We start from the raw sequence: 57,671 nt of genomic DNA on the forward strand, positions 1-57,671 counted from the left end.
GGCTAAATCAATTAATGCCGATTTCTGTTTCTGTAGCTGAAGTTCGCTTTGTCTCAGGGCATTTGTCCGCTCTTCAACTCGGATTTCCAGCTTTTCATTGAGCTTTTGCAGGGCTATTTCAGCTTTTCGGCGATCGGTGATATCTGTCCCGATGCAGAGGATGCCCAAAAGTTTGCCCGCTGCATCAACCAGCGGTTTATTTGCCCAAGATACCCAAACGCGATCGCCACTGCGCCGGATATTTTCATTTTCATAGCTGGTAAAGCGATCGGGATTTTGTAAAATTTGACTATAAACCAACTCTAAGTTATTTCCTTCACAGTCCGTCGGTGGAATAATGGTCCCCAAAGCATTTCTTCCCAGAATTTCTTCCTCTTTGTAACCAAAGAATTTTTCGGCAAATTCGTTAAAAAAAGTAATATTGCCGTCAGCGTCCAGTTGCAGAATAATACTGTTAGCATTTTCCACCAATTCTCGATATTTAATTTCGCTCTCCCGCAGAGAATACTCTGCTGATGTGCGTTCAGCTACTGTCGCTGCCAATAACAGCGAGGTAATCGTAATTACACCCATAAAAGCTTGCAACAATAAGATAGCCTGATTAATATTGTCGGCTTTGGCTGTGAAGGGCCCCCCTCCATGAGAACTGCCAAAAATTGCGATGATTGAGACAATAAACGATGCTAGGACAGCGGCTCGCTGACCGAATTGAAGCGCAGCCCACATTATCAAAGGAAACGGCAAATATTCCAGGGGATAACGAGAAATAGAAGCTTCTTGTTTCGACTCAAAGACCAGCCAGCTCACCACAATTAATAATATTAACCATACGGCTCGCTCAATTAAATAATTTTTCTTTGTTTCTGTTTGTATTTTTAAACGATAGGCGGTTGCTTGAGGACGAAAAAATATTAAGATTAAGGGAGTGATAATTAAAATTCCCATTGTGTCTCCTAACCACCAATTCCATCGAGCCGACCAATATTCGCTCCACTCTATTTTTCCCGCTAAATATAGAGAAAATACGCCAATAGTGCAACTGATTTGAGTAGCAATTAGACCGCCAAACAAAATTAAATTTATTACATCTTTCAATCGCTCGATAGAGGGACGAAACCGGAACCAGCTCAGGGCAGTTACTGCAAAAACCGCTTGCAGAATTGCCCCGGCGTTTCCTCCCAGCCAAAGTGCAAATATCTGTTCAGTTGGGTTAACCAAATTGAGCAAAAATGTGCCCAAAATTATGGCAGGCCAGACTTTACTTCCAAACAATAAAAGTCCGGCTTGTGCAATTCCTGCAGGCGGCCACACCGAGGCAGCAAAGGGATTGACACCTTGAATTGAAATTGCTAGCCTCGCCCCCACGGCGTAAGCGACAGCAACGACAGTTACTTGGGCTAAGTACCGCCCTATTCGGGATTGAGGGAATCGCAGAAACTGATTTAGGTTCAGATTCATACCGAGTTTTAATTTTTAGGGAATTTCACATCTCAAGGAAGAAGGAAGTTCGGCAACGGATTCTGTAACGGATGTAACGGATGTAACGGATGTAACGGAATGTAATGGATGTCAGGAAGAGGGCAGAGGGCAGAGGGAGGAGGGCAGAGCATCTCATATTTGTAAAAACACTTCTTCTGGCTCCTTCTTTCTGACTCTTTCCTCCTGTATTTTGCCTCCTGCATTCTGCCTCCTGCCTCCAAAGTCCAATTTCTAGCTTTGCTGCAAAAGTGAGATGCTCCCTAGAGGGGAGCTAATGTAGGGTGTACACCGCGCACATTCCGAGCCTAGATGTAGGTGCAGCGCGCACCTTACCAATTAAAAAGGCTTAGTTGATGGCGGCTTCAATCCACTGTTTCAACGTAGAATTTACTTCATCAATGAGAATTTCCTGGGATTTGTGAGTTGCTCTTTCCACGACTTCAACTTTGCCTGCTTTCAGCGAACGACCCGGAACAATCCGATAGGGAATGCCGATTAAATCGGCATCTTTGAATTTAACTCCGGCCCGTTCGTCGCGGTCATCGAGTAGGGTTTCAATGCCAGATTGGTTGAGTTCTGCATAGAGTTTTTCGGCGACTTCTACTTGTTGGGCGTCGGAAATATTGGGGATGCTAATGATGGCGTGATACGGGGCGATCGCCACTGGCCAAATTATCCCGTCTTTGTCGTAGGATTGTTCTACGGCCGATTGAGCTAGCCGCGACACGCCGACGCCGTAGCAGCCCATAACAAAGGGCATTTCTTCGCCTTGTTCGCTGGTGTAGGTGGCGCCCATTGCTTGGGAGTATTTGGTTCCTAATTGGAAGATGTGGCCGACTTCGATGCCTCTGGCACTTTCCAAGGTTTGTTCGGGGTTGTGCACTGCCCGATCGCCCTTTTTGGCGCTTCTGACACTTACAACCGTTGCTGGCAGGGCAAATTCTTTGTTCCAATTGGCCCCGACAACGTGGTATCCTGATTCGTTTGAACCGGTGACAAAGTTTGTCAGGTCAACTGCGGTGCGATCGACTAAACGCAAAAACTTAGAGTTGACCTGCTTGCTTCCAGCGATATAATCATCAGCAACATCGGGAGCCATATAACCGAGAGGTAAAGATTTAGCCGCCCATTTCCGCTGAGCTTCTGCATCGGGAACAGTCAAAAATAAAACTGTTTTAGCTTGATAATTGCCCGCTAACTTCGTCAATTCATTCAGCAACTTTACCTGATTCACATCTTGGTCGCCGCGAATGCTTACCAATACCAAGACTGTAATGCCATTATCGTAAACAGCTTGGTAAAGCACATTTTTGACAACTTGCGTCGGAGAACATTTCAAAAATTTGCAAAGTTTATCAATTGTTTCAGTTCCCGGCGTTTCCCGCTTTTGAAAAGCTGCAAAGGGCGACGGTTCGGCATCAGCAGGCATCGAGACAGCCTTTTCCACATTAGCGGCATACTGACCGTCTTCAGTATAAAGAACTTCATCTTCTCCCGCTTCTGCCAGCACCATAAACTCTTGAGAACCAGAACCGCCAATTGCGCCAGAATCAGCATCGACTGCTCGGAATTGCAAGCCCGATCGGCGCAGCATATTGCTATAAGCTTGAGCCATATCCTGATAAGTTTTTTTCAAACTTTCTTCGTTAGTGTGGAAAGAATAGCCATCTTTCATAATGAATTCGCGACCGCGCATCAACCCAAAACGCGGGCGAATTTCATCGCGAAACTTAGTTTGAATTTGATAGAGATGTACCGGTAATTGCCGATAGGAACGAATCATATCTTTAGCAATTGTAGTAATTACTTCTTCGTGAGTCGGTCCCAATCCCAATTCTCGCTGCTGCCTGTCTGTCATTGCAAACATAATACCTTCAGCTTGAGTATAGGTATCCCAGCGGCCGGATTCCCGCCACAAATCGGCTGGTTGCAATTGCGGGAGAAGACATTCTTGAGCGCCGGTAGCGTCCATTTCTTCGCGCACAATTTGAGATACTTTTTTGAGAACTCGCCACATTAAAGGTAGATAAGCGTAAATTCCGCTACCGATGCGCCGGATGTATCCGGCACGGAGTAATAGTTTGTGGCTGGGGATTTCTGCTTCTGCCGGGTCTTCGCGCAGGGTGACAAAAAGCATTTGAGAGAGTCGCATGGCTGATTTCCTTAAAATACCGGATGATTGTAATCTCAGATTAACTTCTGATAATATCAGACGTGAGGCGGATTTGATTAAATATATGAATAAAATTTGGCAAAACTACGAAAAAGGTATGGCAGTATTTGATAATTGTCACTCTCCTACTGTGCAATCTCAGTGGCTTGCTTTAAAAGATGAAATAAAAGAATTTGTTCGAGAACCTAATTTAAGCGAAATTTGGGATATTGTTCATGCTGCTGGTCGATTGTTTTACAAACTAACCGGAATTCCTTTCAATTTACTTGCCTATCCTACTGTTCGCAAACACAGTCAACGTTTCGAGGAGTACGGCTGTATTCGCAGCCTTCGCAACTGTGAGGGTAAATGCTGCGGCAAAAATTCGTAGCCTAGGCTGCGGCGCACCCGATATCATGTTTGTTGAATGACCAGCAGTTAGATTTAAAAACCCTGGATCGCAACCGACTGCTTATGCAGATCCCTCCCTCGGAATTACTAGAGCGTTTTGAGCCTAAAAATCAAACGGAATCCTCAACTAGGTAGCGCACTCTACGATATGTAGAGTGCATCATATCGCACTTTACTACTATTGATAATTGGTGGCGATCGCCCCCCGCCTCAAACTTGCCACTTTTATGCGAACTCTGCTGCTATCAGTCCCAGAAAGACTGATTTCTGACTTTAGACGGATTTATTTTTTAGCTTCCACAGCCATAATAAGCAGTAAGGATGAGATAACTAGAGAACTGATTTACTACTCGTCCCAATTTCACTAATAAGGCCTTCCGTAAGATAAAGCCGAACCAAAACAAACCATCATCTAAAGATTACAAAATCCCCTATAAAAAAGTTGGGGACTCTTTTCGCTATGCCTAGTTAGGCATAAAAACTTAGGAGGTAAATTATGTTTGAAAGCGAGTTATTAATGTCGCTGTACAGTCCCAAATTCAATATTGCCCAAATGCCAGTAGAAATAGATGCGCGATTTGACCACCCCGATATCGGAGGGCTGATGTTTTTAAGCCCGCAGTTTTTCGTGGCATTAATCGCTGGAGTCATCATGGCTTTCGGCTTCCAATTCCTGTTAACAAATTTCTCGATTGCCGCCAAAATCTCCAACTGGGACGAGGCTTTACCCGACGATGATGATGATGAATCTGAAAGTTTGGGGACAAAAGTTCGTAAGACTGAAGGTCTAGTCGGGGGTTGGATTTTAGTCACCGTTAACCTGGCTTTATTTTTGGCTTGTTTTCTGGCAGTCAAACTAACTTCAATTGCCTCGGTAGACGGAGCGGCAATTATTGGTGTAGTCATTTGGTCGGCGTACTTTTTAACGCTGGTGTGGCTCGGTTCTAGCGCCGTCGGTTCCGCGATCGGTTCCTTGATAAAAACTGCTTTTTCAGGCGTTCAAGGCGTCATGGGTACTGCTGGTGCAGCGATCGGCAGCAAGATGGCCAGCGACCAAATGGTCAACACTGTAGAGGCATCTGTTGCCGCTGTCCGCCGCGAATTGAGTTCGGCGGTAGACCCGGATAGCATTCGCGAAACACTGCAAGATTATGTGGGTTCTTTGCAGTTACCGAAACTAGATGTTAAGGAAATTCGCGGTCAATTTGAAAAGTTGCTGGGCGATGCAGATATCAAATCTCTTGCGGGAAGCGACGTTCTGAAGAATGTTAACCGCCAGACTTTTGTGGATTTAGTTAAAAGTCGCACAGACTTTTCTCAAGAGGAAATAAATCAAATTGCTGACCAACTCGAAGGCGTTTGGAAGCAAACTTTCGGCAAGCAGCAACAGCAGAAAGACCCGAATTTAGAGTTGGTTGATTTTCTCAAGTTTGCGGCTCCCGATTTGCTGAAGTCTGACGAACTCAACGCCAAGCTGTCTCAAATTCTGGAAAGTAGGGAAAACAAATCGGAATCCAGCAGCGGCATGAAGCGAGCGATGCAGTTGGGTGTGGAAGCTCTTGTTGGCACTGTTTTGTCGCGGACGGATTTGTCGGATTTGGATGTTGAAAAAATCTCTGGTCAGTTGCAACAACTGACAGCACAAGGGACTCAAAAAGCTAAATCTTTTGCTTCTCAGGTGGGCGATAAAGTGCCGGCGCTGCCTTTCAATACAGCTAAGGCTGATGTGGAAAACTACTTGATGAATGCCCAACCGTGGCATCTCAACCGCGAGACAATCAAGCAGGAGTTTAGGGATGTTATTTACGACCCAGAAGCCTCTCCTGGGGCGGTTTTGCGCCAGTTAGAGATGTTTAATCCTGATTATTTTGTAGGGATTCTAAGCCGCCGCGAGGGGTTTGCTCCTGAACAGGTGACGGAAATTGCCGAACAGCTTGAAGGTGTCCGCCAAGAAGTGTTGGAAATCGTGCGAGATGCTGCTGGTAAAGAACAGTCTCAAGATTTGCGGAGCCGGATTGAGAATTATTTGCGATCGACTGGCAAAGATGAGCTGAACCCTGAAGGTATTGAACGGGATTTCCAAGCGCTTTTGGAAGATCGGGATGCTGGTTTTGAGGCTTTGCGCGATCGCCTGTCGCAGTTTAATCGCGATACTTTGGTGCAGTTGCTCGGTCAGCGGGAAGATTTCAGTCCAGAGGAAGCCGATCAGTTAATCGGGCGGCTCGAAAGTTCGCGCGATCGCGTGATTTCTAGAGCTCAAGAATTGCAAGAGCAAGCGAAATCAAAAGCGCAAGAATTGCGGCAAAAGGTAGAAGACTATCTACGCAATACTAATAAGGAAGAGCTCAATCCAGAAGCGATCGAGCGCGAGTTTCAAACGCTGTTAAGCGACCCGCAAGCCGGATTCCAAGCGCTGAGAGAACGCTTGTCTCAATTCGACCGCGATACCCTGGTGCAGTTGCTGTCACAGCGCCAAGACCTCAGTGAAGAACAGATCAATCAGGCGATCGACCGGATTGAATCTGTGCGCGACAACATTATCCACGCGCCGCAAATGGTGGCAGATAGAGCTAAGCAGCAGTACGAGGAAGTTACTGCAAAAATTGGCGAGTACCTGCGGAATACAAACCTGGAAGAACTCGATCCAGAAGGCATCAATCGGGATTTGACTAAATTGTTTGAAAATCCGAAAGAGGGTGCTTTGGCACTTCGGGAAAGACTTTCTCAGGTCGATCGCGAAACTTTAGTCAAGTTGCTGTCGCAGCGGGAAGAGTTGAGCGAAGAACAGATCGAGCGGACGATCGATCGCGTGCAAGATTCGATTCGCAGCATCGTGAAATCGCCGCGCCGCTTGGCATCTCGCGCTCAGAAAACAGTCCGGGATTTCCAAGGCAGTTTGGAAAATTACTTGCGGAATACGGACAAGGAAGAACTCAATCCTGAAAGCATCAAACGCGATTTGCAGTTGCTGTTTAGTGAGCCGGGAATGGGGATGCAAAGTTTGGGCGATCGCCTGAAGCACTTCGATCGATCGACTCTGGTAGCATTGCTGTCGCAGCGGGAAGACATCTCGGAAGACGAAGCTAACAGAATTGCCGACCAAATTGAATCTGTCCGCAACCAAATTGTCGAACAAGTTCAAATGGTTCAGGACAAGTTCCAGTCAGCAATGGATGGTATTTTCGGAAAAATCCGGGATTACCTCAATTCGCTCGATCGACCAGAACTAAACTACGAAGGCATCAAGCGCGATTTACGCAAAGTGTTTGACGACCCGCAGGCAGGATTTGACGCGATTAAAGAGCGTTTAGGTGAGTTCGATCGCGGTACTTTAGTTGCCCTGCTGAGTTCTCGTTCTGATATTTCCGAGGCACAGGCTCACCGAATTGTTGACCAAATGGAAGGAGCCCGAGACAGCGTTTTATTGCGCTCGGAACGCCTGCAATCTGAAGCCAAAAAACGCATCAAAGAACTCAAGAAAAAGACCAAGCAGCAAGCAGAAGATGCGCGCGAAGCGGCAGCAGCCGCAGCTTGGTGGCTGTTCGGTACGGCTCTGACTTCTGTGGTTGTTTCGGCTTTGGCTGGAGCCATAGCAGTCAACGGGATTTCGGGTTTGTTTAGCTAGATTTTCAACGAGTTTGAAATAAAGTTCTCCTGATTCTAGGCTGGCTGTTTGCCAGCCTATTTTCTTTGACTGACACCCCATTTGTTTGGTGTGGCATAATTCCAGAATGATTTTAATTGTTTTGTGGGATGGGCGTCCCGCCCGTCCGGTGTATTGTCAAAGCAGGCGGGACAACCAACAATAATCATCCTCAAATTGTGCAACGCCATTTTTTTAGTCCGCCCGACCCCAGTCCTACCACGTCAACTGCGGCGGATTTTGTTTATGTAGCGAATTCTATCCCCCCATAAAATTCGGAGGAAATACTTTAGATAAATCTAGGGATAAATCCCCAAAATTACGGATTCCAACTGTCTCGTCAGGCAGAAAAATTCTCTTGACGCGATAACCAAATTTGCCTTGCAAATTCTGATACGGATCGCTGTAACATTCCAAACAAGTTTCTAATAAGTTAAATATCCAACAATCAGAGATACCCGCTTCAGCATAAAGGGGCAACTTGACTTGTTTGTCGTAATTCAAAGAAGAATGCGCAATCTCAATCAGTAACAATATATCCGCTGTTGTGGGGTGAGAGGATAAATAGTCATCAGGGCGATTTTGCACGATCGCGCGATCGGGTTCTGGTTCGCTGTCATCAGCCAGAATAATTGGTTGTTGTCCTCGCAGTGTCGCCCTTTCTCCCACCAGCTTAAATATACTCGCGTTCCAAGCGTGTCTCGCAAACAGCATGAGCCGTACCTTGAGCAGCACTTTTCACAAGTTCACCCTTGATTAGCTCAACTCGATCGTCCTCACCAAAGAACCCCAGTTCTGTGAGGCGGTGATATTCCGCTATGGTGAAGCGTTTTGCAGTTGCGCTCGACATAACAGCCACCTCAATACAGGTCTGTTGCGATTATAGGTGATCGTCGATCGGCTAAACAATGCTAATCATGAGCTCCACTAACAACCATACTGTCAAATTTGCCTCATCCTTTGGTTGCAAATTTTCCCGATTTTGGTAAATTTATTCCCCAAAATTATGTCCGGGATCATCTCTGTCTTAAGCAAGATTCTAGCATCACTATTTATTAGGTACTTTAACTTAAGTAGCAAACAAAAGTTTTCTCACAAATAAGAAAACTGAGCAATACATATTATTTTGGAGGCTTGAATGACTTTTACTACTACCAGTGCTTACGACCAAGGAAAAGCAGATATTAAGAAGTTGAGTGTAGACGACCAATTAGGTTTGCTGTGGTTTGTTTACACCCAAATGGGCAAGTCAATAACGCCAGCGGCTCCCGGTGCTTCGGGATCGGACATCGCTCAGGGTTTGTTCGAGCAAGTCAAGCCTCTGCCCCACGAAGAACAACTACAAGTAATGCGCGACATTGCCTCAAAAGCCAATACTGAAATCAGCCGGATGTACGGCTCAATGAGTCCTGAAACCAAGCTGGCTTTTTGGTATTTCCTAGCAGTAGGAATGGACGAAGGAACTATTATTCCTGTGCCTCCAGACTATCAACTTCCCGAAGCAGGAAAAGCTTTACTAGGAAAGATTGAGGGCATGGACTTTCAGCAGCAAATTGATTTTCTTCGCGGTACAATTTTAGACATGGGTGCTGAAGCCGCTCCGGGGGCTGGCATTTAAAAATAAGAATTACTCAGCGAATTAATTGCCCGCAGCCCCGGTTAATTTATGATTAAATGAGCTGGGGTTGCTCAATCTAGCAGTCCTGGACGCATTTAAACGTAATCCTGTCATTCATAAGCGTTGCGAAGAATCTTACAGATGCTTCGTTGCACTGCGTTTCACTCAGCATGACACATAGACTTTGCGTAAATGGTGTCTAGAAAACTTAATGCCTGACCTTATAACTTTGGCTGCGCTAATAACTTTTCTAACAGGGCGCTAACTTCCTGACCGTAGGAAATTTCCAGCGTATGACCGTCCGGGTCGCGGAGATAAGCCCAGTAGCCGACAGGAGGTTCCGAGTCATTAGGGCCGTTCAATAAAAGCCCTTCTGACTCAGCCTCACTGCAAAGGCGATCGACTTTTTCACGACTTTCGCAGGCGACGCCGAGATGGGAATGTGGTAAAAGTTTGCCATTCACTAATCGTGCTTTAATTAGCACAATGACGAACGGTCGAATTAAATCACAAATCCAAGCAACATCTAATGATGTAATTGGATCTACACGGCGGTGAACCACTTTTAGGTCAGCGTACTTCGCGTAAAACGAGATGCTTTTGTCTACATCGCTAACTGAAAGTGCAATGTGGGTAAAACCAATATCGCTCATGGGAACTTTCCTCCTAATAATGTACGCCAATTTTAGGGTTAATAACTGAATTCAGCCGATCTGTTCCCCATTATTTGCGGCGCACCTGCAATTAAACGCAGATCTTCGCAGGCAACTGTTAGCAAGGGCTGATATAAGTTTAAATGGGCAAAAAGGCTTTCTTCAGATATTTCTAATTCGCCTTTAATCAAGCCGATTCGAGATTTAAAGTCTCCTTTAAACAACAGCAAATTTCTCCTGTCAGCGCTGAAAACATTTCCGCTCAAAGACAGGGGTAAAGCTAAACTTTGCTGGGTATAACTGAGACTGCACAGTTGACGTTTTCCTTGGCTAACTGTGACGCGGTAGCCGAGCGGTGCTGCCTTTACCGAACCGCTGCGTTCCCAACTAAATTGCGCTAATTCTTTAGGAAGTCGCCAAATTTCGCGTCCGCCGGCTACCGACTTAGGATTGTCTACATAAATGTGAGAAATCCAAGCACCCCATTTTCCGGCATAATTGGCGATCGCGCTAACTACAATTAACTCATTGTACTCCATCACAGAACCCAACCCGTAGGAGGATATATAAATGCCGCCTAGGGTTTTTCCTGGCAATATAGAGACTATTTCTAACTCAGAGGGAACCAAGGAGCGCACTCGTGCCACATCTACCAATTGTAAAGTCTGAACAGCATAACCTTGCAGATTCCAAGGTGCAGGTGGATATACCATTTTTAGTGATTAAATGTCTGAGAGTTTATATTTATTTTAGCTTAGCGTCTCAAAAAGCAACATTTTTTTGTATCTCTTCACATATTCTTAGTAATTTTACATATAAGAAAATAATGTGTTGATAGCAGCCAAACAGTTGACATTTGAGAGAATATTAAATATGGTCTATCTAGTGAATATTTAGAAGGAAACCTAAACCTGTATGCTGACATCTTACAAGCCAGATGTTTTCGATAGTTTAGAGCATTTTTTCACGGCAAGAGACCTGCTAGAGCAAGCCCAGGATAACATGACAGAACTGGGTGCTATCATCCGCAGTTACGGTTTGCAAAAGCAGGTAGGTATTTGCTTACTTCACAAACACTTTGACCTGGCGGATAACGAAAGGTTGGTCGAAGAGTTTGACGGCCACAATGCTTATGTCAAGCCGACTGCAGAATACGGCGATGCTATTCCGTATATGTGGAAAGTGGAAAAAGATCGAGCATCAGGCAACTGGGTTTGGTTTCCCTTAGAATTTGTCCGCGTTAGTGAAGCTGTGTCGGCAGCAATTAAACGGTCAGAAGCAGTTGTCAATAACTCGGAATTTCTCAATGAAATTGCAGGTAAACTGTCAGACTTGGGGATGACAGATATGTTTGGCATCAGCATTTTGCACCGAGATGCAATTAAAGTTGCTGAGGGCGAAATTTTGGTAGAAAGCACCGACGATGAAGCCCGCGTTTTGACTCTTTCCTCAGTTCCCCGGCAGGATGTTGACCGCGCGACCTTAACGCAAACTCTCTGGCAGTTTCCCAATGATGAAGGGGTTGAGGTAGGAGCGATGTGCTCTCACTGCACTCACTGCACCCATTGCACTCATTAGGCAAGATTTCTAGAGGGTAAAAAGTTTGTAGTAAAGCCCTCATTGCTCAAAATTTTCTATATATGTAGGGTGTGCACTGCACACCTTACATATATAAGTAGCACGTCAAACCACTTTTTACCTAAGTCGTGAAACGGAAAAGAAAGAACTTGCATTTCTTACTACGAACGGGAAATTCAAGAAAAAGGACTTGCATTCCTTACTACAACCGGCATTTGCGATCTGGGCGATTAATACATATTAAATAATGTCCACTCTCCGTCAAAGTATAGTAATTTATCGCTACCAAAATCTGGAGTCAGAAACTACACAGAAAGAGTTCCCAACTAGAGTGTGGCTGAGTTCGGGCACGCAGCTAGCTTTTGACAGCGTACCCGATCGCATTCAGTATTGCGAAGGGGCTTTTATGCCAAAAGAACCTTGGAGGGAACCAACACCGGCAGAGTCTGCACTGCTTTGGGTTCATGAACCCCCACCGCACTATTTGGGTGTAGGAATTGTGCGTTTACCGCCGGATATTTTAGCTTTGTTTGCTGCTGCCGGTATCGCTTCCCTAACAACTCCGCTACAGGTTGCTGAGTTTAAATCAGAGGAAAAATGCCTACAGGCACTCGATAAATTAATTGAGTATTTTCAGCCTTTTTGTCTGTCGGATGCGCCGCCGATTATTAACGGTATGGGAGGCAGGCAGCCGGGATTGAGTACGGCAACAATTGATAATAAACGCGGTTGCCGCAATGGTTTGCATACTGATAATTGGGACGGGTTGCCGCTGGCGAAAAAGCAGGAGGCTACTAATCGAATTTGCGTGAATTTAGGTCGGGACAGCCGTTACTTTTTGTTTGTGAATTTGACTGAAATTGATATTTTTGAAATGCTGGGATGTCCTGATTCTGATATTGGAAAACCTTGGACGCGACAGTTAACCAATGAGTTTATGCAGCGCTATCCAGAATATCCCGTCGTGAAGCTGAGAATTGCACCGGGCGAGGCTTATATTGCACCGACTGAAAATATGATTCACGATGCTTCTACAGCAGAAATGAAGCACTTGGATGTTAAGGTGATGATGCGCGGTTATTACAGGATTCCAGCATGAGTTTGGCCGTTAGCGAAGCCTTCGGAGAGGATCGCACTTTTACAGATAGTTGTAGAGATAGTTTGGAGGATGAGGGAAAATTGCAAGAGTCGATCGCCCTTTACGAAAAATTGATCGCCCAAAACCCCAATTCGCCCTCAGCCTACCACAATTTGGGAAAAGCGCTGCAACAAAACGGGCAAATTGCAGAAGCTGTCGCCTGTCACCAAAAAGCCATTCTCCTACAACCAAACTTTACTGCTGCTTACTTCCCCTTGCTGTACGCGCCGCTGCCTAAAGATTCTCCTCTGACTGACAGCCTGGTTGCTGTTTACCGCGAAGTTATCGAGATTTTGCCAAATTTTCCATTAGCTTACATTAACTTAGCTGTAGCGCTGAGCAAGCAGGGAAAAATTCAGGAGTCGATCGCGCTTTTTCAAACCGCAGTCCGCTTGCAAACAGTCGCATCTCGCCCGGAACTGTCGCAAGTAGAATGGAATTGGGCAAAAGCGCGATCGCCGGATTTCATTATCATCGGTTCTCCCCGTTGCGGCACAACTTCTCTCTACAAATATATCACTTCGCACCCTCAGATTTTACCTGCTGCCAATAAAGAAATTTGTTTTTTTTCAGAACATTTCAACAAAGGAATAGCTTGGTATCAATCGCATTTCCCGCCGACAATAGACGCGCATCATTTTTTGACAGGAGAAGCAACTCCGACTTATCTGACTCACCCGCTGGCTGCGGAAAGGTTGCACGGTTGTTTGCCCAAAGTTAAGCTGATTGTGATTTTGAGAAATCCGGTCGATCGGGCTTTTTCTCACTATCAAATGCTGGTGAGACGCGGTACGGAACGCAGAAGTTTTGAAAAGGCGATCGATTCCGAGTTGCAATTGCTTGATGGCGCAACCGAAACAAACTTAGAAGATCAAAATCCTGGGAAAGATTGTCATTATATTTATAAGAGTCTTTATGCTGGCAGTCTCAAAGAGTGGATGAAACTTTTTCCCTGGGAACAGTTTTTGATTTTGCAGAGTGAAGAATTTTATGCCGATCCGGCTGCGACAATCAAACAAGTTTTTGAGTTTTTAGATGTGCCAGATTTTCAACTGGGGAATTATCAAAAGTACAACGGTGGTGATTATCAGCCAGCAGATGATTTTGTCAACCAGCGATTGCGCGAGTATTTTCAGCCGCACAATCGGAAATTAGTGGAATATCTGAAGAGAGAATTTTCATGGTAATTACAAAAAACTTATAGGGGCGGGTTTAGCGCGAAATACAAAAGAGGGAACAACTAATCTAGATACCAAATCCGCCCCTACAAACACTATCGGCGTTAATCCGCGTTAATCGGCTTAAATCTGCGGTTAAAAACCTCCAAATCTACTTACTGGCATAACCCGTACTTACCAAAAACTCCCGTAACTGCCCAAAGAACTGAGTGCGATCGCGCCCTTGATAAACTCTCTCCAACAACTGCCAACCTTCCGCCTCCTGACCCATGACATACTTGTTCGCCATGAAGGCCGCCAAAACCCCCTTCACCTCCCCATTTTCACTCAAACGCTTGTTAGATTCCAGCCAAAGCTCAGCAGAATTTGTGTATACCTCCACCGGATACTGTTTGCTAACATCTTGCATTTTACCTTGGCGGTACTGCCAAATTTGCAGCGGAAAGCGAGAATCAGCGTAGTTTGTAAAAGCCTCGGAAAATCTGCCGTCCTGACTCTTAAACTCTGGGATATCATTTTTGCCAAAATCGACTATTTCGTAACTTACATTGCCCCAGAAATGCTTGATATGAGTGTATTTGTTAGCTGCCGAGTCGTAGCGGTAAATAAACGAATAATTGCAGCAGCGGACGCCGCTTTTGATTGAGACTAAATCGGCCAGCACTTCCGGTTCCTTGTCGCCGTCTAAATCACGGATTAGTAGCGATAAAAAACGTCCTTCTGATATTTCTTCGTTCGCCCTTTGGTCGGGGTTATCTACTAAAGAACGAGTTGGAATGAGCACTGGTTCTTCTAATAAAGTTTTACCGTTGCGGATAATTCTGATGCGGAGATTTTTTGCATTTTCTGCTTCTTTTATGAAAGAAACTTCCGCCCGAACTTTCCCGGCTTCCGAAATTTCTGTTGTCCTCGGCGGGCCGATATTCGCCGGAACTTGGGCGATATATTGGGCAGGAACTAAGGCAGTTTGGCCGGGTTTGGCGATCGCCTGACAGAAAAAAGTTGCGACTTCGGCGCGAGTAGCATTCCTAGTAGGTTCTAGCTGTTTAACAGCAGGATAATTGACCACAAGTTGTTTTTCTGTGGCGGCGGCGATCGCATTTCTTGCCAGTTCGGGAATTTGCGGCGCATCCTCAAAAGTCGCATCCAAAATCTCAGCCGCCGAGCCCGTAGGTGTATATTTCAAGCCGCTGGTTAAAGCTACCAAAGCCTGCCAGCGGGTAATATTCAAAGTTGGGTTAAAGATACTGCCACTGTATCCAGACATAAAACCCGTCTGATAAGCTTCTCGAATTGCTTTAAAACCCCAGTAATTTGTAGGAATATCTGCAAAGTCGATCGGAGCGCGGACGGTTTTGGCATCGGGAAAAGCCATGCGAACCATCGCCGCAAACTCAGCGCGACTGACGGGGCGATTCGGGCGAAAAGTGCCGTCTTCGTAGTAGCCACTAATGATTTTTTTCTGTGCTAACTCCTCTATGCAAGCTTGCGCCCAATGCTCGTTAACATCCTTAAATTTGGTTTGAGCAAATGCCGGCGCTACATTCAGGCCCGGAAACATTAAATTCCCGATGATTATCCCTAGGGCTACCACTAAACCGATGATAGCTTGCCATCTGTGCGATCGAATCATATAACAGACTCCTCTACTTACAAATTGGCGATCGAAACTTTCGGAAACTTTATATAATATCAGGTATATTAACCCCATTTAATACCAGTTATTAAAAATTTACCGACAACTAAGGACACGGCAATGCCATGACCCTAATTTTTAGACTTGTATAATAAAGCTTATTTCGACTCTAAAGTCATCTCCATCGTCATTTTTGTTGTGATTGTGGATTCTTCTGAACTGCCAGCATTTTTAGCACTCATTTCGCTATTTGAACTAATAGACACAGTAGAGCGAAAAGGATTTAATCTATCCAAGCGCCCTGTAAGTTGTCCTCGACCCTGAGAACTAAAAGATTTTAGGGTTAAGGTAGTTCCAGCAGGCAGTAGGGGAGAGGTAATATTTTGGGGGTTTGCTTGCTGCTCTATACTTACATTCATAGAGGCTACTCCATCTTGCCAGCTAGCCAATTCATAGGTAGTAATCTCATTCACATTAATACCACTGAAATCAGAGGCAGAAGAAACCCGCCATTTAGCTCCTTTTCCCACGGCTTCAGCAGGCAGCGGTGAGGCTAGTTGTTCTAGAGAGTTAGACATTTGTCCAACCATTTGTTTGACGTTGTTGTCAGCTCCTTCGGGTAAAATAATGTCCCCTCCTTTATGAAAACCGCGATTGTCCATGATGAAAGAGCCTTTCACTCCCACCATGTTTTTGAGTGCGGAACGCATGGCATCTCGGGCGGCTGGCGGCATATTTCCAGTATCGCCGGCGATATCTGAGTTAGTATAAGCAAACTCGTAGTGAATATCGCCGTTGGGATCAATTTTAGTGACTTTTGTCTCGAAAGTCATCACCGATGCTGGAATTTTATCTCCAGGCGAAGACCGACCCGATGCGGATATTTCCATATCCATTTTTACGGTCATAACAGTTGTTTCTTTGACATCGATAGCTGGTTTTAAACGCAGTTCTTGTCGTGGTTCCACTCCCGGATTGAGCAGTTCCACGTGCGGGGTTTTTGAGTTGGGGGCAGGCGCAGATACGCCAGGGGCTGGCTGCTGCACTACAAGTGGAGTTTCCGCACTTAGGGAAGCAGGAGAAAGCTCGATCGCCCATCCGGCGCTCGCCAAACAAAGAGATGTAATAAACAGTGTTTTTTTCATTAACTTAATTTCCTGTTACCTGAATGTTGACCTGTTCCCACAGTCGATCGACTGTCACGAATTTGTAACCTTTATACAAAAGTAATGGAATTATTTTATCCGCCGAATCTGCAACATCTTCGCCGCCGCAATAGCCGTCGTGAAGTACAATAATAGATCCGTTTTCAGTTTGCTGGACGACGCGACCAATAACTTTCCTAACCCCCGGCCGCACCCAATCTTCCGGGACGACACTCCACATTACAGGGCGATATTCCCACTGTTGCAATAACTCTAATGTTCGCGGCGTAAAAATGCCGTTGGGCGGCCGCACGTCCAGGATTAATTCTGGGTCTAAACCGCAAGCTTTGGCAATTGCTTTTTGGGTGTCTTCTAAACTTTGTTTGAGTTCGTAGGTTTTGAGTTTGGGAAACGATATATGCTGATAGCCGTGGAGGCCGACCCAGTGTCCGCGATCGTACACTTCTTTAGCCGTTTCTGGATGGCGGTCCACACAAAAACCTAGCCAGAAAAAACTAGCTTTGATGTCGTATTTATCTAAAATTTTTAACAGTTGAGGTGTGTGCTGACGGTGCGGCCCGTCGTCAAATGTGAGGGCAATTTCTCGGCTGTTGATATCTCCCGTCCACAAACATCTGGGAAAAGCAGATTTGAGGATGGGATGAACGACAGGAAACAGGGGTGCTAGTGGCATTGATTAACCTTGTTAAATGCGATCGGGTAGAAATGAAGGTGCGTTACAATAAAATAAAGTTAACTCAATCTAGGTAAAGATGACAACTACCGTTGATATAAAAACGCTAGTTGTCAGCACGCCGGGAACTTGCTCCCGCCACCCGCGCATCGCCAAAAGCCGAATAACCGTAAAAATATTGCTATTGATTTTAATGTTGGGCTAACTCCAGAACTAATCATTGATAAAAAACCGCACTTGACTAAATCACAAACACAAATTTATGGTTTACTAACCTACTCTTAGGCGAATCAAGACAAAATCGACGCGGATATAGCAGCATAACAGGCTGATTTTTAGTGCGGCAAATCTGAAGGAACTATCAAACTCAAACCGTTACAAAAGAATATGCTCAGAATATTTGTAAGCTTATAATAGAGCTGAATAACTATTTGTAATATATGAGCAATCACGCCTTAAAAAATCCCTTAACTCTTTTGATAGAGCCTCAAACTATCTCCCCTTCCTCGACCTCTATCTCGCGGTCGATGTGCTTACCCTACAGTGTCTTCCTATACTGAAAACTAGCAAAACTAATCTACCAACCATCAAGGAGGAACAATGACCGAGGAATATTTAGCCGAACGAACAGTTTCAGCCGTATTTAAGGAAGAAGAACAATTAGACGGTGTAATTCGGCGGTTGCTCGATCGCGGAGTTTCCCGCGACCACATCTCAGTCATGGGAAAAAACTTTCAGTCTAAAACTAGAATTGCCGGCTTTCTTACTAAAAAAAATGTGATTTTAGGCGGTCTGCGAAGCGGGGCGATTTTTGGTTCGTTATTCGGTTCTTTTTTGGGTTTGCTAACTGGCGTCGGCGTGCTGTTTATTCCCTTTGTCGGTGCAGTAGTATCGGCGGGCCCGCTGGGTGCTGTACTGTTGGGTGCAGCTAGCGGTGCGATCGCAGGTTCGGCCGGTGCGGGTCTAGTTTCCGCTTTAGTCGCTTTGGGAATGCCCGAAGACAAAGCAACTATCTATCAAACCCGCGTTGAAGCAGGCGAATTTCTCGTGATGGCAGAAGTTCCCGCAGATAAATCGGGCGAATTTCAACTCTTGCTAGAAAGTGCAGGTGGCCAAGAAGTTTCAGTTAGCGAAATGACGCTGCCGCGCGCCGTCAAAGGTCGCTGCAATAGTCCGGCAGACTTGTCTCCAGAAGTGCGCTCGCACCTGTCGGAAGCTGCTCAAAAAACCTTTATGGAATCCTACAACGCCGCATTTGACGAAACCAACGACTCGATACAAGCGGAACACACCGCTTGGAACGCCATTCATCAGCAGTACGAAGAAGATGAAAACGGCGTTTGGACTAAGCCTTTAGCGAAAGTCTAGTCTTGCAATCGCAGTAAACTAATAAAAAATACAATCAAGCCTCTAGAACGGCCGTTCTGGAGGCTTTTACGATTTTAGATTTTAGATTTTAGATTTGAAGATGGTGCAAAACTTAATTCGTAAAGACTTGGGAATTACAGAAAGCCTCATTACTTTTTGAAAGTGGTATTGCACTAGGTTGCGTTGTCAAGTACAATCTATAGGCTTACAATAAAAAATTGAGTTAAGCAAATGCAAAAATACGTTTGTACAGTTTGCAATTACGTCTACGATCCAGCAGAAGGCGACCCCGACGGAGGCATAGCTCCCGGTACACCCTTTGAAGATATCCCCGACGATTGGGTTTGTCCCACTTGCGGGGCGGCAAAATCCGATTTTGAACCAGAATAAGCGAGAAAAAATTTGTCCGATCGAATCCTCAAAATTACAGTCATTGGCGGCGGTGCTGCGGGTTTTTTTAGTGCAATTACCTGTGCCAAAACCTACCCGCGGGCCCGCGTGACTTTACTAGAAGCTGGCAGGCAACTCCTGGCAAAAGTTCGCATCTCTGGCGGCGGGCGCTGCAACGTTACTCATGCTTGTTTTGATCCCGGTATTTTAGTGCAGAATTACCCCAGAGGTGGAAAAGCTCTGCGCGGTGCTTTTACTCGATTTCAACCGCGCGATACTGTAGAATGGTTTGCCGGTCACGGCGTGAAGTTGAAAACCGAAGAAGACGGGCGAATGTTTCCGATCACAGACGATTCGGCGACAATTGTTAACTGTTTGATCCGCGCTGCTGAGGATGCAGGCGTGAAAATTCGCACCGGCGATGCAGTAGTTTCTGTAAGGAAATTAACCGGGAATAACGCAGAGGGTGAACAAGGGGATACCGCCCCTAGGTTTGAGATTGAGTTGAAGTCGGGGGAGAGTTTTAAGTGCGATCGCATTCTTCTCGCTACAGGCAGCAATCCGTCGGGTTTTAAGTGGGCAAAAGATTTAGGTAATACTGTAGAACAGCCCGTTCCTTCTCTATTTACTTTTAATATTTCAGACAGCAGAATCAAAGATTTAGCCGGAATTTCTGTTCCTAATGCTAAGGTGAAATTGCCGGCAGCTAAATTAGAACAAAGCGGGCCTTTGCTAATTACTCACTGGGGTTTAAGCGGGCCTGCTGTACTCAAACTTTCGGCTTGGGGTGCGAGATTTTTGCACGATCGTCATTATAAAACATCTGTGCTGATTAATTGGCTTCCCCAGTACAATGCGGAAGTTTTGCGGCAGCAACTGCTAGCGGTTAAGTCGCAGTTGTCCCACCGATTGATTGTCTCTAGCTGTCCGTTTCCGATGCCGCGCCGCCTGTGGGAACGCTTGACAAGTTCGATCGGCATTGATGAGCAAAAACGCTGGGCCGACTTATCTAACAAAACCCTCGATCGCCTCCTGCAAGAACTCGTTCAAGGCGAATATCAGATTGTCGGAAAAGGCGCATTTAAGGAAGAATTCGTCACCTGCGGCGGTGTCAACCTCAAAGAAGTCGATTTTAAGACAATGGAAAGCCGCCGCTGTCCCGGACTTTTCTTTGCGGGCGAAATCTTGGATATCGACGGGGTGACGGGCGGTTTCAACTTCCAAAGTGCCTGGACTACGGCGTGGTTGGCCGGGAACGCGATCGGCAAACCTTCCGATTTTAGATTTTAGATTTTAGATTTTAGATTGGGGAATACTTGCTTTGTAAAGCTTCAGGACTTGCGATCGCGCGATCGGCTTGCCATTATTAAATTTTGTGTTATTTTTGAATTAAGAGGCACAAAATGTGAATGCTGTTGAGCCTGTAGAAGAAATTCGCAGTTTTGCCTCCTTCAACATCGGGGTCAAACACATGAAAAACTTTAAGCTGAAAACCTTAAAATTCCCGAACCACAGTGACAGCCATTTTGACTCACCTTTCATCGAAAAAAATGGCTTGCTGGAACTCAACCCCAAATTTATCACTCCCGAATTTTTAACAGCCTGGACGTTTGAAACACACCTGTACGACGAACAAGTTGCGATCGACCACTTTGTCATCACATTTCCCAGCCGCATCGAACTCGAAAACTACGCCGCATCTTTCCGCCCTTTCGGTGCCAAAACAGTTGAAGGCCCAGACTTGTTCCCGATTAACTTTTGTGCGGCAAACATTAATGTTCCCTCCGACTTGTGGCTGCATTTAATGACCTTATTAATGCCAGCCGGCGGCTTAGTAGTATTAGATGCGCCCCACGCACCGGGCGACCAAACAGACCGCTTCCAGCAAGAAAGAGGATTAGAAGCAGTTCACCACGTAGCGATTCGAGTTGAAAACGTGCAGAATGCTGCTAAGATATGGCAAAATAAAAACTTTAAACCGCTATCAGAGCATCCTCTAAACTCCGGCTCATTAACCCAGTGGTTTCTGCAAAACCCCGCCGGACAAATTCTCGAATTAATAGAACGTCGCCCCGGCAACAACGCTACCTTTGACTGCAAAAACATCGCAGGTTTGCGCCTTAGTGAAGTCGCCAGTCAGTAGGGCAGGCAAGATGCCTGTCCCACAATTCCCAATTATCTCGTTCCCAGTCTCTGACTGGGAATGCCGATTCGGAGGCAGAGCCTCCTGTCTTTTCACTAATAAAATATATGGTTGCAATAAAAATCCCCAAAGTCACCATTCAACCCCCAACATTCAACTCAATTGAAGAAGAACGCCGCCACCGCAAACAGCGTTTAGCCGCCGCATTTCGATTATTTGCCCGCTTCGGATTCAGCGAAGGAATTGCCGGACACATCACCGTCCGCGACCCCGAACACCTAGACCATTTCTGGGTCAATTCTTTTGGAATGCACTTTAGTTTAATTCGAGTCAGCGACCTAATTTTAGTCAACCACAAAGGCGAAGTTGTTGAAGGAAATAAACCCGTAAACGAAGCAGCATTTGCCATTCATTCCCAAGTGCACAGCGCCCGCCCCGACGTAATCGCAGCAGCCCACGCTCATTCTCCCTACGGCAAAAGTTGGTCGAGTTTGGGCCGCCTGCTTGACCCGCTGACGCAAGATGCTTGTTCTTTTTATGAAGACCAAGCTTTATTTGACGATTACACCGGAGTGGTTTTGGAAATCGAAGAAGCTAAACGCATCGCCAAAACTTTAGGTGAGAAAAAAGCTATTATTTTACAAAATCACGGACTGTTAACAGTAGGTCAAACAGTAGATGAAGCGGCTTGGTGGTTTATTGCAATGGAACGTTCTTGTCAAGCGCAGTTAATGGCCGAAGCTGCAGGAAAACCCATTCTCATCAAGCCAGAATGTGCCCGTTTGACACAGCAACAAGTAGGGTCTCACCGCATGGGATGGTTTAGCTTTCAACCGCTTTATGACATGATTGTGCGCCGGGAACCCGACTTATTAGATTAGAAACTCGGCGGTTGAAACCACTATTACACAAACACAGTCCGCCTGCGGCGAATAAAGAATGAAGGGGGTATTAAAGCCTGATTTAGTATCAGGAGTGCAAAAGTTATAAATTCACGCTGAAGCCGATTCCAACCAAGCTATCAAATCCTCTTGACTGGTAAAATCTAACAAAATTTCTCCTAAATCCTCTAATTGTTCGAGAGATAACTGCCGAATGCGAGTTTTAGTTTCTGGTGGGATTTCGCCAGTGCGCCGCGCGAGTAGACAGAGGATTAATGCTGTTTGCCCCTCAATTAGGCCTTCTTGGCGACCTTCTTGCATCCCCTTAATAACAGCACCGCGTTGGTCTTCAAAAAACATTTCCCGCTTTTCTAATTCCTCTAATTCCTTAAGGGTTAAATTAGTTCTGCTGGCGATGGAAAAAGCTGTTTTAATTTCGGGCAGTGATGCAAATTTTTCCGGAATTTCATCGAATAAAGGAGCATTTTTGATAAAATAAATCCAGCTTTGAATTATGTTTTCGACTTTTTCCAGTTCTTGGTTAAACTTGGGCAGTTCGACAAACACTAATTCGATTTCTCTGTTATAATACTCGAAGTTTTCTTGGAGTTCTTTAAATACAAAATGGGTGAGAAATTTTTCTGTATTTTCAAACCGAATAAAATCTGTAATTGTTAAAGCAATTAGAGGATTTAATTTCGAGTATCCTTCCCTGGGTCTGAGTTGAGTTGCGTAGGTTTTGGCCGCATTGTACACTACCCGTTTAGTAAAAGCTTCTACATTTATTACCTGCATTTCGATAATCACAGTTTTGTTGCCTGTAATTTTGGCTTTAACATCCAGGTAAGTGTCTTTTAATCCAGTAACGCTCGGCGCGGCGTAAGGGTCAATAATTTCTAAGTCTTCAATGGTTGGCTGCGCGTCATAGAGCATAGCATTGAGGAAGCTAATCAAAATGTCTTTGCTCTGGGGCGAAGCAAAGATTTTTTTGAAACCAAATTCTGTCTTAGGATTGATGAAATTGATAAGTGGGAATTAGTATGTGGTGTTTAAGTGCGGTAAGGAGATCACAAAAGTCCTTCCATTTCTAAATCTTCAATAATCTGCAATCCGCGCGGGTCGCCGACTCGCAAGAGCGAAGATTTAGCATCTTCCCGCACGCCCATATCTTCATCTTCTTCTAAAGCTTCAATCAGACCATCGATCGCCCCAGCGTACACTATATTATTCGGCAATTCCCGGGCCAGTTGCCCGATCGCCCAAGCGGAATTACTTCGCACAGCAGACACAGCATCTCCCCGCAGCGCTTCAATCAACGGCGGAATCGCAGCAATCACCACAGAGTAACCAACTTTTGCCATTTGACCCAGAGAACTCGCCGCCCACAAACGCACCGCCGAAATATCAGTTTTCAGAGCATCAATTAAAGATGGCAAAGCGCGCTGATCTCTGCAATTTCCCAAGGCCCAAACTACCCCTTTGCGAACGTAACCGTTCCAATCGCGGTTGAGCTGAAGAATCAGCGGTTCCACAGCATCGGGACTCGGATTTCGCCCCAAACCATAAGCCGCGCTCACCCGCACCAAAGGGCAACCGTCTCTCAACAAGTTAATTAAATGCGAAATTGCTCGATCGTCCTGCAGTTCGCAAAAAGCCCGCGCCGCAATCATCCGGTGCTGAGGTTCCGGGGATTCCAGCAAAGGCAGCATTTCCTCGGGATCTGGCAGCGGGGGTTGGGAGTCGTCAAATTGATCCAAAGGGCTTTCCAGTTCCGTGTCAGTATCAAGGGCGTTGGAGTAGTCGTTATTGTTCATAAAAAAACTTTACCGTACTGAGGATGCTCCTGAGCAACTCAGACAACGGTCAACAGCAACTAGGATAATACCAATAAAAGTATCCCGAGGGAGGGCTGAAGGCCTCATGTGGTTCATAGTGAGGACTTCAGTCTTCCTTAAAGTTCGTAGTCAAGACTTAATTTCCCCTAAAGTCACCAAGTTTTTAGCTTATTTCAGTATTAGGACTCTTAGTCTTTACTACAAACAGTACCTTTTATTTTTTAAAGAGACTTGAGCATCGAGACGGAATGACTTTGATAGCCTAATTTTTGATAGAGATTCACCGCCGGCTGATTGCTCAGAAATACTTGCAAACCAATTTGCCGATCGCCCCTTTCGCGCGCCCAATTTTCAGCATGAATAACTAAAGCTGCACCGATCCCCAGACGGCGATGTTCCGGTGCTACGTACAGCAAAAAAATGTGAGCGTAGCGTTCTCCGGTGGTTTGGTCGATCGCATTTCCCAACCACAAACATCCCACAACCGAGTTGAGATTTTGGACTTGAGATTGGGGATTGAGATACTGCGAGCGAAGCACCGGCAAAATTTCTGCCTCTTCCTGGCTGTTTTTCTGGCACTCTACCCACCAAACCGGCGTCTGGTTAGAAAAATACTGCTCGACAGTTTGAGCCAAATGTCCCAATTCCCCATACGGGTAAAGCTCTCGATATGTCCGGTGCATAAACTTTACCAGTTTTGCCTGATCGACTCCAGATCCTGAGCGCAGCCCGTAGCCCGGTATTAATTGAGCAGACATCAGCTCACCGGACACGCAAAGCGGAATAATTTAGCCCCAAGAAAATTGGATTCACTACTGCCGCTTGCTTTTGGGGGATCGCTTCCTCAATCGGTGCCGGGGCTGCCATGTCACCCGGCAAAAAGATGCGAGCACTGACTGCTACCAGAGCCGCGAAAAATACTAATACCGCTATCAATGGAGCAATGTATTGACGAATAATACCCATAACCGCAAAAACTTAATTCTTGAGTTGATATTATCAAGTGTACCATACAAATCTTGTCAGCTATAATGGCTGCCATTGGACAATTAGCTCAAGAAGAGAGCGATCGCAAATACCAACTAACAGAAAATCTAATATTATGAGTGCCTCGCCTGCTGTTTATGAAGCTCTGGCTAAGTCAATTGTTTTTTTGAATCAAAAACCTAACGCGCAAAATGAAGTTTCCAGTTTCCTAGATACTAATGGCTACTATATCGATCGCATATTCGACGACCCAGAAACAAACTTTTATGCGATCGGGTTCGGTTCATCCAATCCCGAAAACCCGCCCGCCCTCGTATTTAAAGGTACAGATTTCATCGACGGCGACGCTATCTTTTCAGACTCGCGGGACATTGGTTTACCTGAATTTGAAAAGAACAAAGATAATATCCAAAACTGGCTCACAGAAATCGGTCAAAATACTGGTAAAAACCCCAACCAATTATTGCCCGATGTCATCGGGCACAGTTGGGGCGGAGCAGTCGCTCAAATTGTAGCAAGCCAATACACATCTCTGACCGGCGATATCTTTACTTTCAACTCTCCGGGAGTTTCAGCGAGTACATTCACCAGTTTTCGGAGAAATCTCAGCAGGGCAGGCAACAAAAATGTCACTCACTACATTGTCAGCGGAGATGTAGTCAGCTTGTTTGGGGAAGCATTTATTCCGGGTAAAGTATTTATCCAAAGTTTTACCGATCCGAGTATTAATCCCTTAACTGTTTTGGCAAAACATCGAACTGAAAATTTGTTAACTACTCCGCCCGTGGGTTTTTTGCAGAGGCAAATTTCCGTAGAACAATTAAACAGTCCCGAATTTGCTTATAACAACGACTCAGATTTTAACGAGTTTATCGCTGCGATGAATTTCGCCCTGCCCAATGTGTCAGTCGCCATCAGAACCAGAGGCGGTGCAGAGAGTTTGAGAACAGCACCAGAATTTTCTTTTGTGCAGTTAATCAGACAAATGCAGTACGGTTTAGCTCCCTTACAACCGAATTATTTATCAGGAGACGCTCGGAACAATACTGCTACCGGCGGCCCCGGAGAGGATACAGTTATCGGCAACGGCGGTAACGATACTCTCAGAGGCAATCGAGGTAATGACAGCATCACCGGTGGTGATGGCGACGATTTCTTGTACGGCGGCAGAGATAACGATTATTTGGAGGGCGGCGACGGAAATGATTTGGTTTCCGGCGAGTTGGGCAACGATTTTTTAATTGGTGGTGCGGGGCGCGATCGCTTTGTATTGGAATCAGGTGGCGGAGCCGATGTGATTTTAGATTTTCAAGACAGTGAAGATTTAATTACACTGTCGAGGGGTCTAACTTTTCCTCAAGTGAGAGTAACCCAAGGTGTTGACGGAGCTTTAATTACTATCCCGATTACTGGGGAAATTCTTGCTACTCTCAGAGGCGTAGTTGCCAGCGATATTACGCGGGTAGATTTTGTATAGCTTTAGGGTGCTCAAAATTTGTATTTTTGGTGGCGCGAAACCTGCATGGGTTTTGTACGGAGATGTTTTTTTTGTATTAAAAAATCTCTATCCATTTGCCCCTAAAAAGCTACTAAAAATGACCAATTAAGATGGTCAATAAACGAAGTTTATAGTAAACTTAGTTAAGTAGGTTAAAAACTAATTCCCCCTCAAACGACAGGAAATAAAAAAATATGCCCTCCTCCCCCGCCGCTTACGAAACTATAGCCAAGCAACTTGCTTACATAGATGACGCTCCCGAATTTCAAACTTTAGTTCAAACAGGCTTGAGTGCTGCTGGCTATCAAATCGATCGCACCTTTGACGATCCCGGGACGGGATTTCACGCGATCGGCTTAATTTCCACCACCCCAGACAAACCGCCCGTTTTAGTATTTCGCGGCACCGACTCGCCCGTAGACGATATTGCCAACGCAGACCCGCGCGGCACAGGTTTCAACCAATTTGAAGCCAACAAACAAGCGTTAGGAAATTGGTTGACCCAAATCAGTCAAGACACAGCAAAAAACCCCAGTCGCTTGCCACCAGACATTCTCGGACACAGCTTAGGCGGCGCCATAACGCAACTAGCCGCGACCGAATTTACATCTACTATTGGAGATGTTGTCACCTTCAATTCTCCCGGAGTTGCTCAGAGTACAGTCAATACATTCAAGCAGAAAGTCGGCGCCAGAAAAAATGTAACTCACTACATAGTTAGCGGCGATTTTGTGAGTTTGGGAGGAGAAGCTTTTATCCCCGGGAAAGTAGTTCTTCAAAAATTTACTGACCCGATTATCAACCCGCTACTGGTCTTGGACAAGCACACGCAAAGCGGTTTGTTAACCGATCCTCCTCCCGGCTTGACTCAGACAGAAATTTCTGTAGACCAGTTGAGCAGCCCTAATTTCACTTTCACAGATTCCGATTATTTAGAGCTGTTAGCTGGCTTAGACTTTACACTGCCCGCCTTGGGAACATCGCTGGAATCCCGCAGCAGTTTAGAGAAATTAAGAACCACTCCGGGAACCTCCTTTTTAGCAAACGTTGTGGCAATGCAAACTGCTCTGGATGTCTCCCAAATTAATAATTTAGTAGGCGACGATGCTAACAATACCGCATCAGGTTTCGCAGGGGACGATATTATCACTGGCAATGGGGGAGACGACACCCTCAGCGGCAACAAAGGCAACGATATTATCAGCGGTGGCAGCGCCAACGATCTGCTATTAGGCGGCAAAGGGGATGACAATTTGAGCGGGGGAGAAGGAAACGATACACTCATTGGTGCAGCGGGTGCGGATCTCTTAATCAGTGGGGCTGGACGCGACGTATTTGTGTTAGGAGTAGGTGCCGGTACAGATACACTTATAGACTTTCAAAAGGGTCAAGATTTAATCGGTTTGAGCGGAGGTTTGAGCTTTAACCAACTGAGAGTTACTCCAGGCGATTTTATAACGACGATCGAAATTGCCAGTAACGGCGAAGTTCTTGCCAGTATTCCCGGCCTTTCAAGTAGTCCCCTAACAGCTAGTGACTTTATTTCAATTTAGTTGGCGGCTGGCAATACAGATATTGGGTAGGGACACAACAATGTTGTGTCCTTATTTTATCTTATGAAGGCACGCACAATTTATACCAGTTAGTGATTAAAAACATCCATATTCTTGTAGGGGCAGGTGCGGTGGAATATCGAAAAAGTAGTGCAGATATTGGTAAACCCACCCCCGCCCGAATCTTATAGTTATAGCGACCGGACTTGATATTAATCGAAATCGTCCAGTCCAGGTCGGGGCATGGATGCTAATTTTTTCTCATCTTCTAGGGGCAGAAAGAAAATCGTCAGCATACCGGGAATCACAGCCAGCGCGCTCATCAAAAAATAATTTTGATAGCCGAGATTCGCCTGCAAGTAGCCGCTAAAAACGCCCGGAATCAGCACTCCTGCGGCCATAAAAGCAGTTGTAATTGCATAGTGAGATGCTTCGTATTCAGGGCGGACAGTCCGCATCAAGAAAACTGTATAGGCAGCTACGCCAAGTCCGTAAGTAAATTGCTCGATCGAGTTTACAGCATAAGCCCATTCAATCCCCGGTTGATTGATTGCCAACAGCCAATACAGCACGTTAGTCGAATTTTGCAAAATTGCCGTCGGCCACATCCATTTTTTCAATCCTTGTTTAGCAATCAAATAGCCGCCCAGCAACCCTCCAATTAACAGAAACATTACCCCTAAAGTACCGGATAATAAGCCCATATCCGACGTAGAAACTGCTAATCCTCCTTTCTCTACTTTATCCATCAAAAATGGCGGAGCCATTTTAAACGTCAAGGCATCGCCCAATCGAAAAATCAAGACGTAAGCCACAATCCAACCTATTTTATCTTGCTTAAAATAGGTTTTGAATGCTTCGATAAAGCTGGTTGTTTGTTGGGGGGTGTCGGATTCCATATCGTAATTTCTAGGATAGGGAAGATACCACCGCTGAAAGAGGTATATCAGCACAAACATAATCGCACAAATGCCAAAGGCTGTCGCCCATCCGTAGTTAAGCGCAGACACGCTAAAATCCGAACCGAAAAGTGACAGTGGAATGTTTTGATATATTTTGGTGTCGCCTGTATTTCCGGTGACTAAATGCTGTTCGGCCAGTTTCCCGGCTAAGAACACCAATACACCGCTACCGGCAATGACAGCACCTCTATAAGCCGTGTTGCGAACCCCGACAAACAAGGCTTGCTGGTCTTTATTGAGAGTGTTTAAATAAAATCCGTCAATGGCGATGTCGTGAGTAGCGGACACAAAGGCGATCGCGGTAAAGATAACAAGCGATATAATAATCGGTGCCGGCGTTAATACGCCAAAAGCTAGGAAAGCAAACAGAAAAGCACAAATTATTTCGGTTGTTAAAATCCATTTGCGTTTGGTGGAATACAAATCAACCACTGGGCCCCACAAACCTTTTAAAACCCAGGGAAAAGACAAAAGACTTGTCAATCCGATGAGCTCGTTGCTGGTTCCCATACCTTTCAAAAAAATCACCGACATTAAATTAACGACGGTGTAAGGGAGACCTTGAGCGAAATACAATACTGATACCCACAATCCAGCGTTATGCTTTTTTTCCATTGCAGAGATATTTTACCTAGTTACTTATTTGATTTACTGAGTGCGATCGACAATTCCGGTCAATTAAACCGCTTGCATCACAGTATATGCCATTCCGATGCCAGCGGCTGCCATATAAATTGTGCATTTTAGCATCCTTCGGACTCACAAATATTTCTATTTTTGGAATAACCATGCAAAATTTTTTCTCCTTTAAAATGATCTAGGTAAGCGCGAAGATTCTTGTCCCAATCAAAAGTGCCATAGGTTCGCAGCAGTTCCAAAGCAGTTTCTTCTATCTGGTATGCAGTTTTTGAACTATTCACCGGACATTCGGGACTGTCAGGATTAACAACAATTAAACCTGCATCTAGAAACTGATGTACCGTCAGACGGCGCACAGTTTCCCGCGTATTTGGTGCATATTTTTTACTGTACTCCCGATCCATAAATTCCATAATTGGTGTGATTCCCCGAAGTGGAGATTTTGCCAATTCCCAAGCATCCTTTGGCTTGAGGTCAAGCAAAGCCAGAAGGGTTAAGGCGGAACGTTCGTTAAGCTGATCTTTTGGAAAACCCAGCGCTGCAAGTATTTCTAGAGATTCATCAATACGGTTCTTGATTGTGATTGGGCTATTTTCTAACGGATTTGTCGCGTTAAGCAGTTGTGTCTCGACAAGTTGATCAATCTCCCGCTGTGTAGGAAATATTTCTCCTATTTGAGCGCCAAGTAAAAGTAATTGCTCTACAGTAGGATACTTCAAATTGCGTAAATCCGTAGCATTAACTTGAGTGTGTCCGTTGAACAGTCGAAAAAACGCATCTACCAAACTCGAATTTAGATAAACGGCCAATCCCCGCGCCAGGATGAGGTCTAATCCGCGTCCCTGTTGGTGAAAGTAATTCAAATGGTTCTCAAAACCCACGCTAGAACTATTAATTTTATTGGCATCCCAGACAACTGCAACAATTCGCTTTTTCTCTTCCTTTGAGGAGAAGCGCTTGCTCAAAACATAATGTTCGTTAGGTACGAGGAGTGCAACAGTTTTTTCCGTGACAGCTAAAGCTTGATGCTTTCTCGTGGCTGTGGGATATTCAACACCGCCAGCCCAGAAGTGTGCGGGATAAATCAGCGGAACTGTACCGTTCTCCGGTTTTAGCCGCAAGTCAGAGCGAACACGAAAATCTACAACTTTTCCGGTGGAAACTGTTAAGCCTAATTCCTCTAGGAGGCAAGTAAATTGAGCCATTTGCTCGACTACTTTCTGGCTGACAGAATCCGGTAAAATCCGAATAAATTGCTCGGAATCTTTGGGATTAATTAGGGCGGTGTAGGGCAGTTGGTGAGACAAAACTAGGTCGTCGTCCATGCTGCTGCTTGAGGTAATTAGTACAGTATCTGGCTGTTCTATTTGTTTGGTGGCGCGCACAATGATAGTTTCTTGCAGCACGCCATCATCGCGAAATGGCAACTGTCGGGATTCAAAGATGTGTACTTGGCGTAAAGCCATCATTTGAAGGAATACTTTGCGGAAATCTCGAAAGTATAAACCGTTGCAAAAGCTGCGGGGAGTAATCGATACTAATTCACCGTTTGGTTTGAGCAGGTGAGCAGCAGCAACTGTGAAGCCAGCGTAGAGATTGCTGGTTTCTAGTCCTATAGAACGCAGCAAGGTTCGGGCTTGGGATTTAGCGTCTATCTTGGCATAGGGAGGATTGATAATTGCATGGGTAAATTCCCGCTTTACTGGTTCTGTAAATAGATTGGGCTGCAACATATCGGCGCTGTCTTGAATGAAATCAATGTCGCGAACCTCACAGGTAAAAGATATCCCCAAACGCTGACATTCAATACTGCATAATTCTAAAGTCTGATTGAGGTATTCAATCAAAATAATGTCAATTTCATAAGCTGTAACGTGCAGACTACGCGGTTTGTTTTGGCGCTGACAAAGTTCGCAAACAACGGCTGCTAACAGGGAACCAATACCAGCGCCGGCATCTAAAAGCGATATATCGGGACAGTTAAATTCAAACATTCCCGCCATCAAACTTGCGACTGAGGAAGGTGTTAAAAATTGTCCCTTTTCTCCTCTCTGGCTTTGCTGCAACTTCCGGGTTGCTTCTTGGCGCCAGCCATCTACTCGATCGAGTAAATTGCTTGCAGTTGAGTAGCTGTTACCCGGAAGGGCTAGCGTTTGAAAGTGCGGTACTATCATTTGTTCAAAAAGTGCGATCGCCAGTTCAGTTTATTTTCGCCTAAATTTTCACCCATATGCAAAAAAGTCAAGCGCATTCGACAATATATAACTTTTCCAAAAGTATGTTGACTGTTCATATAGCTAGATCGGGAGGTAGCTAACGATGACACAAACTCAAACCAAGCGTTATGATTTTACTTAAGTATCTAGGTCTAAATCATGACAACTATCAACTGGAATGAAGTTTTAGATAGTATTTCAGAGAATGCAGAAGAGCCAGAAGTCGAAGATAGATTTGTCAAACGCCTTCTAAATGCACTGGGATTCACATCTGATGAGTGGGTACAACAGTTTAAAACAGGGAAGGGCACTGCTGATTTTGCTGCTCGCAAGAATCACGCTGATGATAAATTTTCAGTGGCTAAGATTAACCCATACTTAATCATTGAAGTAAAAGGGAGAGTATCAGGAAAGGCAATCATGAACTTAGCAGAAGGTACTCCCACGTACAAAAAAGCTAAAGAACAGATAACAGGTTATCTTCTTGCTCCTAAGTGCCAAACATCTCAATGGGGTATTATCACTAACTCAACAGATATCCAGCTATTCCGTAAACATGGTAAAATCGTATTGCCTGCTACTGACTGCATGAGGATAACCAAAGATAATATTATTAAAATTATTACTAGAATTAAGAACTTGCTGGAAAACCCACCCAAAGCTTTAACAATTTGCATCTATAATGATAAGGGAGGCGTGGGAAAAACTACCACGACAATCAATTTGGCTGCGATTCTTCGACAACAGCATAAAAAAGTGCTTGTTGTTGACTTCGATCCCCAACAAGGAGATTTAACAGATTCATTAGGCTTACAGGAGGGAAAAGTCAAATTATCTGATTGCCTGCTTCCTGGATCATTGAATGTTAAAGAAACTATTCAACCATTTAATCTGAAGAATAAAGCGGGTCAATTAGTTAAGATGTTTGATGTAATCCCATCTGATTCAGGGTTATCGAAGTTCATGAGTTATGAGTATGAAGCAAAAATTGAGAAAGGTTCAGAACAACTGCGAGATTTACTTAATATTTTTGTTGGCAATTATGATTACATATTAATAGATGCGCCTACAAATTGGACTTTTTTTAGTAAAAGCTCTGTAAGAGCTTCCGATGTAATCCTCATGCCAACAGAACACAATAACTTTTCATCTTTAAAAAATGCTGCTAAAGTGATTAAAGAATTCTTACCTGAAGTTAAGAAGCTGAGGGAGGACGGTGGTCCTATTCCCTTGCCTATCTTTTTCAATAGATACAAAGAAACCGAGGCTTCCAAGAAAAAATCAACTGTAGAAATTAAAGCAATTCTTACAGTTAAAAAAGGTGAAAATTCTTTTCTAGATCCTAATTTGTTACCCTATTATTGGCCTAAATCTACAAAAACGGTGATTGACCCAACTATATTCACTGTTCCCGAATATGAAGTTGTTTCAAGTGCAGCTTTTTCTAGAACACCCGCGGTTTTTCAACACAAGAAGGCTGCTGAATATTACTTAAAATTAGCGAAGGAGTATTTTTTGTATGAGTAATTCTGAGAACATCGGTAAGTTAATGCACTTGAAGTTATCTAAAATTGAGTCAGCAGAACCCTGCTCTGAGTCAGAGTTTATCATTGCCGGAGCCGCCGAAGCCGTATTGCAAGCAGGTAATCGCAATTGGATTCCGATTATCGTTAAAGAAACAGGCGACTATCAGTATCAAGTTGTGAGCAATCACTTTGTCTATGCCGTAGCTCAACAAGCCAAATTAGATTTAGTATGGTGTATTGTCATTGACCCAAAACCATCAAATATTGAACAAGCGAAGATTCTAGCGCGAGAAGCAAATCCCCAAGTCAATCTGAGTACAGCATCAAAAGATACTATTATAGCTGCACTTGAATACTTAGTTAAAGAACAGAAGTGGAAGAATGTAAAACCAGTTGAAGCTGCCAATAAAATTTTAGCTTCTAACCGGGAGCAATGGTCAGATTTTATCCCTCTGACTAAGCTACCATGTGGTTTGAGTAAGGCGAGATTAGATTGTATTACTAAAGTGTTTTCTATATCGCCACCACCACCACCACCGCCACCTCCTGAAGCGGTTAGTGTGAAACGTGCATCAAGAGATGAAATTTTTGATCGCCTCAATTACTTATCAACTAATAAAATAGGCGGCTTTGAAAATATTGATGCCGAAAAAACAGCCGATGCTATCTTCACCGCGAATAAAGGCAAGTGGAAAACCCTCAGTCCAATTTCCAAACTTGAATGCGGCATTGATACAGCCAAAATGAAAATCATTAAAACCCTATTTAGCCTGTAAAACAATGTTAAGTGGTGTAGCGGATTCAATTTACTGGCTCAACCGCTATATTGAAAGATCGGAAAATATCGCCCATTTTGCCGAGGTCAATTTTAATCTCATTCTCGACTCTCCCAGTGGTATTACTCAACTATTTACTGATCTGCCCACTTAATGTACCATTGTGCGAAAATGTCAAGCGGACGCTCAAACCAAAAGTCCTTAAAGGACTGTTAAACGCTCTCTCACACATTTCTGATGCGAAATACCAAAACATTCTTTTTGTCAAGCTTGTTCCTGATTGGCTTAACAATTAGTTTTCTGCTGACTCCTGGTTGGTTCTCAAACTGGTTCCCCTCCCGGGCGATCGCAACTATGCCCCCGCAAACCCAAACCGCCGAATTTCGCGCCTTCTGGGTGGACGCCTTCAACCCCGGCTTCAAAACCCCTCAAGAAGTCACAAAATTGATCGCAGACGCGCAGCGGGCAAATGCCAACGCGATCGTCGCCCAAGTCCGCCGCCGTGGCGATGCCTTTTACACGAGTGCGATCGAACCCCGCACCCTCGATCCCAACGTTCCGGCCGGTTTCGATCCACTGCAAGATGTGATTGACAAAGCCCACGCCGCAGGAATTGAAGTATACGCTTGGATGGTGACGCTGCCAGTGGTTTCGGGCAGCAAACTTCCCGCCGGTCACGTTTGGCAACAACACGGGCCTTCGGCCCCGGGCCGCGACAATTGGGCAATGCTGACTTACGGGGGGGAATCACCCGGTTTCCTCGATCCCGGCCATCCAGACGCCGTAGATTATACTGTTTCCGTCTATTTGGACTTGCTCAAGCGCTACGATGTGGACGGCGTACAGTTGGATTATGTGCGCTACGGTGGGCCGACTTGGGGCTACAATCCGACTGCGATCGCCCGTTTCAATCAGCAAACAGGTCGATCGGGCAAACCCGCACCCACCGATCCCGTGTGGATGCAGTGGCGGCGCGATCAGGTGACAAATTTAGTGCGGAAGCTTTATGTAGAAAGCCTTGCAATCAAACCGCGTGTTAAAATTACCGCCGCCACGATCGCCTGGGGAGACGGCCCGCAAAACGAGACAGGGTGGTATCAAACGCAGCCTTACAAAGAAGTATTGCAAGACTGGCGCGGTTGGCTGGAAGAAGGGATCGTAGACATGGCGATGCCGATGACTTACCAGCGCGAGTACAAACCATCGCAAAAACTCGCTTATGACCACTGGATCGAGTTCGCCAAAGACCACCAGTACAACCGTCAAATTGCGATCGGCCCCGGCAATTACCTCAACTACATCGAAGACACCCTAGGCCAGATTCGTCGCGCCGAACAGCCTTCTGCGAAAGGAAATCACGTCGCAGGTACGGTGCTCTATTCCTACGCTAGCAGCAACGTGTACACGAATGTGGAACTGCGATCGGGCGGTAGCGGTGATTTGCCCCGCCAGCCTTGGAAATACGTTCCCCAAAGCAACGATTTGTTTTATACCGCGCTTTCTGTGCCGAGTCAATACGTTGATGCTGCGACGGGCAAAACCTATGAAACTCAGCCTGTGTGGGCGACAGCAGCAGCCGTTCCCGATATGCCTTGGAAGTCGCGGCCGACTACAGGTGCGATCGCCGGAAATTTGCAGCGGTGCGCTCAAACTTGCGACGGTGCGAGCTTGACATTGCAGTCGATCGATGCTGCAGGAAAGGTGCGTCAACTGCGCGCCGATGGTAAAGGATGGTTTGGGGCGATCGAGCTTTCTCCGGGAACTTATCAGTTGAAAGTTGACGGTAGTCAAATTCAACAAACTGTTAATGTTGTCGCCGGTGAAGTCACAAAAGTGAATTTCGGAGCCTCTTAATATCTTTTTAGGGTGCGCCGAGGTGCACTATTGCGATCGACTTACAGCGTATCCCGGGTTTATAGAACCCATTTAGGATCTTTTTGTTGTCTCACAAGCCTTTGAGGTATCTAGGTTGTATCTGGTTTGATGCCTGTTAGCTTAAAGTCCTGACTCTGGTATTAAATCCTCTGGTAAAACGATCCCCTCAAAACCATATAGTTCGCTCAAGAAGATACCAAATGGGTTCTATAAAGTTTCTAAGATTTCTGACTTAGGGAATCTTACTTTTGCGAGTGAAGCATACTTATCTGCTTCAGAGCGATAGCCAGCCGCACAAGCTACGACGGTAGTAAAGCCTTTTGCAGAAAGACCCAACACGCGATCGTAATTGACAGGTTCAATTCCTTCCATTGGACAGGTGTCAACACCAAGCAATGCAGCACTGGTCATAAAGTTGCCCAGTGCAATATAAGTTTGGTGCGTTGACCATTGATTGATATTAAAACTGCGGGCACCATCCACCAAGTCACTGACGATTAGACTCCGATATCCTGCCATTTCCTCTACAGTCCCGCGCCGCAGCTCGGCAGTGCGAGCTATAAAGCGATCGACATCCTCGGCAGTGAGATTCTTTTTAATCGCGAACACGACATAATGAGAGCAATCAGTAACCTGTGACTGATTCCAGGAGAGGGGCTTGAGCTGTTCTTTAAGTTCCGAGCTGGTGATAATCAGAAATTTCCAAGGTTGAAGCCCATAAGAAGATGGTGTTAACACTAACGCATCTTCTAAAGCTGTCCAGATTTCTGGAGCAATTGTTTTGGCTGGATCGAACTGTTTGGTGGCATATCGCCATTTGAGATTTTCGAGTAAGTCTGTCGGAGTGATGTGATTCATTTCTTTTACTTAAGAGATTGCAATTAATTATGGTTGAAACGGATAATTACAGGCTGGTTGCAAATAATCCTCGTTCCAATGAAATGATAACGGAAGCGGTCTGCAAAAAGTAGCGAGCAGGTCGATTTTATCCCCCGACCGACTAATTTTTAGCTAATTCCTAATCGCTTTCCAGAATGCTTGCGAGCAAAGCTTGCTGAGCGTGCATCCGATTTTCTGCCTGATCCCAAACGCGGGATTGACTGCCTTCAATCACTGCATCGGTAATCTCTTCATCCCGGTGTGCGGGCAAACAGTGCAATACAATTGCATTCTTATCTGCTAACTTCAGCAATTGTTCATTCACCTGATAGGGTTCAAACAAAGGAATCCTGATTTTTGCTTCCTCTTCCTGTCCCATACTCGCCCAAACATCAGTATAAATCACTTGAGCCTTCTTAGCAGCAGTTTCCGCATCAGCAGTCACAGTAACTTCTGTTTTTCCCTGAGCAATTGCCTTAGCTTTTTCCACAATCTCAAGATTCGGTTTGAAATCGTCAGGGCAAGCAATTCTGACATTTATCCCCGTCATTGCACAGCCCAACATCAGCGAATTTGCCATGTTGTTACCGTCGCCAAAATAAGTCAGCGTCAATCCTTCTAGCTTGCCAAAACACTCTTTAACTGTCATTAAATCCGCCAGCACTTGACATGGATGTTCGTCATCGGTCAGTGCATTAATTACAGGAATTTTCGCATAATTGGCAAAAGTTACTAAATCTTTTTGCTCGAAAGTCCGAATCGCCAAAATGTCTAAATATCTGTCTAAAACCCGGGCTGTATCTACCAAAGGTTCGCCGCGGCTGACTTGTGTAACGTTGGGATTGAGGTCAATCACTTGCCCTCCCAATTTATACATTGCTACCGTAAAACTTACCCGCGTTCGCGTTGAAGCTTTGGAAAATAACAAGCCGAGAACTTTATTGCGTTTCAGCTTGACCATTCCCGATTTTAAACTGGCTGCTAGATCCAGCAAATAATTTAATTCGTCAATGCTTAAATCTGCCAGACTTAATAAATCTCGCCCTTTTAAAGAATCCATGCTTTCCCCCACACACAAATTTTTAACTGTGTCTTAAATCTTAGCCCGCAGAGGTAAATTTTGTTTCTGTAATCCTTAGTTGACATCTGCGGGTAAGGTTTATGCGGGCAATTGCTCGATCGCGCGATCGATCGAATCGCAACCTTGTTCAACAGTTTCTACCACAGCCAACACGCCCCGCAATTCCCCAGCGCCGGGGAAACCCTTAGCATACCAGGTTAAGTGCTTGCGCGCTTGGGAGACACCGCTTTCACCTTTATATTCCCACAATGCCCGCAAATGTTCTTTAGCACATTCGAGACGTTCAATTGGTGTCGGAGGTATCTTTTCCACACCAGTTTTCAAGAAATAATCAACTTCTCCCACCAAAAAAGGATAGCCCAAAGTTCCCCGCGAACACATGACTCCATCAGCGCCGGTTTCTTCCAGACATCGCATCGCTGCTTCTACTGAAAAAATATCCCCGTTAGCAATAACTGGAATCGATAAAACTTCTTTAACTCGGCGAATCCACTCCCATTTTGCCGGGCCGGTGTAACCTTGCGATCTAGTGCGGCCGTGCACGGTAATCATTTTTGCTCCCGCATCTTCCATCCGCTTCGCAAATTCCAAAATATTAATTTCTTTGTCAGTCCAACCAATCCTAGTTTTAACGGTGACAGGAACATCTACCGCTTCCACAACAGCCCGCACAATTGCCTCGGCCGTTTCCGGGTCTCGCAGCAGGGAAGAACCGCCTCCGTTTTTAGTAATTTTGTTAACCGGACAGCCCATATTAATATCAACAGTATCTGCTCCTTCTGCCACTGCTTTCTGCGCCGCTTCTGCCAAGAAATCCGGCCGGCAGTCAAACAATTGAATGCTAATCGGGCGCTCGTTCGGGTCAACTTCCATAATTCTCGGCAGTTGCTTCACGTAGTGCAAACCCGTAGCGTTCACCATTTCCGTGTACATCATCGAATCCGGCGCGTAGCGGCGCACCAGGCGGCGAAATACCAAATCGGTAACGCCGGATAAGGGCGATTGCAGGACGCGACTTTTAACTTCAAAATCGCCGATTTTAAGCGGAGTTGCTAACCTTTCTTTTAATTCGGGAGATAGAGCAAGCATAGTGGATAGCACTTTAATTCTAATATCTGTATATTATACTACACTTCAGATAGTTGACAGTTGTTAATTATATTTTTAGCCGATTATTGAGTGACAGCTAAAAGTATATTTAACCTGACCGCAATGCCTATTTTACACATCCAGATCGCCCGAATTTGAATATTGTTAAACGAGGGGTCAAAGCCCAACCCCGATTACACTTAAATCTCTGTGCCGGTTCGATCTATCTATGGGGTGCGATCTTTAATGAGGGATCTACCTACTAAGAGTGTTGCCCAAGTCATATTTTTATTGTTTAATTGTGCCGAAAGCTCTGCCTGCCTTCGGTTCCGGCTGCCTTCAGACGACTAATGCTTAAATTTATTGGGATTCTGCAAAAGCCGTACATCAGATCGTTTTAAACTACAATTGGTGGATTCCTGACGACGCCGATCGAACATTAAAAAAATTGTAGAGAATTCCTATGGACGCCGCAGCACTCTGGCAACGCTATCAAGACTGGCTTTACTATCACGAGGGATTGGGACTTTACCTCGATATCAGCCGCATGGGATTCGACGACGCTTTCGCAGCAGCACTGAAGCCCAAATTTGACAAAGCTTTTAAAGACATCGCAGCTTTGGAAGCAGGTGCGATCGCCAATCCCGATGAAAACCGCATGGTGGGCCATTACTGGCTGCGAAACCCCGATTTAGCTCCCACTCCAGAATTAAAACAAGAAATAGTCGAAGGGATAGCACAAGTCGAAGCATTTGTCAAGAAAGTTCAAAACCGCGATATTAAACCGCCCTTTGCTCCGCAATTTACCGACATAATTTCGATCGGCATCGGCGGTTCCGCCCTCGGCCCCCAATTTGTCGCCGAAGCTTTATCCCCAGACATTCCGCCCCTAGCAATACATTTTATCGACAACACAGATCCGGCTGGGATCGATCGCATTCTTAACAAAATCAAAGACAAACTCGCCAGCACCCTAGTAATTACTATCTCCAAATCCGGCGGCACCCCCGAACCCCGCAACGGTATGATCGAAGTTCAAAAAGCCTTCGCCGCCGAAAAACTGGATTTTGCCAAACAAGCAATTGCCATCACCGGAGTTGACAGCCAACTAGACAAATTAGCCAAATCCGAAGGCTGGATTACCACTTTTCCAATGGCAGATTGGGTGGGAGGACGCACTTCCGAATTGTCAGCAGTTGGACTTTTGCCAGCAGCTTTGCAAGGCATCGACATTCGGGCGATGCTCGACGGCGCTAAAGTCATGGACGAAGCTACCAGGATTCCCGACATTAAAAACAATCCCGCCGCCCTTTTAGCCATGAGTTGGTATTTTGCCTGCAACGGACGTGGCGAAAAAGACATGGTAGTTTTGCCGTATAAAGATTCACTGCTATTGTTCAGCCGCTACTTGCAGCAATTAGTCATGGAATCGATCGGCAAACAGGAAGATTTAGACGGCAATACAGTTCATCAAGGAATCGCAGTTTACGGCAACAAAGGCACCACCGACCAACACGCTTACGTCCAGCAACTGCGAGACGGCGTGCCGAATTTCTTCCTAACATTTATCGAAGTTTTGCAAGACAGGCAAGGCATTTCCCCAGAAGTAGAAACCGGCGTCACTTCGGGAGATTATTTGTCTGGTTTGTTGCAGGGAACTCGACAAGCTTTGTACGAAAATCACCGAGATTCAATTACTGTCACAATCCCCCAAGTCAACCCTCGGACAGTAGGAGCATTAATCGCCCTCTACGAAAGAGCCGTAGGTTTTTACGGTTCCTTGGTGAATGTCAATGCTTATCACCAGCCAGGGGTTGAAGCAGGCAAAAAAGCGGCCGCTGCTGTATTGGACTTGCAGCAACGGGTACTGCAAGTGCTCAAAGACGCCCAAAAACCTCTGTCTGTAGCAGAACTAGCAAAAAAAGCAGGAAGACCAGAGCAAATCGAGACAATTTACAAAACTCTGCGGCATTTGGCAGCCAACGGGCGCGGCGTAGCTTTGGAGGGCAAATTAGGACAACCGGCTACTTTAACTGCAAGTTATCAAGAGAATTAAACAGTAGAATTAAACATTAAAAGTGAAATTAGTCACTTTTAATGTTTAATTTTTAATTCCCTCATGCCATTAACTATTCTGGTTGCTGACGACGATTTCGCGACTCGCTTGTCAATTACTGATTATCTAGAAATTACCGGATACTCTGTAATCGCTGCTGAGAACGGCAAAGAAGCTTTAGGCCTGGTAGATGAATTTCAGCCCCACTTGATTGTTACCGACATTACAATGCCCGAGATGGATGGCTACGAATTCGTGCGGCGAGTTCGGACTCGTCCCGCTTTCCGCTTGCTGCCGGTGATTTTTTTGACGGAACGCACGAGCACGCAGGAACGGATTCGCGGCTATCAGATGGGGTGCGACAATTATCTGGCGAAGCCTTTTGAACTCCAGGAATTGGGGGCGGTTATTCGCTCTTTGCTCGATCGCTACGCTCTAATCGCTCAGGCCCCCTCTCGTTCCCCGGAACCCGAACCGACCCCAACAGAGGCACCCAGCAGAGGCAATGACAAGCCAGAAGCAGATTTTTTAACTCCAAAGTCAAACACAGGCGATTCCCTACGGGATAGCTCCGCTTCACGGGCATCTCCCAGCCAAAATGCTCCGACTTTGACTCAGCGAGAGCGACAAGTGCTAGATTTGCTGACAGAAGGTCTTTCTAATATTCAAATAGGTTCCAGGCTCCACCTCAGCCCTCGAACTATCGAAAAGCACGTCAGCAGCTTGTTCAGAAAAACTGAAAGCAACAACCGAGCAGAACTCGTTCGCTTTGCGATGGAACACCATTTAGTCAGATAACCGCCAACGCGATCGGGCAAGAAAATTACCTGCGCTTACTTACCACACTGAATAAATAGCATCATGGTCAACAATTACTTAAAAAATCAGAAAATTCTATATGCAGCAGCATTAGCAGCTTCCATAATTTTCTGTATTGCCATGACATCAATGGGAATCACCAAGTATTACAGCGTTTTACAGGGTGGAGAAAACTATAACGATTTCCCTTCCAGCGGTTTCAGTCTCATCCGACTTATAATTAACGGTTCCTACTTGGTAGCAACGGTTACATATATTATCTGGTTAAGTCAAAAAAAGCAAACAAGTTCCAGCTTTCTAGACATTTGTAAGTATGCAATCCCCTTTCTGGCCATTGCCCTCATAGCTTATCCCCAAAGCAATGACATTTATATGTACTTGCATTACGGAGTAATGAGCTTAAATAAAATCAATCCTTACTTGAATACGTCTGATAGCTTTGTCTCTAGCTTATCCCCGTTCATGCACTGGTTTCAAACTTCCACATACGGCCCGGTTTCTCTGTTCTTTTTTTCGGTATCAGCACTTGCAGTACCCATTAGCCCGTTAGTGGGAATTTATTTCTTTAAAATAATATGTTTATGCGTACATATACTAAATGCTTACTTGATTTGGCGATTACTCAAAAATCCCGAGAACCGTAGCCTGATCGCAATGGCATATCTACTCAATCCAATGCTCTTGAACGAGCAGATAGTTAATGCTCATCTTGACGTTTTGCTGGCTAATACATTGATTGTTTTTATAGGATGTATTTATTACCAACGTTATGTTTTGGCAATTTTACCAATTTGGGTGGGTTTTCTAGTAAAAACATTACCTCTAATTTGGTTTCCCTTAGTTTTTGTTTTCCTCTGCAAGCAGCGTCGGTGGAGAGATTTAGCAGCAGTATCCCTACTTTCTTTATTAATAATTACAGTCATAACTTATAGCTTTTTACCAACAGTTGCAGCTTGGAAAAGTTTGTTAAATCCAGGAGTAGCCTTGGTTACAGCTCGCTCGTTTCACCACCTGATAAATTTATGTCTGAACTTCTTCCCAAATATAACTTTTGAAACCCGCCAAAGTATCCTATCCTTCCTTAAAGTTTTTTCCTATTGTATCTGGATGATTTACTACCTAGTGACGTTACTTAAATCATACTTCCGCAGCAACTATTCTGAAACCAACTTGGTATCAGATATTGGATGGATAACTCTTAGTTTGTTTTTGTTTGCTACACCTTGGCTAATGCCTTGGTATCCCTCTATTCTGCTGCCAATTGCTGCTTTGAGTATCAATGCTCCCCATTTTGTCTTGACAAGCTTAACTTTTGCTCTGTTTCCCAGTATCCTTTTAGGGGGAGGGGGTGGAAATAATCCGCTCTCTATACTTACAATTTTGATCACTGTTATTCCTCCTACAGCCTTACTCGTACTAAGGCGAAGATTTGTCAGAAGTATTTAAGTTATAGTTCCAAAGAAGAGAGAAAATATAGTTTCCGATCACACCGAGAGTTTACAGTAGCTGTCGATCGCAATTTTCTAACTTTCCTTCTTCCCACCAACCCTTAAGCCTTCCTGACTGATAACATACTCCAACAAACCCTCGCAGGCATCTAACAGTAAATCAATTACTCGATCGAATCCCTCCGGTCCACCATAATAAGGATCTGGCACTTCTTTCAGGTCATATTTCTGACAAAAATCGCACATCAGCCGCACTTTATCTTTATACTTTCCCGTAGTATCCAGGGCAAGAATATTGCGATAATTGTCCCGATCCATCGCCAAAATCAAATCAAAATTTTCAAAATCTTTCCTGGTAAATTGGCGGGCTTCGCCTAACAATTCAATGTCTCGCTTCCTCGCCGCCAATGCCATCCGCCTGTCAGGGCGGCTACCAATGTGATAGCTAGCAGTTCCGGCAGAATCGCAGGTGATACGATCGCTCAAACCAGCTTGTTGAATTAAGTGATTCATAATATTTTCTGCTGAGGGCGATCTGCAGATATTTCCGAGGCAGACAAACAATAATTTATAAGACATTTAATTGATAATAAGTAATTAGTAATTTTTAATAGAAAGGAAGAAAGAAAATTTTTCCTTTCCCCTTTTTCCAACGTTTTGTGTTTCAGACAAATCAATCAGTCATTAGCTATAGCTTCCTTTTTAAACACAGATAGCTAACAACTAATGACTGATGACTAATGACTGATCGCTAATGACTAACCGAAACCGGGGAGATTTAGTCCACCGGTGAGTTCTTCCATTTTCTCCCGCATCGTCATCGTAGACTTAGCGTAAGCATCCTGCATCGCCACCGTGACGAGTTCAGAAACCACATCAGCACCTTCACCGAGGGCATCAGGTGAGATTTCCACGCGGCGGGGTTCTTGGTTGCCGCTGAGAAAAACCTTGACCAAGCCACCGCCGGCAGTTCCCTCAATTTCCATTACATCCAACTCTTCTTGGAGCTTTTTAGCTCCTTCTTGAACCTGCTGAGCTTTTTTGAAAGCTTCAGTCAGTTCTTTCATTTTTCCCAGGCCGAAGCCAAATCCTTGTCCTGATTTTGTCATAACTACTTTGTGATGGTGTGTGGGCTGGCAGTCTGCCGTTTCCGTATTACTTCAATGATGCCTTAGAAGGGAAACTCTCCCAGTATTCTAACTTCTGGCTCCAACAACAGCGACCACCGCTGCTCGACTTGCTGTTGAACGTGGCGGATCACTTGAAAAATATCATTGGCCGTTGCCGACCCGCAGTTAAGAATAAAATTAGCATGGCGCTGAGCCACTTGTGCGCCGCCGATCTGATATCCCTTCAGTCCCGCTTGTTCGATGAACCAACCTGCCGTCTTGGGGCCGGGGTTACGGAAGACTGAGCCACAGCTCGGTAAGTGGTAAGGTTGAGTTGTCCGCCGCTGGCTGAAATGGTCATTAGTTTCTGCCATTACTTGCGCTCTGTCGAATCCCGGCTGTAACTGGAAAGTCGCTTCAGTCACCAGCCGATCGCCCCCTTGCAGCACCGAAGTCCGGTAGCGGTACTCCAACTCTTGGGGAGTCAGAATTTCTACCTTACCACCAGGGGATAGGACGCGAGCGTTGACCAGAATATCAGCCGTACAGCCTCTGTGAGCGCCTGCATTCATCACCACAGCCCCTCCCACGGTGCCCGGTATGCCGACTGCCCATTCAAGACCTTTCCAGCCCCGTTTAGCCGCCAACCAAGCAAGGCGGGGAATTGACTCCCCCGCCCCGGCTGTAAGTTGACCTGTTTCTGGATTAAAATTCACCTGTTTGAGGTAGCGAGTGGCGACGACCAAACCGGACAAACCCCGATCGCTCACCAACAAATTAGAACCCGCACCCAGCAGAGTCACCGGCACTCCTTCATCGTGTGCCCAGGCAAAAGTCGCTTGCAAAGCCTCCATACTGCGGGGAGCAACGTACCACTCGGCAGGGCCGCCGACTCGGAAGGAAGTCAGACCCGCCAGCGAAACTTGGGAGTTAATCTTGCAATCAGTTCCCCGCAAAGAAATAGGAGAATACACTCGCCGATTGTCCTTAACAGAGGAGTCATTCGAGATAGTCACCATCTTGAAAATCCTTAAAAATACCTTCGCTCAAAGACGTGGTTGAAAATCCATTTAGCTAACTTATGTGGCCGCTTTGAGCGAGCCGCCCGACAGAAGTTTCCGCACAACGTGCAACGCCATAATGTCGATCGACTCTACTCAGTTGGCGAGCTAATCGGGGCGATCGGCTGGTTGATAAAAAGCCATAACCTCTGGAATAATCTGATTCAGATTACCAGCGCCCAAAAACAGAGCCAAATCCCCCGCTTGCAGATTTTGGGTTAAAAACTTAGTGACTGACTCCAGAGAAGGCGCAAACTCAACCTGTCGGCCTTCTTTAGCAATCAAATCAGCAACCTGCTGCCCGCTAATCTCTCCTAAATTTGGTTCCCCAGCACTATAAATATCGCAAGCCACAACCAAATCAGCATCCCCAAAAGATTGAGCAAATTCTGGCAAAAATGTCAGAGTCCGGCTGTAACGGTGGGGTTGAAAAATTGCAACCACTCTTCGGGATTTGGGATTTTTTTCGCTACCTTCGATACGCAAGCGAGCGGCCGCCAAGGTAACGCGAATTTCGCTAGGATGGTGGGCGTAGTCGTCCACAAACAGGATGTCATTGTGAAAACCCCGCACCTCAAAACGGCGGCGAGCGCCTTCAAACCCGGCAATCGCTGTGGCAATCGCCGAAAACTCTAACCCCAACAATCGACCCACTGCTACTGCAGCTAGTGCATTGCTGAGATTGTGTGTGCCTAGCAACTTCAACTCCATTTCCCCTAGCAAAGCTCCTCGCTCCCAAATGCGGGCCTTGGTGCTTGCGGCTCCGTACTCCACGCCCGAAACCGTGTAGTCAGCACCGCTGTCCGGCTGCAAGCTATAACTGACATGAGGCTGAAGGCAGTCTTTGACGATTTGGTCGTCAATGCAGCCCACCAAGGTTTGACAGTTTTGGGCAAACACCTTAAATGTGTCTATTACCTGGTCAAGGGTATCGTAATGGTCTGGATGATCCAGTTCCACATTCGTCACTATGCCAATTTTGGCAACCAGCTTGACGAGAGAACCGTCGGATTCATCAGCCTCGGCAACTAAGTAGGGGCCTTCTCCCAAACGGGCATTGCCTTCCCAAGCATTTACCTCGCCCCCTACTACGATTGTCGGGTCTAGACCCGCAGCCATCAGCATGAAGCCGATTAAGCTGCTAGTAGTAGTTTTGCCGTGAGTCCCCGCTACGGCTATGCTTTGGTAATCTTGAATTAACGCTGCCAACACATCCGATCGATGAAAAATCGGACAGCCCAAATCTAAAGCAGCTCGATATTCGGCATTTGCCGGGTGAATAGCCGTCGAACATACTACTTGAGGCAATTTCGGAATTGCTTGAGCACTTGAACCGTTGCCGTTGAATTGGATAGCTTCCGCTGTCGCTACAGAAGTCCCTACCGTACCAGCGACTGCCGAGGATACCGCCCTTTCCTGCAGCTCGCGGTCGGGACTGCTACCGTTAAGGGTCGTTTGAAATAATTCAAAATTGCTGGCGTCTTGACGCCAAAAAATGTGAGCTCCCATTTCTTGCAAGCGCTCGGTTATGTGACTCGATTTAATGTCGGAGCCGTACACAGGCAACTTGCGTTTAGCTAGAATGTAGGCAAGGGCTGACATCCCAATCCCACCAATGCCGATGAAATGAAATGGTCTACCGCTGAAATCAACAGAACTCGGCATCTTCGCTCCTCACACACCACACCACGCCAATAACACGCGATATCATATCAAGAATTGTTTTTTCAGGATACAGTTCGCTAGAGATTTTGTACAAAATTCTCTGCGCGTCCCTAGATTTGCGGGACTTGTAGAGATGTTTGTCTTGTATCCTATATGACTTAGTACCGAGTAGTTTTCCGGAACAGTCACAGCTCGAAAATAGCAGGTAACAGAAAACGGGGTCTGGGGTCTGGCCCAACAGACTAATTTTGGGTGCTTGCATACTCCTGCATTCTTTCTATTTCTATCCGCCTGCTGTGCTCGGATACGGCAGCAAAAGCCCCACAACCTTTTTACCAAGATTGAGGGTAAAACCCATAAGGATTTACAAACACTACCACGTATGACCAAATTTCGCTCTTTTTATAGTCATAAATCTACCTTTACGGTCATTTTCTCTCCCAAATCAGAGATTGACACGATCGCAGCTATAGTATATATTCTTACTTTATTGTATATATACAAGTTATGCAGTTAGTCGGAATAGTCGCAAAGCCATAGATCGAACCAAATCATTGGTTTTGATCGAGAAGCCGATCGACTATCTTGGCAGCCCTTAAAATTTTTACCACTGCGATAAATATATCTACCGTCAAAACTTTTTCGGTCGCCTACAAACGAATGCTCAGGCGGTCGATCGCGCACTCAAAACAAGTTGGGATTGATATTGGCAAGGTTAATCATCCAGTCCCGCACCCACTCTGACGCTCAGAACCTGGTTTTTTAAGTCTTCTTGAAGGTTTGAACGAATTAAGGGGGTTGAAAAAACCGGTTTTAGCGTCCGGGACGATCCTCGAAACTAGGGTCGTCCAGGGGTTTGTCCCCAATGAAAACCGAGGGTTTTCTAATAAACGAGCTTGTGGTTAAAAGCGTATAAAAATAAAAGTGGCGCGATGTCTGTATTAATCCTGATTTGGGGGAAATATGGCGAAAATAGCGATTTTGGGGGGGACTTTTGATCCGGTTCACTGGGGTCACGTGTTGGTAGCCGAGACGGCTGCGAGTCAATTTGCTCTCGATCGAGTCATTTGGGTACCGGATCGCTCTCCTCCTCACAAAGAGCGCCCGGATTTGGCAAGTTTTGAGCAGCGGCGGGAAATGCTCGCTCTGGCGATCGCCGATCGCCCCGACTTCCTAATTTCGCCGCGGTCGGCAAATCCCTCCGACAGTTCTTTTGCGATCGACACCCTGCTGTATTTGCAAAAATTGTATCCAGGCGATCATCGCTGGTACTGGATTATTGGTAGTGACGCACTCCTTACTCTCCCCAAATGGCACCGGTGCGGCGAAATTGGCGGGTTGTGCGACTGGTTGGTAGCCCCACGTCCGAGTCAGGAAGATCTAGAGACAGCAGAAAGCGGGGAGATTGGGGGACTGTCCGAGTGGGGAGATTGTCCGAGTGGAAAACCCATCGATTCCGCGAGGGACAGGATGCAGGTTCAGGCAAATGCTGTGGGCCGACGAGTTGCCGAACAAATGGCTCTTTTGGACGTGGAAATTCGCTGGGACGTGCTTTCCATGGCTGCGATCGAGATTTCGTCGAGCCACATCCGCCGCTGCTGCGCCGAAAGAATCGACCTCCGTTACTTAGTCCCGGAAGTTGTCGGGACTTATATTGCAGCCCATCAGCTTTACCAGTAACCAGCGGCATAAAGCCCAATCCCTTCTGCCTTGCAATTTCTGCCTTCTAGAAAAGTTGAAGCTTTTTTGATCGACACAAAAAGTTAGAAAGGATCGACCTTTGCGATATGATCTTGTCTCATAAGTCAATTCTTAAATTTTTCCAAAATTTAAGCCTGAGCTAGAGGCTGCCATCGTTAGGAGGTACTAAAGTGATTCGAGTCGCGATCAATGGTTTTGGACGTATCGGGCGCAGTTTTGCGCGCTGCTGGCTGGGCAGAGAAAACAGCCAGCTAGAGTTGGTAGCTATTAATGACACTTCCGATCCCAGAAGTAATGCTCACTTGCTCAGATACGATTCCATGATGGGAACGTTGAAGAATGTGGACATCAGTGCGGATGAAAATTCCATTACTCTCAACGGCAAGACAGTTAAATGCGTGAGCGATCGCAACCCGCTAAACTTGCCTTGGAAAGATTGGGGTATTGATCTGATTATTGAATCGACCGGCGTCTTCGTTGACCAAGCTGGTGCATCGAAGCATATCACTGCCGGCGCTAAAAAAGTGCTAATTACCGCTCCCGGCAAGGGTTCTGAAGTTGGCACTTATGTGATGGGAGTCAACCACCACAACTACAAGCACAGTGACTACACAGTCATCAGCAATGCTAGCTGTACTACCAACTGTCTGGCTCCTGTACTGAAAGTGCTGCACGAAAATTTTGGTATCGTCAAAGGCATGATGACCACTACCCACAGCTATACTGGCGACCAGCGCTTGCTGGATGCCAGCCACCGCGACTTGCGGCGGGCCAGGGCGGCAGCAATGAATATTGTGCCGACTTCTACCGGAGCAGCCCAAGCTGTGGCTTTGGTGATTCCGGAATTGAAGGGCAAGTTAAACGGTATTGCCATGCGCGTGCCGACTCCCAATGTGTCCGTAGTCGATTTTGTGGCTCAGGTAGAGAAAAAGACTTTTACCGAGCAAGTAAATCAAGTGTTCAAAGAAGCTGCCTCCGGCTCCATGAAAGGGATTTTGGAGTACAACGATTTGCCTTTAGTTTCATGCGACTATCGCGGAAGTGATGCTTCTTCGATTCTGGATTCCAGCTTGACGCTGGTGATGGATGGCGACATGGTGAAGCTGTTGGCTTGGTACGACAATGAGTGGGGCTACAGTCAGCGGGTGGTTGACTTGGCTGAATTGGTCGCCGAACGTTGGGAAGCCTAGTATCCGAAGGCAGAAGGCTTTAGTCATTCGGCAGAAGGTAAAAAAGGCTAATATTTTGTACTTTTGAGTCGATTTCTAGCTGACTGGTTATTTCTGTTTTCGAGCGGTAGAGACTTTTGGCAGTTGATAGTTGGCGAGTAGAAGATGAAATATCGTAGGAACAGGGCAATCCCGTGTCCCTACGATATTGGTAAGCTGCTACTCCCAGCTATCGAAATTTTTGCCATAATACTACGATCGGGCTATCGGGTCTGCTTGATGATAAATTTGTTGTTTGTTTGTAGTAAGCACTTAAACTTGCTCTAGTAATTCCTCGGAAAATCGCAAATATTAAAAAGAATAAAAATTACGACTATAAAAGTTAAACAACTGGAAAAATAGCAACCGTAACGGTAGAGTTTTGACAGCAAAATAATGTGGTATGAAAAAAGCATTAATTAGCGGTATATCAGGTCAGGACGGAGCTTATTTAGCTAAACTGTTGCTCGATCGAGGTTATGAAGTTTGCGGCACCTCTAGGGACGCCCAAATGTCGAGTTTCGGCAACCTGGCCCGTTTGGGAATTCGAGACAGAGTAAAACTAGAATCCATGTCTCTCAACGATTTTCGCAGCGTCTTGCAAGTGCTTGCCAAAATAGAGCCAGATGAGGTGTACAATCTAGCAGGTCAAAGTTCCGTCGGTCTGTCTTTTGAACAACCGGTAGAGACCCTGGAAAGCATTGCCACAGGCACATTGAATCTCTTAGAAGCAATTCGGTTTACAGGCGGAAAAATCCAACTTTACAATGCCAGTTCTAGCGAATGTTTTGGGGATACCGGAGGGAATCCCGCCGATGAAAATACGCCTTTTCGCCCCAGAAGTCCCTACGCGGTAGCGAAAGCAACGGCATTTTGGGAAGTAGCGAATTATCGAGAAGCGTACAATTTGTTTGCGTGTTCTGGTATTTTGTTCAATCACGAGTCGCCGCTGCGGCCGGAGAGGTTCGTTACCCAAAAAATTGTATCCGTTGTGTGCCGAATTGCTGCGGGCAGTTCCGAAAAACTGCATTTAGGCAACATTTCAGTGCAGCGGGACTGGGGTTGGGCGCCGGAATATGTGGAGGCGATGTATTTGATGTTGCAGCAGGAAGAACCGGACGATTATGTAATTGCTACGGGTGCAAGTTATCCTTTGGAAGAGTTTGTGCAGACCGCGTTCGTTTCTGCGGGTTTGGATTGGCAGGAACATTTAGTAATTGATGCGAGTCTTTACAGACCGACGGAGATTGCAGTTGGGAGGGGAAATCCGGCTAAGGCAAAAGAAAAATTGGGATGGGAGGCGAAGTATAAGATGCAGGATGTGGTGAGGATGATGGTAGAGGCAAGGCAGATTGGAGGGGAAATTATCAGGTGAAAATAGGGAGGCAGAATATCCAACGGCTAATGAGTGGTATAAGGCTAATCACTGCGATCAAAAAAATATCGAGGCGAGGGGATAGCTTATACTAACAAAGGGGTGATTAGTTGCGATCGCGATTATCGAAAGATGAAGGAGGGGAGTCCGGCTGATCTACCTAAATTGGGTTAGGTGCTCGATCGCGTATGTGAAAGCTAATTTATTGAGCCTGTTAGGTTTTATCCTGTTAGCTTGATATAAAATTCAAACAGGCTGGGGATAGCATTTTTTTGTCGTGAAAAGTTACTGGACCAGAAAGGTACAATTTGTTTGCCTTGGCTGGTATTTTGTGATAAAGTTCAGTTCGGAAACAGACTATAAGATACAGGAGGTAGTGCGGATGATAGTCTAGACGAGGATGGGTAATGTTTGAGTTCTATAAAAAATTTGAGGTTTAATCCGTGAAATCATTAGTTATAACAACAATTCATAAACCAACTGCTGCTCTGTTTAAATACAGAGATATTTTGCTAGATTTAGGGTGGAAAATTATTGTAGTTGGGGATAAAAAAACTCCTAGAGATTTTGACTTGCCGGGCGCTGACTACTTTAATGTAGAGCAGCAATGCGAAGACTTTGGGGAGTTAGCTTCTCTGATTCCTATGAATCATTACTCCCGCAAGAATTTAGGATACTTGTATGCTATGCGTCTGGGTGCAGAAGCGATCGCGGAAACAGACGACGACAATATTCCCTATGATGACAGGTATCCCAATTTCCTCCCTTCCCTGGTTAAGACTCCAGCGGTAGACGTTAAAGGTGCTGTTAATGTCTATTCTTACTTTACCAGCAAAAAAATATGGCCCAGAGGCTTGCCACTTGACAAAGTTAATAGTTTTGTCGATGAGAAGCTGACAACAGAAAAAGAGGTTACTTGTTACGTTCAGCAAGGGCTAGCAGACTTAGACCCCGATGTAGACGCTATTTATCGTTTGACGGTTGGTGATGAAAATATTAAGTTTGAACCGCATAAGAAGTTGTCACTGTCGCCCGGCTGTTATAGTCCTTTCAATACGCAGAATACTTTATTTGAAAAGCCAGCTTTTCCTCTAATGCTGCTGCCTATTGGTGTGAGCAGTCGTGTTACCGATATCTGGAAAAGCTACATTGCCCAGCGGCTTTTATGGTGCATGAACTCCAGTGTTCTATTTCTATCGCCTTCAGTGTATCAGTTGAGAAATGAACACAACCTGATGAAAGATTTTAGTGAAGAAATTCCTTTGTATACTCAGGTTCACAATTTAATTGACTTACTGGAGGCTTTTACAAGTGATGCTAGCGAGGCTTGCGAGTTAATGATAGAGATGTATGCTTATCTCCATCGAAATGGTTTTCTCGGCGAGATAGAGGTTCGTCTGTGTGAATTGTGGATTGAGGAAGTTAAAAAATATGTGTAGTCCTTAGCAGTAAAAAATCTACTGAATTGAGCGATTGACTGCACAGTCGCTCAACATTCAATCTCAAGTATTAAATAAATCAACCATTGAAAAAAATGACTAAAAAGTTTTTGTATTTAGTTCAAACCGATGGAGAGTTACCATCTCATTACAGTAACATTAATCATGAAAATGCAGATGTATTGTATTTGTCTTGGAAACATCCGAGACCTGGAGATATTTATTTTCCTAATAGCACCTGGACGCAAGGTCGAAATAAACTGCTAGAAGCAGCGAAACAATTAGAGGGGGATTATTTATATTACATTTTTCTAGATGATGATATTGAATTTATTGCGGGTGATTGGAGAATTTTTGAAGCATTATTGCTCGAATATCAGCCTGGGATAGCAACGCCCCAAGTAACATTTTATCCTACAAAATCTGACGATTCTGTGGAAGTACAAATAGTGTATGCCTTTGATGCGGTCTTCAATGCTTTTCATCGCGATGTAGTGGCTGACAACATTTTGTTGCCTTATCTGGAAAAATTTGATGAGGAATCATGGCTTTTGTCGCAGCTAATTTTAATACATATGGCTGGTGTTTGTTATCACGAAAAAGTTTGGCAGTTCAACCATGTAAAAGTAACACAAGTGAAACACCGCCCTTATCCGAAAGGTAGTGTTAGCGATATTATACAAAAAGAAAATTGGCTGAAAGAAAATATTTTTCAAGATAATGAGCTAGTCAATTCGTATTTTAAAGATTTCCAGACCGCTTTAGCAATGGAGGTATTAGTTGTTGAACCTCCGAGCAAAAATTACAAAATAGAAAAAAGTTTTTGCGTTAACAATCTCAAAAGCGGTGAAGAAATTTGGTTTAATATTCAGAGTGGTAAAGGAGAGCAAATGCTGGCTGAGGATCAAAGGATTGTAGAAAGCAACCGTGACGAGGCTATGGGTCATTGCCAACTGGCAGAAGTCCACTATTCTCAGGGAAAGTGGGAGGAAGCAAGCGTTGCCTACCGCCGTGCAATTGAACTTTATCCCCATTGGGAGTTTTACTGCAAACTAGGTGAAAGTTTGGGAAAACAGGGCGATTTGGAGGGCGCAATCGCAGCTTGTCGCCATATTTTTAAACTTAAACCCGACTTTTCTCAAAAGTGTTTTTTAGATAGCTTAGCAACAATAACCTCTTTCCGAATAGAACCAGAGGAGTTAAGAATCGTTTCCGGGAAAAGAATTGCTAAAGAATGTCCCCCCCAGATTACGAGTTTGGCAGGAAATGAAGGTTTTGTATTTTACGGCCCTTACATCAGCTTTCCTGACGGGCTGTACCGAGTTTGTGTTGGCTTTAACTTTCCTGAATTAAGCGATCGACAAGGAAGGGAAAATTCAGAAACTGTCGGATTCAAATTTGACGTAGTGACAGAAGCCGGAAATTGTGTTTGGTATAAAACAGATGTTTGTACCAGCCAGAAGCAACTTGAATTTTTTGTAGAGTTAATAGATGCCAAGCAGACCGAATTTAGATTTTTGGCAACTGGGGTCACGTTTTCATTGAATTTTATAGAACTTAGCTTAGTATACCAGCCTAGGGAAAACTCCGCAGATTCTTACTACTTAAATTTAGGCAATACTCTCTTGCAAGAAGCAGATAAACTAGATAAAGCTCTTGCAGCTTGCAGTCGTGCTGCTGAGTTGAACCATGACTATAGAGAGGGTGCGATCGCTGCTTACCAACACGCTGTATCGAAGCGCTCGCAGGGAACGGACTACTTCAATTTAGGGATGCTCTTAGCACAGCAAAATCAACTCGATGCAGCACTTTCGTGCTACCAAAAAGCTTTAGAAATCCAGCCAGATCAGACACAAGCCTACTCAGAATTGCAGGGACTCCTTGCTAGAGCTTACCATAACTTAGCTATCCGCCATGCAGAACAAGGTGGGATCGAGGAAGCTGTAGCTTGTTTCCAGAAAGCACCGCAGAAGCAACCCAGTGCAGGGGAAATCTACGAGCAGATATGGAAGGGATTAAATCAGCTAAGCCCGCTGGACGAAACCAACCCTTATTACCAAACACAGATAGAACCAGAAACGGCTTATCAATATTTTAGCAAGACTTGCTGCTACAAAAATATTATATTGGAATCATTAACTGATGATGACAGAATATATCTGGAAAATGCAGGATTGTCTTTAGCGAATCTGGAATTAATGAAACAAGACATTACTGCACTGCAATCAATCTACATCAACAGTTTTGGCGGCGAGCAGACAACTGATTTAGGACAAAAAGTTACAAAGACTTTTTCAGGCGTCGATTACCAGCAAAGTATAGTAGATACAGGCTATATCTACTCAATTTGTCCTGTAACTGGCAAGATTCTCAGGTCTAATCAATCATTCTACGTTCAGCTATTCAATTTTCTGCCAACAGGTATTTATCGTTTCGCAGGCAGGGAAACATTTTATTTAATGTGTGGCTGCCATCACGGTGCCGCACTTGGTATCTATTTCCCCAAGTTTGAACTAATTGTCAGGTTCTATAACAATCTTCTTTCGACGGACTATCCGGGGGTTGTGAATGAGTTGAAAAGCGGTGCTGTTAGTTTTTGGCGGGAATTTCAATCTTACATATCATCGAATGAAAGCAAAAGAGATGTAGCGGCTGTTGTTGGTTGGCTGAACAATTTAGGACACTATTTCTGGAACGACCTTACAGGGATTCAACATTTATATGAAAATGGAACATTGCCGAAAGTAGATAAATACTTAATTAGGGATTGTAATTTTTTAGAAGTTGGCGATATCTTCCCAGAAATTCCAGCCAATGATATTGTGCGGATTTCGGATAGGTGGAGTCTATTCAAAACAATTTTGGACAATCACTACATGGCAGTCAGATTAACTGAGATGCTGGTCAAGGAACAACTGGCTAGCCGCATATATGAAGCTTCTATCAAGAAGTGTTCTCAAACTTTTTTACAAGAAGTGGAAAAAGCGAAGACACATTTTCCCCTGCTGTGGATTAATATTCGCAGTCACAATAAAGTATGGAGTTCTCAGGTAGAAGGATATGCAAATATAATCAATAACCTCTACCAAGATTATCCAAATCTGGCGCTCGTGTTTGATGGTTTTTCCACTGAAAAAAATACAGTGGAGCAAATTTTAGCTCTCGTGCCGCCTACGGTGAAGTTTTATAATGCCCTTGACTGTGCTATTCATGAAACAATTGTTTGGGCTCATGCTATAGATGTTTACATAGTGGTAATCGGTTCTGGACTTACCTTAGTAACGTGGCTTGCTAACAAGCCTGGGGTGGCCCACGGCAACACTGTACATTGTGAAAGTTCGGGGTGGTGGGCAAATGTTCGAGAAAATGCTGTACCGCCAGTCTTTATACCCGTTGAGTCCATCGTCGATTTAGATGCTTCGCACTGGGCTCACTGCGACTATGATTTTGATTGGAAAATCCTTGACGGCGAAGTTAATAAAATAGTCAAGGAGTTGAGAAGGGAAGTTAAATCACCGCAGTCCGATCCGGCTCAAAATCAAAGTGCTGCGATTAATCTCCGCGAATTGGCAGAATCTTATTTAGCTGAAGGTAAACTCGACGAGGCCGTTACTGTTTGCAAGCAAGCTCTTGAGATTCAACCGAAATTTGCCTTGGGCTGCAAGACTTTAGGGAATGTTTTCCAAGCTAAGGGTGAATTTGAGGAGGCAAAGCGTTGGTATACTCAGGCTATTGAAATCCAGCCGGATTTTGCCCAAGCTTTAGCGAACCTGGGAACTGTTTATGCGCAGCAGCAGCAGTGGCCGGAAGCGATCGCCTGTTACCAAAAAGCGATCGCTATTCAACCGAATTTCGCTGGTGTTTACCGCAACTTGGCTAGAGCTTTTTCTCAAATTGGCAACCGAGAGGAAGCGGCTGATTGCTGGTATGCGGCGCTGATTTTGGAACCGTCCAAGGAAACGGCTGAGGAATACCTCAATTTAGGAAATACGCTGCTACAACAGCAGAAACACGATTGGGCGATCGTCTGTTACCGCCGCGCTGTTTACTTAAACCCAAGTTGTCAGGCAGCTTATTGCAAGTTAGGAGATGCCCTTAAAGAACAAGGACTCGCCGATGAAACAATGGGCGCTCATAGGCAAGCAGACGAACTCAAATCAGGAAATTAAATTCTGTCTGATTGTTTTCGAGATTAGGATGGGGATAGTTGATCTATCCCCGTAGTGCGGGCTGATTATCTTTGCTAAAACCCGCGGCTACTCAAAATTAGCATTGGCAGGTATCAAGGCCGCATCGCTACTAACGCAAAACACGGCCCATTAATATGATCGAGCTGCTCAAAATTGACTTGAATTTCAGTTAAGCCAAAATATTTCAAACACGATAAAATATCCTCGCGGTTCAACCAATGACTGAAGGCGCTGCTACCCCCACAGAAGCCAGCATAATCTAACGACACTTGATATTCTTGACGGTATGCCGTATATTTAAACCCTTCATGCTCGGTGGTTACTTGCCCCGGGAACTTAGGACTGAGGCTAGGTCGGTTGTGGATAATATCGCCGTCGTAATAGTGAGTCCAAATAAATACTTGGTCTGATGCTTTAGCAATCAAAGAAATTAGCTCCACAGGGTTAGCCATGTGGTAAAGAATACCGCTAGCCAAGCAAACATCAAATTTCTTCGTATTTGTCCGCAGATATTCTACACAGTCGCCGTACAGGAAATGCGCTTTTTCAAGTCCCATCACTTCTTTCACAATCAGGC

The 57,671-nt window shown here is 45.2% G+C and carries 47 protein-coding genes and 1 pseudogene (2 of these 48 running past the window's edge); 25 read left to right on the forward strand and 23 right to left on the reverse strand.

What is annotated here, in order from left to right:
* Positions 1 to 1,458 carry the 5' end (the start) of an adenylate/guanylate cyclase domain-containing protein gene (locus QUA53_RS04855; protein WP_333094720.1) on the reverse strand. The gene continues 1,518 nt to the left of window position 1, outside the view, so 1,458 of the gene's 2,976 nt are visible here — the first part of the coding sequence; it begins with the start codon at positions 1,456 to 1,458; the stop codon falls past the left edge of the window.
* Between the two features lie 367 nt (positions 1,459 to 1,825).
* Entirely contained in the window at positions 1,826 to 3,631 is a 1,806-nt protein-coding gene (proS, locus tag QUA53_RS04860) for a proline--tRNA ligase (protein WP_333094721.1), read from the reverse strand.
* Here proS and QUA53_RS04865 point away from each other — a divergent pair.
* Both QUA53_RS04865 and QUA53_RS04870 read left to right on the forward strand, forming a co-directional pair.
* The gene (locus QUA53_RS04865; protein WP_333248716.1) at positions 3,630 to 4,022 is read left to right on the forward strand and encodes a hypothetical protein; all 393 of its coding nucleotides are present in this window, start codon (positions 3,630 to 3,632) and stop codon (positions 4,020 to 4,022) included. The two genes, proS and QUA53_RS04865, sit on opposite strands and share 2 nt — an antisense overlap.
* Before the next feature lie 516 nt (positions 4,023 to 4,538).
* The gene (locus QUA53_RS04870) at positions 4,539 to 7,667 is read left to right on the forward strand and encodes an MFS transporter (RefSeq protein ID WP_333094723.1); all 3,129 of its coding nucleotides are present in this window, start codon (positions 4,539 to 4,541) and stop codon (positions 7,665 to 7,667) included.
* A 276-nt stretch (positions 7,668 to 7,943) separates the two neighbouring features.
* On the opposite strand, the gene QUA53_RS04875 is transcribed toward QUA53_RS04870, so the two are convergent.
* Positions 7,944 to 8,399, reverse strand: a complete 456-nt coding sequence (locus QUA53_RS04875; RefSeq protein WP_333094725.1) for a Uma2 family endonuclease — start codon at positions 8,397 to 8,399, stop codon at positions 7,944 to 7,946.
* Positions 8,359 to 8,535: a hypothetical protein gene (locus QUA53_RS04880; RefSeq protein ID WP_333094727.1), complete on the reverse strand. Its 177-nt coding sequence runs from the start codon at positions 8,533 to 8,535 to the stop codon at positions 8,359 to 8,361. Before QUA53_RS04880 ends, QUA53_RS04875 begins: the two co-directional genes overlap by 41 nt.
* 288 nt (positions 8,536 to 8,823) lie before the next feature.
* On the opposite strand from QUA53_RS04880, the gene QUA53_RS04885 reads away from it, so the two are divergent.
* Positions 8,824 to 9,303: an orange carotenoid protein N-terminal domain-containing protein gene (locus QUA53_RS04885; protein ID WP_333094728.1), complete on the forward strand. Its 480-nt coding sequence runs from the start codon at positions 8,824 to 8,826 to the stop codon at positions 9,301 to 9,303.
* A 221-nt stretch (positions 9,304 to 9,524) separates the two neighbouring features.
* On the opposite strand, the gene QUA53_RS04890 is transcribed toward QUA53_RS04885, so the two are convergent.
* Together QUA53_RS04890 and QUA53_RS04895 are read right to left on the reverse strand one after the other, a co-directional pair.
* Positions 9,525 to 9,956, reverse strand: a complete 432-nt coding sequence (locus QUA53_RS04890) for a VOC family protein (RefSeq protein WP_333094730.1) — start codon at positions 9,954 to 9,956, stop codon at positions 9,525 to 9,527.
* A gap of 38 nt (positions 9,957 to 9,994) precedes the next feature.
* Positions 9,995 to 10,669 (reverse strand): acetoacetate decarboxylase family protein, encoded by a 675-nt coding sequence (locus QUA53_RS04895; RefSeq protein ID WP_333094731.1) that lies wholly within the window; start codon positions 10,667 to 10,669, stop codon positions 9,995 to 9,997.
* Between the two features lie 202 nt (positions 10,670 to 10,871).
* Here QUA53_RS04895 and QUA53_RS04900 point away from each other — a divergent pair, with 202 nt between their 5' ends.
* The 3 genes from QUA53_RS04900 (at position 10,872) to QUA53_RS04910 (ending at position 13,859) form a co-directional block, all read left to right on the forward strand.
* Entirely contained in the window at positions 10,872 to 11,534 is a 663-nt protein-coding gene (locus QUA53_RS04900) for a glycerol-3-phosphate ABC transporter substrate-binding protein (RefSeq protein WP_333094732.1), read from the forward strand.
* Positions 11,535 to 11,781: 247 nt separating this feature from the next.
* A complete protein-coding gene (locus QUA53_RS04905; RefSeq protein WP_333094733.1) occupies positions 11,782 to 12,633 on the forward strand; it encodes a hypothetical protein in 852 nt (283 codons plus the stop codon).
* Positions 12,630 to 13,859, forward strand: a complete 1,230-nt coding sequence (locus QUA53_RS04910) for a tetratricopeptide repeat protein (RefSeq protein ID WP_333094734.1) — start codon at positions 12,630 to 12,632, stop codon at positions 13,857 to 13,859. Before QUA53_RS04905 ends, QUA53_RS04910 begins: the two co-directional genes overlap by 4 nt.
* Before the next feature lie 142 nt (positions 13,860 to 14,001).
* On the opposite strand, the gene QUA53_RS04915 is transcribed toward QUA53_RS04910, so the two are convergent.
* The 3 genes from QUA53_RS04915 to QUA53_RS04925 form a co-directional block, all read right to left on the reverse strand.
* Positions 14,002 to 15,483, reverse strand: a complete 1,482-nt coding sequence (locus QUA53_RS04915) for an S-layer homology domain-containing protein (RefSeq protein WP_333094735.1) — start codon at positions 15,481 to 15,483, stop codon at positions 14,002 to 14,004.
* Positions 15,484 to 15,644: 161 nt separating this feature from the next.
* A complete protein-coding gene (locus QUA53_RS04920; RefSeq protein WP_333094736.1) occupies positions 15,645 to 16,631 on the reverse strand; it encodes a DUF6263 family protein in 987 nt (328 codons plus the stop codon).
* 4 nt (positions 16,632 to 16,635) lie between these two features.
* Entirely contained in the window at positions 16,636 to 17,325 is a 690-nt protein-coding gene (locus QUA53_RS04925; RefSeq protein ID WP_333094737.1) for a polysaccharide deacetylase family protein, read from the reverse strand.
* 600 nt (positions 17,326 to 17,925) lie between these two features.
* Between QUA53_RS04925 and QUA53_RS04930 the strand changes: the two genes are divergently transcribed.
* The 5 genes from QUA53_RS04930 (at position 17,926) to QUA53_RS04950 (ending at position 22,107) form a co-directional block, all read left to right on the forward strand.
* Positions 17,926 to 18,693 carry a ChaB family protein gene (locus QUA53_RS04930; protein ID WP_333094739.1) on the forward strand — a complete coding sequence of 256 codons (768 nt, stop codon included), beginning with the start codon at positions 17,926 to 17,928 and terminating at the stop codon, positions 18,691 to 18,693.
* A gap of 231 nt (positions 18,694 to 18,924) precedes the next feature.
* Entirely contained in the window at positions 18,925 to 19,083 is a 159-nt protein-coding gene (gene rd, locus QUA53_RS04935; RefSeq protein WP_333065750.1) for a rubredoxin, read from the forward strand.
* A gap of 12 nt (positions 19,084 to 19,095) precedes the next feature.
* Positions 19,096 to 20,373: an NAD(P)/FAD-dependent oxidoreductase gene (locus QUA53_RS04940; protein ID WP_333094740.1), complete on the forward strand. Its 1,278-nt coding sequence runs from the start codon at positions 19,096 to 19,098 to the stop codon at positions 20,371 to 20,373.
* A gap of 115 nt (positions 20,374 to 20,488) precedes the next feature.
* Positions 20,489 to 21,226 (forward strand): hypothetical protein, encoded by a 738-nt coding sequence (locus tag QUA53_RS04945; RefSeq protein WP_333094741.1) that lies wholly within the window; start codon positions 20,489 to 20,491, stop codon positions 21,224 to 21,226.
* A gap of 107 nt (positions 21,227 to 21,333) precedes the next feature.
* A complete protein-coding gene (locus QUA53_RS04950) occupies positions 21,334 to 22,107 on the forward strand; it encodes a class II aldolase/adducin family protein (protein WP_333091598.1) in 774 nt (257 codons plus the stop codon).
* 111 nt (positions 22,108 to 22,218) lie between these two features.
* On the opposite strand, the gene QUA53_RS04955 is transcribed toward QUA53_RS04950, so the two are convergent.
* The 4 genes from QUA53_RS04955 to QUA53_RS04970 form a co-directional block, all read right to left on the reverse strand.
* Positions 22,219 to 23,133: an Rpn family recombination-promoting nuclease/putative transposase gene (locus tag QUA53_RS04955; protein ID WP_333094809.1), complete on the reverse strand. Its 915-nt coding sequence runs from the start codon at positions 23,131 to 23,133 to the stop codon at positions 22,219 to 22,221.
* 41 nt (positions 23,134 to 23,174) lie between these two features.
* Entirely contained in the window at positions 23,175 to 23,921 is a 747-nt protein-coding gene (locus QUA53_RS04960) for a HEAT repeat domain-containing protein (RefSeq protein ID WP_333094742.1), read from the reverse strand.
* A gap of 242 nt (positions 23,922 to 24,163) precedes the next feature.
* Complete coding sequence (locus QUA53_RS04965; RefSeq protein WP_333094744.1) at positions 24,164 to 24,700, reverse strand: GNAT family N-acetyltransferase; 537 nt, start codon at positions 24,698 to 24,700, stop codon at positions 24,164 to 24,166.
* Positions 24,701 to 24,704: 4 nt separating this feature from the next.
* Complete coding sequence (locus QUA53_RS04970; RefSeq protein WP_333065740.1) at positions 24,705 to 24,908, reverse strand: hypothetical protein; 204 nt, start codon at positions 24,906 to 24,908, stop codon at positions 24,705 to 24,707.
* A gap of 136 nt (positions 24,909 to 25,044) precedes the next feature.
* Here QUA53_RS04970 and QUA53_RS04975 point away from each other — a divergent pair, with 136 nt between their 5' ends.
* Positions 25,045 to 26,406: a calcium-binding protein gene (locus QUA53_RS04975; RefSeq protein ID WP_333094745.1), complete on the forward strand. Its 1,362-nt coding sequence runs from the start codon at positions 25,045 to 25,047 to the stop codon at positions 26,404 to 26,406.
* Between the two features lie 215 nt (positions 26,407 to 26,621).
* Positions 26,622 to 27,980: a lipase family protein gene (locus QUA53_RS04980; protein WP_333094746.1), complete on the forward strand. Its 1,359-nt coding sequence runs from the start codon at positions 26,622 to 26,624 to the stop codon at positions 27,978 to 27,980.
* 212 nt (positions 27,981 to 28,192) lie between these two features.
* Here the strand turns inward: QUA53_RS04980 and QUA53_RS04985 are convergent, their stop codons facing one another.
* Positions 28,193 to 29,557 carry an MFS transporter gene (locus QUA53_RS04985; protein ID WP_333094747.1) on the reverse strand — a complete coding sequence of 455 codons (1,365 nt, stop codon included), beginning with the start codon at positions 29,555 to 29,557 and terminating at the stop codon, positions 28,193 to 28,195.
* A 128-nt stretch (positions 29,558 to 29,685) separates the two neighbouring features.
* Positions 29,686 to 31,755, reverse strand: coding sequence for an Eco57I restriction-modification methylase domain-containing protein (locus QUA53_RS04990; protein ID WP_333094748.1), 2,070 nt, complete (start codon positions 31,753 to 31,755; stop codon positions 29,686 to 29,688).
* A gap of 201 nt (positions 31,756 to 31,956) precedes the next feature.
* Here QUA53_RS04990 and QUA53_RS04995 point away from each other — a divergent pair, with 201 nt between their 5' ends.
* The 4 genes and pseudogenes from QUA53_RS04995 to QUA53_RS05010 all read left to right on the forward strand — a co-directional run bounded on the left by QUA53_RS04995 (position 31,957) and on the right by QUA53_RS05010 (position 35,953).
* Positions 31,957 to 33,324 carry an AAA family ATPase gene (locus QUA53_RS04995; protein ID WP_333094749.1) on the forward strand — a complete coding sequence of 456 codons (1,368 nt, stop codon included), beginning with the start codon at positions 31,957 to 31,959 and terminating at the stop codon, positions 33,322 to 33,324.
* On the forward strand, positions 33,317 to 34,099 hold the full coding sequence (locus QUA53_RS05000) for a hypothetical protein (protein WP_333094750.1): 783 nt from the start codon (positions 33,317 to 33,319) through the stop codon (positions 34,097 to 34,099). The genes QUA53_RS04995 and QUA53_RS05000 overlap by 8 nt, the downstream gene beginning before the upstream one ends.
* 4 nt (positions 34,100 to 34,103) lie before the next feature.
* A pseudogene (locus QUA53_RS05005) lies at positions 34,104 to 34,244 on the forward strand (alpha-E domain-containing protein); the annotation flags it as partial.
* 92 nt (positions 34,245 to 34,336) lie between these two features.
* Positions 34,337 to 35,953: a family 10 glycosylhydrolase gene (locus QUA53_RS05010; protein ID WP_333094751.1), complete on the forward strand. Its 1,617-nt coding sequence runs from the start codon at positions 34,337 to 34,339 to the stop codon at positions 35,951 to 35,953.
* A 228-nt stretch (positions 35,954 to 36,181) separates the two neighbouring features.
* Here QUA53_RS05010 and QUA53_RS05015 read toward each other — a convergent pair whose 3' ends face one another.
* From QUA53_RS05015 to dusB, 3 genes are all read right to left on the reverse strand, one after another.
* The gene (locus tag QUA53_RS05015) at positions 36,182 to 36,832 is read right to left on the reverse strand and encodes an NAD(P)H-dependent oxidoreductase (RefSeq protein WP_333094752.1); all 651 of its coding nucleotides are present in this window, start codon (positions 36,830 to 36,832) and stop codon (positions 36,182 to 36,184) included.
* A 160-nt stretch (positions 36,833 to 36,992) separates the two neighbouring features.
* Positions 36,993 to 37,913 (reverse strand): ornithine carbamoyltransferase, encoded by a 921-nt coding sequence (gene argF / locus QUA53_RS05020; RefSeq protein ID WP_333094753.1) that lies wholly within the window; start codon positions 37,911 to 37,913, stop codon positions 36,993 to 36,995.
* Between the two features lie 99 nt (positions 37,914 to 38,012).
* Positions 38,013 to 39,023 (reverse strand): tRNA dihydrouridine synthase DusB, encoded by a 1,011-nt coding sequence (gene dusB, locus QUA53_RS05025; RefSeq protein ID WP_333094754.1) that lies wholly within the window; start codon positions 39,021 to 39,023, stop codon positions 38,013 to 38,015.
* A 463-nt stretch (positions 39,024 to 39,486) separates the two neighbouring features.
* On the opposite strand from dusB, the gene QUA53_RS05030 reads away from it, so the two are divergent.
* The 3 genes from QUA53_RS05030 (at position 39,487) to QUA53_RS05040 (ending at position 43,344) form a co-directional block, all read left to right on the forward strand.
* Entirely contained in the window at positions 39,487 to 41,079 is a 1,593-nt protein-coding gene (locus QUA53_RS05030; RefSeq protein ID WP_333094755.1) for a glucose-6-phosphate isomerase, read from the forward strand.
* 63 nt (positions 41,080 to 41,142) lie between these two features.
* A complete protein-coding gene (locus tag QUA53_RS05035; RefSeq protein WP_333094756.1) occupies positions 41,143 to 41,877 on the forward strand; it encodes a response regulator transcription factor in 735 nt (244 codons plus the stop codon).
* A 63-nt stretch (positions 41,878 to 41,940) separates the two neighbouring features.
* The gene (locus QUA53_RS05040) at positions 41,941 to 43,344 is read left to right on the forward strand and encodes a hypothetical protein (RefSeq protein WP_333094757.1); all 1,404 of its coding nucleotides are present in this window, start codon (positions 41,941 to 41,943) and stop codon (positions 43,342 to 43,344) included.
* Positions 43,345 to 43,421: 77 nt separating this feature from the next.
* Here QUA53_RS05040 and QUA53_RS05045 read toward each other — a convergent pair whose 3' ends face one another.
* From QUA53_RS05045 to murC, 4 genes are all read right to left on the reverse strand, one after another.
* Positions 43,422 to 43,925, reverse strand: a complete 504-nt coding sequence (locus tag QUA53_RS05045; RefSeq protein ID WP_333094758.1) for a low molecular weight protein-tyrosine-phosphatase — start codon at positions 43,923 to 43,925, stop codon at positions 43,422 to 43,424.
* 179 nt (positions 43,926 to 44,104) lie between these two features.
* Complete coding sequence (locus QUA53_RS05050; RefSeq protein WP_006634273.1) at positions 44,105 to 44,455, reverse strand: YbaB/EbfC family nucleoid-associated protein; 351 nt, start codon at positions 44,453 to 44,455, stop codon at positions 44,105 to 44,107.
* A gap of 62 nt (positions 44,456 to 44,517) precedes the next feature.
* Positions 44,518 to 45,474, reverse strand: coding sequence for a UDP-N-acetylmuramate dehydrogenase (murB, locus tag QUA53_RS05055; protein WP_333094759.1), 957 nt, complete (start codon positions 45,472 to 45,474; stop codon positions 44,518 to 44,520).
* A 150-nt stretch (positions 45,475 to 45,624) separates the two neighbouring features.
* Positions 45,625 to 47,181, reverse strand: a complete 1,557-nt coding sequence (gene murC / locus QUA53_RS05060) for a UDP-N-acetylmuramate--L-alanine ligase (protein ID WP_333094760.1) — start codon at positions 47,179 to 47,181, stop codon at positions 45,625 to 45,627.
* Between the two features lie 963 nt (positions 47,182 to 48,144).
* Here murC and nadD point away from each other — a divergent pair.
* From nadD to QUA53_RS05085, 5 genes are all read left to right on the forward strand, one after another.
* Positions 48,145 to 48,861, forward strand: a complete 717-nt coding sequence (nadD, locus tag QUA53_RS05065) for a nicotinate (nicotinamide) nucleotide adenylyltransferase (protein ID WP_333094761.1) — start codon at positions 48,145 to 48,147, stop codon at positions 48,859 to 48,861.
* Positions 48,862 to 49,052: 191 nt separating this feature from the next.
* Positions 49,053 to 50,072, forward strand: a complete 1,020-nt coding sequence (locus tag QUA53_RS05070) for a type I glyceraldehyde-3-phosphate dehydrogenase (protein ID WP_190656404.1) — start codon at positions 49,053 to 49,055, stop codon at positions 50,070 to 50,072.
* Positions 50,073 to 50,493: 421 nt separating this feature from the next.
* Positions 50,494 to 51,465: a GDP-mannose 4,6-dehydratase gene (locus tag QUA53_RS05075; RefSeq protein ID WP_333094762.1), complete on the forward strand. Its 972-nt coding sequence runs from the start codon at positions 50,494 to 50,496 to the stop codon at positions 51,463 to 51,465.
* A gap of 443 nt (positions 51,466 to 51,908) precedes the next feature.
* Positions 51,909 to 52,904 carry an STELLO glycosyltransferase family protein gene (locus QUA53_RS05080; protein ID WP_333094763.1) on the forward strand — a complete coding sequence of 332 codons (996 nt, stop codon included), beginning with the start codon at positions 51,909 to 51,911 and terminating at the stop codon, positions 52,902 to 52,904.
* 95 nt (positions 52,905 to 52,999) lie between these two features.
* Positions 53,000 to 57,073, forward strand: a complete 4,074-nt coding sequence (locus QUA53_RS05085; RefSeq protein ID WP_333094764.1) for a tetratricopeptide repeat protein — start codon at positions 53,000 to 53,002, stop codon at positions 57,071 to 57,073.
* Between the two features lie 113 nt (positions 57,074 to 57,186).
* Here QUA53_RS05085 and QUA53_RS05090 read toward each other — a convergent pair whose 3' ends face one another.
* Positions 57,187 to 57,671 carry the 3' portion of a DUF1698 domain-containing protein gene (locus QUA53_RS05090; RefSeq protein ID WP_333094765.1) on the reverse strand. The gene runs 292 nt beyond the window's last position, so only the last 485 of its 777 coding nucleotides appear in the window; its start codon lies beyond the right edge, outside the window — the gene reads right to left on this strand; its stop codon occupies positions 57,187 to 57,189.

The organism is Microcoleus sp. Pol12B3 (assembly GCF_036701355.1).
GTDB lineage: Bacteria > Cyanobacteriota > Cyanobacteriia > Cyanobacteriales > Microcoleaceae > Microcoleus.

Excerpts from the sequence above, each read along its gene's own strand:
- QUA53_RS04865 (WP_333248716.1), top strand. The coding sequence starts at position 3,630 with ATGGCTGATTTCCTTAAAATACCGGATGATTGTAATCTCAGATTAACT.
- proS (WP_333094721.1), bottom strand. The coding sequence starts at position 3,631 with ATGCGACTCTCTCAAATGCTTTTTGTCACCCTGCGCGAAGACCCGGCA.
- QUA53_RS04870 (WP_333094723.1), top strand. The coding sequence starts at position 4,539 with ATGTTTGAAAGCGAGTTATTAATGTCGCTGTACAGTCCCAAATTCAAT.
- QUA53_RS04875 (WP_333094725.1), bottom strand. The coding sequence starts at position 8,399 with ATGCTGTTTGCGAGACACGCTTGGAACGCGAGTATATTTAAGCTGGTG.
- QUA53_RS04880 (WP_333094727.1), bottom strand. The coding sequence starts at position 8,535 with ATGTCGAGCGCAACTGCAAAACGCTTCACCATAGCGGAATATCACCGC.
- QUA53_RS04885 (WP_333094728.1), top strand. The coding sequence starts at position 8,824 with ATGACTTTTACTACTACCAGTGCTTACGACCAAGGAAAAGCAGATATT.
- QUA53_RS04890 (WP_333094730.1), bottom strand. The coding sequence starts at position 9,956 with ATGAGCGATATTGGTTTTACCCACATTGCACTTTCAGTTAGCGATGTA.
- QUA53_RS04895 (WP_333094731.1), bottom strand. The coding sequence starts at position 10,669 with ATGGTATATCCACCTGCACCTTGGAATCTGCAAGGTTATGCTGTTCAG.
- QUA53_RS04900 (WP_333094732.1), top strand. The coding sequence starts at position 10,872 with ATGCTGACATCTTACAAGCCAGATGTTTTCGATAGTTTAGAGCATTTT.
- QUA53_RS04905 (WP_333094733.1), top strand. The coding sequence starts at position 11,782 with ATGTCCACTCTCCGTCAAAGTATAGTAATTTATCGCTACCAAAATCTG.
- QUA53_RS04910 (WP_333094734.1), top strand. The coding sequence starts at position 12,630 with ATGAGTTTGGCCGTTAGCGAAGCCTTCGGAGAGGATCGCACTTTTACA.
- QUA53_RS04915 (WP_333094735.1), bottom strand. The coding sequence starts at position 15,483 with ATGATTCGATCGCACAGATGGCAAGCTATCATCGGTTTAGTGGTAGCC.
- QUA53_RS04920 (WP_333094736.1), bottom strand. The coding sequence starts at position 16,631 with ATGAAAAAAACACTGTTTATTACATCTCTTTGTTTGGCGAGCGCCGGA.
- QUA53_RS04925 (WP_333094737.1), bottom strand. The coding sequence starts at position 17,325 with ATGCCACTAGCACCCCTGTTTCCTGTCGTTCATCCCATCCTCAAATCT.
- QUA53_RS04930 (WP_333094739.1), top strand. The coding sequence starts at position 17,926 with ATGACCGAGGAATATTTAGCCGAACGAACAGTTTCAGCCGTATTTAAG.
- rd (WP_333065750.1), top strand. The coding sequence starts at position 18,925 with ATGCAAAAATACGTTTGTACAGTTTGCAATTACGTCTACGATCCAGCA.
- QUA53_RS04950 (WP_333091598.1), top strand. The coding sequence starts at position 21,334 with ATGGTTGCAATAAAAATCCCCAAAGTCACCATTCAACCCCCAACATTC.
- QUA53_RS04960 (WP_333094742.1), bottom strand. The coding sequence starts at position 23,921 with ATGAACAATAACGACTACTCCAACGCCCTTGATACTGACACGGAACTG.
- QUA53_RS04965 (WP_333094744.1), bottom strand. The coding sequence starts at position 24,700 with ATGTCTGCTCAATTAATACCGGGCTACGGGCTGCGCTCAGGATCTGGA.
- QUA53_RS04970 (WP_333065740.1), bottom strand. The coding sequence starts at position 24,908 with ATGGGTATTATTCGTCAATACATTGCTCCATTGATAGCGGTATTAGTA.
- QUA53_RS04975 (WP_333094745.1), top strand. The coding sequence starts at position 25,045 with ATGAGTGCCTCGCCTGCTGTTTATGAAGCTCTGGCTAAGTCAATTGTT.
- QUA53_RS04980 (WP_333094746.1), top strand. The coding sequence starts at position 26,622 with ATGCCCTCCTCCCCCGCCGCTTACGAAACTATAGCCAAGCAACTTGCT.
- QUA53_RS04985 (WP_333094747.1), bottom strand. The coding sequence starts at position 29,557 with ATGGAAAAAAAGCATAACGCTGGATTGTGGGTATCAGTATTGTATTTC.
- QUA53_RS04990 (WP_333094748.1), bottom strand. The coding sequence starts at position 31,755 with ATGATAGTACCGCACTTTCAAACGCTAGCCCTTCCGGGTAACAGCTAC.
- QUA53_RS04995 (WP_333094749.1), top strand. The coding sequence starts at position 31,957 with ATGACAACTATCAACTGGAATGAAGTTTTAGATAGTATTTCAGAGAAT.
- QUA53_RS05000 (WP_333094750.1), top strand. The coding sequence starts at position 33,317 with ATGAGTAATTCTGAGAACATCGGTAAGTTAATGCACTTGAAGTTATCT.
- QUA53_RS05010 (WP_333094751.1), top strand. The coding sequence starts at position 34,337 with ATGCGAAATACCAAAACATTCTTTTTGTCAAGCTTGTTCCTGATTGGC.
- QUA53_RS05015 (WP_333094752.1), bottom strand. The coding sequence starts at position 36,832 with ATGAATCACATCACTCCGACAGACTTACTCGAAAATCTCAAATGGCGA.
- argF (WP_333094753.1), bottom strand. The coding sequence starts at position 37,913 with ATGGATTCTTTAAAAGGGCGAGATTTATTAAGTCTGGCAGATTTAAGC.
- dusB (WP_333094754.1), bottom strand. The coding sequence starts at position 39,023 with ATGCTTGCTCTATCTCCCGAATTAAAAGAAAGGTTAGCAACTCCGCTT.
- QUA53_RS05030 (WP_333094755.1), top strand. The coding sequence starts at position 39,487 with ATGGACGCCGCAGCACTCTGGCAACGCTATCAAGACTGGCTTTACTAT.
- QUA53_RS05035 (WP_333094756.1), top strand. The coding sequence starts at position 41,143 with ATGCCATTAACTATTCTGGTTGCTGACGACGATTTCGCGACTCGCTTG.
- QUA53_RS05040 (WP_333094757.1), top strand. The coding sequence starts at position 41,941 with ATGGTCAACAATTACTTAAAAAATCAGAAAATTCTATATGCAGCAGCA.
- QUA53_RS05045 (WP_333094758.1), bottom strand. The coding sequence starts at position 43,925 with ATGTCTTATAAATTATTGTTTGTCTGCCTCGGAAATATCTGCAGATCG.
- QUA53_RS05050 (WP_006634273.1), bottom strand. The coding sequence starts at position 44,455 with ATGACAAAATCAGGACAAGGATTTGGCTTCGGCCTGGGAAAAATGAAA.
- murB (WP_333094759.1), bottom strand. The coding sequence starts at position 45,474 with ATGGTGACTATCTCGAATGACTCCTCTGTTAAGGACAATCGGCGAGTG.
- murC (WP_333094760.1), bottom strand. The coding sequence starts at position 47,181 with ATGCCGAGTTCTGTTGATTTCAGCGGTAGACCATTTCATTTCATCGGC.
- nadD (WP_333094761.1), top strand. The coding sequence starts at position 48,145 with ATGGCGAAAATAGCGATTTTGGGGGGGACTTTTGATCCGGTTCACTGG.
- QUA53_RS05075 (WP_333094762.1), top strand. The coding sequence starts at position 50,494 with ATGAAAAAAGCATTAATTAGCGGTATATCAGGTCAGGACGGAGCTTAT.
- QUA53_RS05085 (WP_333094764.1), top strand. The coding sequence starts at position 53,000 with ATGACTAAAAAGTTTTTGTATTTAGTTCAAACCGATGGAGAGTTACCA.